The organism is Prescottella equi, assembly GCF_002094305.1.
Lineage (GTDB): Bacteria > Actinomycetota > Actinomycetes > Mycobacteriales > Mycobacteriaceae > Prescottella > Prescottella equi.
The window spans coordinates 113260-155264 of record NZ_LWTX01000011.1; the positions used below are offsets into that span (position 1 = coordinate 113260).

At 68.1% G+C, this 42005-nt stretch carries 33 protein-coding genes and 1 pseudogene; 21 read left to right on the plus strand and 13 right to left on the minus strand.

What is annotated here, in order from left to right; genetic code table 11:
• Positions 1–37: 37 nt before the first annotated feature.
• From A6I89_RS21730 to A6I89_RS21755, 6 genes are all read right to left on the minus strand, one after another.
• Positions 38–1528 (minus strand): DUF6578 domain-containing protein, encoded by a 1491-nt coding sequence (locus tag A6I89_RS21730; RefSeq protein WP_022593740.1) that lies wholly within the window; start codon positions 1526–1528, stop codon positions 38–40.
• A 71-nt stretch (positions 1529–1599) separates the two neighbouring features.
• The gene (locus A6I89_RS21735) at positions 1600–1968 is read right to left on the minus strand and encodes a RidA family protein (RefSeq protein ID WP_022593739.1); all 369 of its coding nucleotides are present in this window, start codon (positions 1966–1968) and stop codon (positions 1600–1602) included.
• A 23-nt stretch (positions 1969–1991) separates the two neighbouring features.
• Complete coding sequence (locus A6I89_RS21740; RefSeq protein WP_022593738.1) at positions 1992–3512, minus strand: acyl-CoA carboxylase subunit beta; 1521 nt, start codon at positions 3510–3512, stop codon at positions 1992–1994.
• A 171-nt stretch (positions 3513–3683) separates the two neighbouring features.
• Entirely contained in the window at positions 3684–5486 is a 1803-nt protein-coding gene (locus A6I89_RS21745) for a BCCT family transporter (protein ID WP_172504554.1), read from the minus strand.
• A 286-nt stretch (positions 5487–5772) separates the two neighbouring features.
• Entirely contained in the window at positions 5773–6804 is a 1032-nt protein-coding gene (locus A6I89_RS21750; protein WP_022593735.1) for an aspartate-semialdehyde dehydrogenase, read from the minus strand.
• A 5-nt stretch (positions 6805–6809) separates the two neighbouring features.
• The gene (locus tag A6I89_RS21755) at positions 6810–8075 is read right to left on the minus strand and encodes an aspartate kinase (RefSeq protein ID WP_005515988.1); all 1266 of its coding nucleotides are present in this window, start codon (positions 8073–8075) and stop codon (positions 6810–6812) included.
• 135 nt (positions 8076–8210) lie between these two features.
• Between A6I89_RS21755 and A6I89_RS21760 the strand changes: the two genes are divergently transcribed.
• A complete protein-coding gene (locus tag A6I89_RS21760) occupies positions 8211–9407 on the plus strand; it encodes a low temperature requirement protein A (protein ID WP_022593733.1) in 1197 nt (398 codons plus the stop codon).
• A gap of 3 nt (positions 9408–9410) precedes the next feature.
• On the opposite strand, the gene A6I89_RS24890 is transcribed toward A6I89_RS21760, so the two are convergent.
• From A6I89_RS24890 to A6I89_RS21770, 3 genes are read right to left on the minus strand one after another with little or no spacing between them, the layout of a single operon-like run.
• Positions 9411–10427: a GAP family protein gene (locus A6I89_RS24890; RefSeq protein ID WP_049909976.1), complete on the minus strand. Its 1017-nt coding sequence runs from the start codon at positions 10425–10427 to the stop codon at positions 9411–9413.
• A gap of 45 nt (positions 10428–10472) precedes the next feature.
• A complete protein-coding gene (locus tag A6I89_RS24895) occupies positions 10473–10658 on the minus strand; it encodes a SulP family inorganic anion transporter (protein ID WP_049909974.1) in 186 nt (61 codons plus the stop codon).
• Positions 10655–12343, minus strand: coding sequence for a SulP family inorganic anion transporter (locus tag A6I89_RS21770; protein WP_022593732.1), 1689 nt, complete (start codon positions 12341–12343; stop codon positions 10655–10657). The genes A6I89_RS24895 and A6I89_RS21770 overlap by 4 nt, the downstream gene beginning before the upstream one ends.
• A gap of 118 nt (positions 12344–12461) precedes the next feature.
• Between A6I89_RS21770 and A6I89_RS21775 the strand changes: the two are divergent.
• From A6I89_RS21775 to A6I89_RS21785, 3 genes and pseudogenes are all read left to right on the plus strand, one after another.
• Positions 12462–14808: pseudogene (locus A6I89_RS21775) on the plus strand (arylsulfatase).
• A gap of 107 nt (positions 14809–14915) precedes the next feature.
• A complete protein-coding gene (locus A6I89_RS21780; protein ID WP_022593730.1) occupies positions 14916–17537 on the plus strand; it encodes a winged helix-turn-helix domain-containing protein in 2622 nt (873 codons plus the stop codon).
• Positions 17538–17633: 96 nt separating this feature from the next.
• Complete coding sequence (locus A6I89_RS21785; protein WP_005516015.1) at positions 17634–17867, plus strand: hypothetical protein; 234 nt, start codon at positions 17634–17636, stop codon at positions 17865–17867.
• 21 nt (positions 17868–17888) lie between these two features.
• Here A6I89_RS21785 and A6I89_RS21790 read toward each other — a convergent pair whose 3' ends face one another.
• Positions 17889–18245 carry a DUF8021 domain-containing protein gene (locus A6I89_RS21790; RefSeq protein ID WP_022593728.1) on the minus strand — a complete coding sequence of 119 codons (357 nt, stop codon included), beginning with the start codon at positions 18243–18245 and terminating at the stop codon, positions 17889–17891.
• Positions 18246–18474: 229 nt separating this feature from the next.
• Here A6I89_RS21790 and leuA point away from each other — a divergent pair, with 229 nt between their 5' ends.
• From leuA to A6I89_RS21810, 4 genes are all read left to right on the plus strand, one after another.
• Positions 18475–20283: a 2-isopropylmalate synthase gene (gene leuA, locus A6I89_RS21795; protein WP_013414683.1), complete on the plus strand. Its 1809-nt coding sequence runs from the start codon at positions 18475–18477 to the stop codon at positions 20281–20283.
• A gap of 159 nt (positions 20284–20442) precedes the next feature.
• Complete coding sequence (locus A6I89_RS21800) at positions 20443–20949, plus strand: hypothetical protein (protein ID WP_005516020.1); 507 nt, start codon at positions 20443–20445, stop codon at positions 20947–20949.
• Positions 20950–20977: 28 nt separating this feature from the next.
• Positions 20978–21508 (plus strand): TspO/MBR family protein, encoded by a 531-nt coding sequence (locus tag A6I89_RS21805; RefSeq protein ID WP_022593724.1) that lies wholly within the window; start codon positions 20978–20980, stop codon positions 21506–21508.
• 126 nt (positions 21509–21634) lie between these two features.
• Positions 21635–23764, plus strand: a complete 2130-nt coding sequence (locus A6I89_RS21810; RefSeq protein ID WP_005516022.1) for an oxidoreductase — start codon at positions 21635–21637, stop codon at positions 23762–23764.
• Between the two features lie 66 nt (positions 23765–23830).
• Here the strand turns inward: A6I89_RS21810 and A6I89_RS21815 are convergent, their stop codons facing one another.
• Both A6I89_RS21815 and A6I89_RS21820 read right to left on the minus strand, forming a co-directional pair.
• Complete coding sequence (locus A6I89_RS21815) at positions 23831–24589, minus strand: SDR family NAD(P)-dependent oxidoreductase (protein ID WP_022593722.1); 759 nt, start codon at positions 24587–24589, stop codon at positions 23831–23833.
• A gap of 104 nt (positions 24590–24693) precedes the next feature.
• Positions 24694–25653 (minus strand): tellurite resistance/C4-dicarboxylate transporter family protein, encoded by a 960-nt coding sequence (locus tag A6I89_RS21820; protein ID WP_232244866.1) that lies wholly within the window; start codon positions 25651–25653, stop codon positions 24694–24696.
• A 128-nt stretch (positions 25654–25781) separates the two neighbouring features.
• Between A6I89_RS21820 and A6I89_RS21825 the strand changes: the two genes are divergently transcribed.
• The 7 genes from A6I89_RS21825 (at position 25782) to A6I89_RS21855 (ending at position 35215) form a co-directional block, all read left to right on the plus strand.
• The gene (locus A6I89_RS21825; RefSeq protein WP_022593718.1) at positions 25782–29498 is read left to right on the plus strand and encodes a nitrate reductase subunit alpha; all 3717 of its coding nucleotides are present in this window, start codon (positions 25782–25784) and stop codon (positions 29496–29498) included.
• Positions 29498–31180, plus strand: a complete 1683-nt coding sequence (narH, locus tag A6I89_RS21830; protein ID WP_022593717.1) for a nitrate reductase subunit beta — start codon at positions 29498–29500, stop codon at positions 31178–31180. Before A6I89_RS21825 ends, narH begins: the two co-directional genes overlap by 1 nt.
• A complete protein-coding gene (gene narJ, locus A6I89_RS21835) occupies positions 31177–31782 on the plus strand; it encodes a nitrate reductase molybdenum cofactor assembly chaperone (protein ID WP_013414675.1) in 606 nt (201 codons plus the stop codon). Before narH ends, narJ begins: the two co-directional genes overlap by 4 nt.
• The gene (gene narI, locus A6I89_RS21840; RefSeq protein WP_022593716.1) at positions 31779–32546 is read left to right on the plus strand and encodes a respiratory nitrate reductase subunit gamma; all 768 of its coding nucleotides are present in this window, start codon (positions 31779–31781) and stop codon (positions 32544–32546) included. The genes narJ and narI overlap by 4 nt, the downstream gene beginning before the upstream one ends.
• Before the next feature lie 202 nt (positions 32547–32748).
• Positions 32749–33129, plus strand: coding sequence for an SHOCT domain-containing protein (locus A6I89_RS21845; RefSeq protein WP_005516029.1), 381 nt, complete (start codon positions 32749–32751; stop codon positions 33127–33129).
• 123 nt (positions 33130–33252) lie between these two features.
• A complete protein-coding gene (locus A6I89_RS21850; RefSeq protein WP_005516030.1) occupies positions 33253–34509 on the plus strand; it encodes a Mur ligase family protein in 1257 nt (418 codons plus the stop codon).
• Positions 34502–35215: a type 1 glutamine amidotransferase gene (locus tag A6I89_RS21855; RefSeq protein ID WP_005516031.1), complete on the plus strand. Its 714-nt coding sequence runs from the start codon at positions 34502–34504 to the stop codon at positions 35213–35215. The genes A6I89_RS21850 and A6I89_RS21855 overlap by 8 nt, the downstream gene beginning before the upstream one ends.
• Before the next feature lie 18 nt (positions 35216–35233).
• Here the strand turns inward: A6I89_RS21855 and A6I89_RS21860 are convergent, their stop codons facing one another.
• Entirely contained in the window at positions 35234–36259 is a 1026-nt protein-coding gene (locus tag A6I89_RS21860) for a LacI family DNA-binding transcriptional regulator (RefSeq protein ID WP_005516032.1), read from the minus strand.
• Positions 36260–36392: 133 nt separating this feature from the next.
• Between A6I89_RS21860 and A6I89_RS21865 the strand changes: the two genes are divergently transcribed.
• The 6 genes from A6I89_RS21865 to A6I89_RS21890 all read left to right on the plus strand — a co-directional run bounded on the left by A6I89_RS21865 (position 36393) and on the right by A6I89_RS21890 (position 41918).
• On the plus strand, positions 36393–37403 hold the full coding sequence (locus A6I89_RS21865; RefSeq protein WP_005516033.1) for an asparaginase: 1011 nt from the start codon (positions 36393–36395) through the stop codon (positions 37401–37403).
• Between the two features lie 11 nt (positions 37404–37414).
• Complete coding sequence (locus A6I89_RS21870; protein ID WP_022593715.1) at positions 37415–38296, plus strand: polysaccharide deacetylase family protein; 882 nt, start codon at positions 37415–37417, stop codon at positions 38294–38296.
• A gap of 92 nt (positions 38297–38388) precedes the next feature.
• Positions 38389–39744: an MFS transporter gene (locus A6I89_RS21875; protein ID WP_005516035.1), complete on the plus strand. Its 1356-nt coding sequence runs from the start codon at positions 38389–38391 to the stop codon at positions 39742–39744.
• A 37-nt stretch (positions 39745–39781) separates the two neighbouring features.
• Complete coding sequence (locus tag A6I89_RS21880) at positions 39782–40564, plus strand: SDR family NAD(P)-dependent oxidoreductase (protein ID WP_022593714.1); 783 nt, start codon at positions 39782–39784, stop codon at positions 40562–40564.
• 8 nt (positions 40565–40572) lie between these two features.
• The gene (locus A6I89_RS21885) at positions 40573–41310 is read left to right on the plus strand and encodes an SDR family NAD(P)-dependent oxidoreductase (protein ID WP_022593713.1); all 738 of its coding nucleotides are present in this window, start codon (positions 40573–40575) and stop codon (positions 41308–41310) included.
• Between the two features lie 26 nt (positions 41311–41336).
• On the plus strand, positions 41337–41918 hold the full coding sequence (locus A6I89_RS21890; protein WP_022593711.1) for a hypothetical protein: 582 nt from the start codon (positions 41337–41339) through the stop codon (positions 41916–41918).
• Positions 41919–42005: the final 87 nt, after the last annotated feature.

Consider the following 42005-nt stretch of genomic DNA (forward strand, 5'->3'; position numbering starts at 1 on the left):
ACGGTGGACTGGCCCACCGTGAGTGCGAACATTTCGGTCATCCCCGCTCCTCGTCGACCAGCGCCGCCACGTCGATCTGTTCGGGCCACCGCATCGTCTCACCGGGGATGACGCGAACGCCATCGGCGATCAGCAGGACGGTGCCGTGGTCGTCGATGGTCACACGTGGATGCGTCGTGAAGACCGGTGTGCTGCTGACGGGTACGAGAGTGCGTCCGTCCAGGAGTGTGAACAGCCAGAACTGACGTGTGCTCTCGCACGTGGCGGGCTCGGCCAGCGGCCACCACCCCGATCGCCCGGTTCCATCCGGCGGATGATCGGTGAACCACACGAACGGCCCCACCCTGCCGCCGCCCCACAGCGCCTTCGGCAGCGTGTGGGACGCCCCGAGCGTCAGGTCCTCTCGGACGAGAGTCGCCCGGTCTCCGCCGAACAGTCGCAGCGGCGCCCCTGCAAGAAACATCCGATACTGCCGACCGGTCACGGTGAGAGCCGAGCCGATGGTCACCCCGCCATCCGGGGAGATGCTCACGAGTCGCAACGCCGAGCCCTCGACCCGCACGGCGGCAACGAAACGATCGTCCTCCGCGACAACGGATATGACATGCCCTTCGGGTCCTGCGACGTCGATCCGATCGCGGTCGGGTTCGTGCACGACCCATCTGCCGTCCGGACGGCAGACCAATAGCGTCTCCCCCAGCACCGCCGCCACCTGCACGTCGGTGTCGTCGACCTGGGTCGGGGATTCGCCCTGCTCGCAACGAAACACCCCGTCAGCGCCGGTGACCCAGCATCCACTGGGGGTAGCCCAGATACGGCGTGACTTCCCGATCGCGGCCGGCAGGACGTGCTCGCCCACAACGTGATCGGCGCCGAAACTCACCACCAGCGGCAGCGAACTGTCGGCGGCCCAGAGCACCCCGCCGGCCGCGGACACGTCGCCGGGGACGATGCTCGGTCGAGCCGGCAACTCCGGGACGTCGTCGAGGTCGAGGTCGACCAGGGCTCCGACGTCACCGTCGGCCTCGTCGCTCTCGCTCTCGAACAGCGCGTCCCGGTCGAAGAACCGCGGCGCCGCGTCGACGTCCCGCAGCCGCCGATGTCCCGGCACGATCTCCCAGCCGCCCGGAGTCCTGCGGCGGAAACGTGCGCTGACGATCCGGACACGGGTGACACGGCCGCGAACCCGGCCGTCGTCGTTCCCCAGGACTCCGTAGAACCTTCCGGTGAGTTCGACCCGCCCGGTCAGCGGCCGAAAACCCCGCCACGACGCGGTCCAGCCGTCGCCGCGCAATAGCCCGGACCATTCCCAGCTGCGCGGGGTGTCCTCGCCCGTGTACTGCCGGATCGGGGGCCGGGTACTCGGTTCCAACGGCACCCGCACCGTCACCACGTCACCGGCGGACTCGGGCAGTTCGACGAATCGAAGCGGGAACGACATCACCTCCCCGACCCGCGGGGGCGCGATCTCACCGTCCTCGATCGCAATCTCTTCGATCTGAACGACAAGCGTTCGACGGCTCGTCATGAGCCTTTCTGCACTGTAGCCATGTGGCCGATGGTAGCGGCTGTCGGCGCCGCGCAAAGGGAGCTTCCGGGTCAGGCCCCGCCAATCCGGGCCGTCGCCTTGACCTCCACGAGAACGCCGGGCATACCGAGGGCCGCCACGCCCACCGCAGTCCACGCGGGCCGGGCGCCGTTCTGGAAGCGTGCCTTCGCGGCCATGAACTCCGTCATGTGCTGCGGGAAGTCGACGTGGAAGCTGATGAGTTCCACCAGATCCGCCGGCGCCGCACCGTGTTCGGCGAGCAATTTGCCGATCGTCTCGAACGCGAGGTCGTACTGCCGCGTCGGATCGGCGGGGGCGCTCCCGTCCGCCTCGAGCCCGACCTGGCCGGAGCAGAACAGCAGGTCGCCGCTGCGCACCGCGTTCGAGTAGCCGTACTCTTCTTCCCAATTCTTCGACACGTCGTGTTCCTTTCGATTCCAGGTCAGCGCAGGTAGCCGTGGTGCGTGACGGGTTCGGCGGCGCCGTCCCGAACGCTCGCGTCCAGCCCGCGGATCAGGGTGTTCCGCAACTCCCGCGGGTCGATGACGTCGTCGTAGAACAGCGTCTGCGCCAACGCCCACGGCCCTGACGCCTCGTTCTCGACGAGAGCCCGGCGGGTGTCGTCGTCCTCCTTCGCGGTGCGTCCACCGACGTCGGCGGGGATGCCGCCGAGCGTGACCGCGGGGAAGGCGAGCGTCATCGTCTGGTTGTCGTAGGGATTGGCGCCCATCACCGAACTGCCGAACCCGAACGCCTTGCGTACCGTCACGTGGAACTTCGGTGTCCGCAACCGGTGCTGCGCGGCGAACATGCGAGCACTCGCCTTGAGGATCCCGGCCTTCTCGGATGCGCTGCCCGCCATCACACCCGGGTTGTCGGCGAGGAACAGCACCGGCAGGTGGAAGGCGCCCGCGAGTTGGAGGAAGGCCGCCGCTTTGTCCGCGGCCGCCACCGTCACCGCGCCCGCCGTCACCGTCGGCTGGTTCGCGACGACCGCGACGGCATGTCCACCGATGCGCACCAGCGCGGTGATGATCGACGTCCCGTACGTCGGCTGAATCTCGGTGACGGTGCCCGCGTCCGCGACGGCCGCGAGCATCGCCCGCATGTCGTAGGGTCGCTTCTGGTTGACCGGGACCAGGTCGAGCAGTTCCGGTAGAGCCCGCTCCCCCACGTCGTGGTTGCCTCCGTCCGGCCCCACCCACGGTGGCCGCTGCCACGCGCTGCTCGGGAAATACGACAGGTACCGGCGGGCCAGCGCCAGCGCGGCGTCGTCGGACTCCGCGAGGTTGTGCGCCACACCCGACGTGTCGATCGCGACCTGCGGACCGCCGAGCGTCTGTTTGTCGATCTGCTCGCCGGTGGAAGCGGCGACCAGTGGCGGGCCCGCGGTGAACAGCGCGCCGTGCCCACCGACCATGATCACGAAGTCCGAGAGCGGCGCAGCGAGCGCGCCGTGTCCGGCCGACGGACCCGTCACGATCGCAACGGTGGGCACCAGCCCCGACAGATCGGCCATCGCCTGAAGGTCGTTGGGCGCGGGACGGTTCCGCTCGAGCGCATTGGTGGCGCGATGTCCGGCACCCTCGAGCATCATCACGAGCGGCGTCCGGTTGCGCAGCGCGAGCTGCGCGGCTCGAGTGCGCTTGGATGCGGCCGCGGTGCCGATCGACCCGCCGGCGACGGTGAAGTCCTCGGCGCCGACCATCACCGGCCGCCCGTCGATCGTCCCGGACCCGGCGACGAAGGCGTCCGCGGGAATGGCGGGATCACCTGTGAGCGGCCCCAACTCGACGAAGGATTCCGGATCCAGCAGACCGGCGACACGGCTGCGGGCGTCGAGGCGCCCCGTCGCCCGGTACCGCGCGAGTTTGTCGGCGCCGCCCATCGCCCGGGCCGCCGCCCTCCGCTCGGCCAGTTGCTCGAGCAGCGGCGCCCAGTCGGCGCCGTTTCCCGCATTCACCCTCGACCCTCCTCGACACCGAGTGAGCCGGGTCACGTCGACGACCGGCGAGGTGAATGTACGAAGGAACGCGGGGGCCTGCAACAGACGCCCCCACTCACCGGAAACGGCGGACGACCAACCCCCGAGGGGCTACGCCGGGCGCCGCCGCGCGAGCGCACGCGGCGGCACTCACTGCGGCAGCGGGTCCCGCACGGCGTCGGCCTCCGCGTGGTGCAGGCGACCGGTGTCGGGGTCCACTTCGACGGCGTGCGACGGCAGTTCGTGGACCGCGACGACGAAATGCTGTTCGGGCGCCGGTCCCGCGCCGGCCCGGGACGACCGCGGCAACCCGGCGAGCGTCGCGGACACCCCGGCGGGCCGACGACGGGACGCACCGTCCGCGTTCGGCGCCGCGAGCACGTACTCACCGTCCGCACCGGCGCGAGTCGACACCCGCAGATACCTTGGAGTGGTGGCCAATTCGTAGCGGAACGCCTTGAGCATCGACACACACGCGAGCACCATGACGATCGAGAACGGCACCGCGGTGGCGATCGAGGCGGTCTGCAGGGCGGTCAACGATCCGGCGCCCCCGACCAGCAGCAGCACCGCGGCCGCGACGCCTTCCAGCACCGACCAGTACACGCGGGTCACCTTCGGGGTCTCGAGATCCCCACCGGTGGCGAGGATGTCGATGACCAACGAGCCCGAGTCGGCGGACGTGACGAAGAAGAACACGACCACGGCGATCGCCAGCACACTGGTGATCGTCCCCAACGGCAGGCCGTCGAGGAGATGGAACAGCGTGGTGTTGGTGTCGACCGAGCCGTCGGCCGCGAGCATGTCGCCGTCGTTGCGCTGACGGAGGATCCCCGAGTCGCCGAACACCGTGAACCACAGGGACCCGATCAGTGTCGGCGCCAGCAGGACACCGAAGACGAACTCGCGGACGGTGCGGCCCCGCGAGATGCGGGCGATGAACATGCCGACGAACGGCGCCCAGCTCATCCACCAGCCCCAGTAGAAGATCGTCCAGGTTCCGGCCCACCCGTCGTCCGCGAACGGTGACGTGCGAAGCATCATCTTCGGGAAGGCCTGGGTGTAGCCGCCGAGGTTCTGCACCCACGACTGCAGCAGGAACAGCGTCGGACCGAGCAGCAGGACGAACAACGCCAGGCCGGCCGCGAGGACCATGTTGATGTTCGAGAGCCACCGCAGCCCCTTGGTCACGCCGGTGACGACCGAGAAGGTGGCAAGTCCGGTGACGATCACGATGAGCCCGACGACGAACCAGTTGTCGGGATCGACCCAGCCCAGATACTCGAGGCCTGCCGAGATCTGCTGCACCCCGAAGCCCAGCGACGTCGCGACACCGAACAGGGTGCCCACGATCGCGATCGCGTCGATGGCGTGCCCGATCGGCCCCTCGACGCGCTTGCGTCCCAGCAGCGGCTCGAGCAGCCAGCGGATCGACAGCGGCCGCCCCTTGCGGTAGGTCATGTAGGCCAGGCCGAGGCCGACCACCACGTAGATCGCCCACGCGTGCAGACCCCAATGGAACAGCGTCAGTTCCATCGCCTGGTTGGCGGCCGCATCGGTGGAGCCGGGAACACGCCCCGCCTCGGGCGGATCGACATAGTGCGAGAGCGGTTCGGCGACCCCGTAGAAGACGAGACCGATTCCCATGCCGGCGCTGAACAGCATCGCGAACCACGACAGCATGCCGAACTCGGGCTTCTCGTCGTCGTCACCGAGCCGGATGTTGCCGATCCGGGAGAGCCCGCAGTAGAGGGCGAACAGCACGAATCCGGTCGCCGCCAGCACGTACCACCATCCGACGCCGTCGGTGATGGCGGTGTTCAGGCTGCCGAACGCGTCGCTCGCGGTGCCCGAGTAGACGACCGCGAAGGCGATCATCGCGAAAATCACCAGGGAGGCCGGCACGAACACCGGCTTCTTCAACCCTCGCCAGGCTTCTCGTATCGCTGCCACGTCGGTCCCTTCAGCGTGTGCGTCGAGCCGGGCCTGCACACGAGTCGGCGGCCTCGGCGAACTTTGTCACCGAGGCAAACACAGATGACGGCAAGGTGCTGGGCACCGGTCCCACGCGATCGTTCCGACCTGCGATTTCGTTCCACGTCAGTGACGATTCGAACAATCGTCGGCAAACCGAGAGCCGGATCGCGTCCCCGCCCGTCCGGGTGCCGAGACGCCGCGTGCGCGCCCGCCCCGGCCGGAAGGCCGGTGCGAGCGCGCACGCAGGAAGGGACCGGGCGAGCTAGACGAGCAGCTCGGCGATCTGAATAGTGTTGAGCGCAGCTCCCTTTCGCAGGTTGTCACCCGAGACGAACAGCGCCAGACCGCGGCCCTCGGGTGCACCCGGGTCCTGACGGATCCGGCCGACGAGGGACACGTCGCCGCCGGCGGCCGCGAGCGGGGTCGGCACGTCCACCAGCTCGACGCCGGGGGCGCCGGCGAGCAGTTCCTCGGCGCGCTCCACCGACAGCGGACGCTCGAACTCGGCGTTGATCGCCAGCGAGTGACCGGTGACGACCGGGACGCGCACGCACGTACCCGACACCAGCAGGTCCGGCAGGCCGAGGATCTTGCGGCTCTCGTTGCGGAGCTTCTGGTCCTCGTCGGTCTCGCCGCTACCGTCGTCGACGAGCGCACCGGCGAGCGGCACCACGTTGAACGCGATGGGGGCGACGTACTTGTCCGGCGCGGGGAAGTCGGCGGCCGCACCGGAGTGCACCAGCTTCTCGGCGTCGTCGGCGACGGCGCGCACCTGGCCGACGAGCTCCTCGACACCGGCGATGCCACTGCCCGAGACCGCCTGGTAGCTGCTGACGATCAGGCGCTGCAGGCCGGCCTCGTCGTGCAGCACCTTGAGGACCGGCATCGCGGCCATCGTGGTGCAGTTCGGGTTGGCGATGATGCCCTTCGGCGGGTTCTGCAGCGCTTCCGGGTTCACCTCGCTGACGACGAGGGGGACCTCGGGGTCCTTGCGCCACGCCGACGAGTTGTCGACGACGATCGCACCGGCCGCGGCGAAGCGCGGGGCCTGTGCCCGGGACAGCGTCGCACCGGCCGAGAACAGCGCGATGTCGATGCCCTTCAGATCCTCGTCGGACGTCGCGGCGACGTCCTCGACCACGATCTCCTCGCCGCGGAACGGCAGCTTCTTACCGGCCGAACGAGCGGAGGCGAAGAACCGGACCTTGTCGGCCGGGAAGTTCCGCTCCTCGAGTAGGGTGCGCATGACGATGCCGACCTGCCCGGTGGCACCGACGACAGCAATGGTGGTCATTCGAATTACCGTCCCGTTCCTGCGTGTACGACGGCCGCTTCCTCGCCGCCGAGGTCGAAAGCTGCGTGGATGGCGCGCACGGCGTCGTCCAGATCGGTGTCCTTGACCAGCACCGAGATGCGGATCTCCGACGTCGAGATGAGGTCGATGTTGACGTCCGCCTCGGCGAGGGCCTCGCAGAACTTGGCGGTGACGCCCGGGTGGCTCTTCATCCCGGCGCCGACGAGCGACACCTTGCCGATGAGGTCGTCGAACAGGATCTGCGTGAAATCGATCTCCGACTGCAGGGCCGTCAGCTTCTCCACGGCGCGCGGGCCGTCCGCCTTGGGCAGCGTGAAGGTGATGTCGGTCTTGCCGGTCTCGACCTTGGAGATGTTCTGCAGAACCATGTCGATGTTGATCTCGGCCTCGGCGATGGCGCGGAAGACCTTGGCGGCGTGACCCGGCGTATCGGGCAGGCCGACGACGGTGACCTTGGCCTCGCCGCGGTCATGCGCGACACCGGTGATCAGGGCTTCTTCCACGGGGATGTCCTCCATCGATCCGGACACGATCGTTCCGGGCTTGGTCGTGTATGACGAGCGGACGTGCACGGGCACGTTGTAGCGGCGGGCGTACTCGACGCAGCGCAGCATGAGCACCTTGGCGCCGCAGGCGGCCATCTCGAGCATCTCCTCGAAGGAGACGGTGTCGAGGCGCTGGGCGTCGGGGACGATGCGCGGGTCGGCGGTGAAGACACCGTCGACGTCGGTGTAGATCTCGCAGACGTCGGCCTTCAGCGCCGCGGCCAACGCGACGGCGGTGGTGTCCGAACCACCACGGCCGAGGGTGGTGACGTCCTTGCTGTCCTGGCTGACGCCCTGGAATCCGGCGACCAGCACGATCGAACCCTCGTCGAGCGCGGCACGGACACGGCCCGGCGTGACGTCGATGATCTTGGCGTTGCCGTGGCTGCCGGTCGTGATGACGCCGGCCTGCGAGCCGGTGAAGGACCGGGCCTGCGCGCCGAGCGAGTGGATCGCCATCGCGACGAGTGCGTTCGAGATGCGCTCACCCGAGGTGAGCAGCATGTCCATCTCGCGGGCCGGCGGCACCGGGCACACCTGCTGCGCCAGATCGAGCAGCTCGTCGGTGGTGTCGCCCATCGCCGAGACGACCACGACGACGTCGTTGCCCGCCTTCTTGGTCTCGACGATCCGTTCAGCGACGCGTCGGATGCGCTCGGCGCTCGCGACCGAGGATCCCCCGTACTTCTGGACGACGAGAGCCACGCGTGTGTACCTCCGGTTAGATGGATTGATGCAGTCCAGTTGTCGAGCTTACCGAGGGGTGTCCGCGTCAGTGCAGGGCGTCCTCACCAAGCGTTCGCACGACGACTGCCGCGGACAGGTGGCAGCATCGCCGCCGTGGACATCACCCGCCGCTTGACCACGCGCCCCACCGAGGAGCGCGCATCCGTCTCACCTCTCGAGCTCTTCTTCGACCTGGTGTTCGTCTTCGCGATCACCAGAGTCACCGATCTCATGGCCGACGATCCCACAGGCATCAACCTCCTGCACGGCATCCTCGTGATGGCGGTCCTGTGGTGGAGCTGGGTCGGCTACTCCTGGGTGGCCAATCTCGTGCGTGCCGACGAGGGCGTCGTCCGCCTGGTCATGCTCGCGGCGATGTCGGCGGTGTTCGTCGTCGCGCTCACCATTCCGGAGGCCTTCGACGACCTGCCCGGCGGACTCGACGGCCCGATGGTCTTCGCGCTCGGCTACTTCGCGGTCCGCCTGCTGCACATCCTGGTGTTCCTGGTGATCAGCAAGGACGATGCGCAGCTGCGCGGGCAGGTCAAACGGTTCGTGCCGTCGATGCTGACCGGCACGACGTTCCTGCTGATCGCGTCGCAGGTCACGGGACCGTGGCAGACGGTGTTGTGGTTCCTCGCGCTGGCCGGCGACTATTTGGGCACGCTCGTCGGCGGGCTCGACTGGCGGCTGCGTTCGGTGAGCCACTTCGCGGAACGCCACGGCCTGTTCGTCATCATCGCGCTGGGCGAGTCGATCGTCTCGATCGGTATCGGCGTGGCGACCCTGCCGATCACCTGGGCGATCATCGTCGCGTCACTGCTCGGGCTCGCGGTGTCGTCACTGCTGTGGTGGGCGTACTTCGACGTGACGTCGCTGATGGTCGAGCACGCGTTCGAGGAGGCTCGAGGCCGACGCCGCATCCAGATCGCGCAGCGTTGCTACAGCTACGCCCACCTTCCGATGGTGATCGGCGTCGTGATGCTCTCCCTCGGGCTCAAGAAGATCCTCTACTACGTCGGCGACGGCAACCACCACCGGCTCACCGACCCGCTGCAGGGCTGGCCGCTCGTGGCCCTGTTCGGCGGTGCAGCGCTGTACCTCGCGGCGCTGGTCGTCTTCAAGCTGTACGGGGTGGGCGCGTTCAGCGTTCCGCGGACCGTCACCGTCGTCGTCCTGGTGGCGCTGATCCCGGTGGTGTGGCACCTACCGGCCCTCGTCACGCTCGGCATCCTCACCGCGGTGCTGCTACTCCTCATCGCCTACGAGACGCGCGCGTTCGCGGAGAGTCGACGCACCATCCGAGCCTGAGCGTCAGATCAGGGCCACCACGTTCCGCACCACGAACAACGCGCCGAAACCGAAGAAGACAGTGAGCGTGAGCGGCCGCTCGTGCGCGATCATCCACTCCTTGACCGCGGAGAGCGCGCTCTTCGCACGGTCTCCGAACGCCAGGTAGACGCCGACCGGGACGAGGAAGTCGAGGCCCGCCGCGAGGAGTAGAAGCACCGTCCCGAAAACCGCCGTCCCGGGCGTGGTGTCGGCGACGGCGATCACGGTCGTTCCGGAGATCATGATCGCCAGATTCGGGTTCACGATCGACAGGGCGGCGCCCATGATGAACGCTCCGCGCGGCTTCGCGTTGGAGAGTTGCTGCATCCATTCCGGCCCGATGTCCGACGGCGACCGTCGCCGGACCAGTTGTCCCACACCGAAGGCGACGAAGATCAGACCGACGCCAGACCCGCCCAGTGACTGACGTCTCCGGAGCGCGACGTGTCGTGGGTCGCGCCCCCGAGCAATACCGCGCCGCCGATCGCGGTGTACGCGACCACTGTCGTTCTGAGGTTCCGTGGGCCGTCGCACCCCTCGTGCCACCGCGACGGTTTCCAGGAACGCCATCACCGAGATCGCCAGCGCCCCCGGCAGGAGATCCACGACATCGTGCAGTGAGGGTACCCCAGGAAGCGGGATCCCTTGTGGAACTTCGGCAATGAGCGCGACACCTCGATCACGGTGGCCAGTGAAAGCGATCAGCGCGATACCGGCCGCCACCACGATGAGCGGACCCGGAACGCGCGGCACCAGCCGCCCCATCGCGAGCAGCGCCGCGACGGACACGATCGACAGCACCACCGTCGCACCGTTGGCGTCGCCGACCTGCCGCAGCACCCCGTTCAGCACGTGGAAGAAGCCGGTGGCATCCGGATCACCGGGTACCCCGAGCAGTTTCGGCAGCTGACTCGCCGCGACGGTCGACCCGACTCCGGCCTTGATTCCGGACATCGTTGCCTCGCTGATGTTCTCGATGATCGCGCCCAGTCGCAGCACGCGAGCTGCGACTGAGGATCAGACCGACCATCAGCGTCAGCGTCATCAGGGCGGCACCAAGCAGGTGTAGAGGCCGATCTGCACCGGCATGTCGGCGATCGTCGCGTACGCCATGGCCTGCGGGATCACCACCGCGCCGGCGCTGAGGCCCGCGACGAGGTCCGCGCGGAGCCACGTCCTCCGATAACCGACGAGCGTGGGCGCGAGCACCGTCTCCCGAGTTGCCGTCACGGGCTCTCGCCCACTGCGCTGTCGGCCAGCGCGTCGGCGACGGTCGCGTAGACGCCGACCGAGCCACTTCGCCGGAGCGTGTCACGGAACTGGCCGATGTCCCTGGCGACCCGGAGGTCGATCCCCCTCTGCGACAGGGTGTTACGCAGCTGCACCAGCATCTCGGCGGCGGTGACGTCCACGTAGGGCGATGTCTCGGCGTCCAGCACCACCAAACGCGTCCGCTCGGTGCACAGGTCCTCGATCCGGTCCTTGACGTGATCGCAGTTCGCGAAGAACAGTCCGGCCTCCACACGCACGACGAGCACGTCGGGGCGGGTCGGCAACTCCGGGTGCCTCTCCGTGTCGACCCACAGGGTGCCCTGCTTGGCGAGGCGCGCGACGTGCGGCCGGGAGGCGCGGTACAGCAGGAGCAGCATCGACACCCCGATGCCGATCACCAGTCCGGGCAGGGTGTCGAAGAACAGCACTCCGGCCATCGCCGCGATCGCCGCCGCGAAGTCCGCCCTGGCCGCGTGGCCGTAGATCCGGCCCAGGCGCGCCGTCCACACCCCGTACAGCCGGCGCAGTGCGGCAATGTCGACGAGTTCGATCACGGCCGCGATCACGACGGCCGCGAGAGTCGCCTCGGGTAGCTTCTCGAACAGTCCGGTGAGGAACAGCAAGGTCAGGATCGTCAGCACCGACACCATGAGGCCGCTCACCTGCGACTTCGCTCCGGCACCACCGTTGACGGCAGTCTTGGAGAGGCTGCCGTTGACCACCATGCCCGACGCCAGCCCGGCGCCCACGTTGGATGCGCCCAGACCGAGGAGTTCACGGTTGGCGTCCACCTCGTAGCCGGCCTTCGCCGCGTACGTCTTGGCGGCCCCGAGGCCTTCCGCGAACCCGATCAGCAGCACGCCCACCGCCGGACCGAGCAGGTCGACGTAGTCGTCGAACCCGATACCGTCCGGCAGGCCCACGGCCGGCAGGCCGGCGTCGATGTGACCGACGATGTCGACGCCCTTGTCGTCGAGGCCGAGCAGGGACACGGCCCCGATTCCCACCAGTACGGCGAGCAGGGAGCCGGGCACGAGAGGTAGCCAACGCTTGAAACCGAGCACCACCGCCAGGCTGAGGACACCGATGAGGAGGGTGCGCCACTGGGTGTCTCCGAGCCGGGTGATGACGCCCCACGCCTGTTCGAAGAAGTTGCCGCCGGACTTCTCGACCCCGAAGAGCTTGGGCACCTGGCCGATCACGATCGTGAGCGCCAGGCCGACGATGAATCCCTTCAGCACCGGTTCGGAGATGAAGGAGGCGACGAAGCCCAGCCGGATCAAGCCGGCGAGCAGGCCGACCAGGCCGGTCGCAATCGCCAGGACGGCCGACAGCGCGATGTACCTGCCGCCGTCCGCGCCGGCCAGCGGCGCGACGATCGCCGCCGACAGCGCCGCGGTCGCCGACATCGGCCCCACGACGAGATATCGTGAACTACCCACGGCCGCATAGAGAATCAAGGAAGGAACGGCAGCGTAGAGACCGACGACGGGTGGTACACCGGCGATCGACGCGTAGGCGAGCGCCTCGGGGACGAGCACGGCCCACACCGTCAGTCCCGCCACCACGTCCGGCCTGATCCAGCCTCGCCGATAGTGCTGCAGCGAGGTGAACACGGGCCAGTTCCGGGTCGGGGGCGTCACGTCGCCATCGTGTCCGGTTCCGGCCCGCCGTTCTTCACACGCGGTGGGTGAAGCGCGGACGGTCGCAGATTCCGACGATGAGGGCATCACGCTTCGCGCAGGGAACGGAGGATCGGGAATGGCCAAGGAATTCGACGGCACCATCAACCTGGACGTACGGGATTCGGTCTCGGACTGGGACGCCTTTCTCCCGGACAAGGCGCCGCAGGGCGCCCCCAACGTTCGCGTCGTGCTGTACGACGACACCGGGATGGCAGCGTGAACCCCGTACGGGGGACGCATCTCGATGCCGACGATGGACCGCCTCGCCGAGAACGGCCTGACGTACACCCTGTGGCACACCACCGCGTTGTGTTCGCCGACGCGCTCGACGTTCCTGACCGGACGAAATCACCATCTCAACGGTTTCGCGTCGATTTCCGAATCGTCCACCGGCTTCCCCGGATACAACTCGCACATCCCACCGTCGAACGTCACGATGGCGAATCTGTTGCGCGACGCCGGATGGGCGACGTTCTGGGTCGGCAAGAACCACAACGTCCCGATCGACGAGTGGACCGCGGGCGCGTCCAAGAAGAACTGGCCGCTCGCGCAGGGCTACGACCGCTTCTACGGATTCATAGGCGGTGAGACCAACAACTGGTACCCGTCCCTCGCCGAGGACAACCGCTACATCGAGCAGCCCTACACCCCCGAGGAGGGCTACCACCTGTCGAAGGACCTGGCAGACCAGGCACTGAAGATGATTCGCGACGTCAAGCAGACCGAGCCGGAGAAGCCCTGGTACCTGTGGTTCTGCCCCGGCGCGAATCACGCCCCGCACCACGCTCCGCAGGAGTACATCGCCAGGTACGAGGGCATGTTCGACGACGGCTACGAGGCCTACCGCGAGTGGGTCCTCGCCCGCATGATCGAGCGCGGCGTCCTCCCCGCGGACACCGACCTGACGGCACTGAACCCGATGCCGGACGGCACGTTCTCCCCCACGGACGAGGTACGCCCGTGGGACGACCTGAACGACGACGAGAAGCACATGTTCAGCCGCATGGCGGAGGTTTTCGCCGGCTTCTCCGAGTACACCGACGCGCAGGTCGGCCGCATCGTCGACTACCTCGAGGAGTCCGGTCAGCTCGACAACACCCTCATCATCTACTGCGCCGACAACGGGGCGTCCGGTGAGGGCAGCCCCAACGGTTCGGTGAACGAGGGCAAGATCTTCGGCGGCTACCCCGACGACGAGGCCCAGAACCTCACGATGGTCGACAAGCTCGGGAGCCCGGACACCTACAACCACTACCCCACCGGGTGGGCGGCGGCCTTCTCGACGCCGTACAAGATGTTCAAGCGGTAACACCTACCAGGGCGGTGTCTACGACCCCCTGGTCATCCACTGGCCCGCGGGGATGAAGGCGCGGGGTGAGATACGGCACCAGTACCACCACTCGACGGACATCGTGCCGACGATCCTCGAGGCGTGCGGCGTGACCATGCCGGACACGGACAACGGCGTGGAACAGACCCCGCTGTCCGGCGTGTCGATGAGATACTCGTTCGACGCGCCCGCAGAGGGGCCGACGGCGAAGCAGACGCAGTACTACGAGATGTTCGGACAGCGGGGTCTGTGGCATCAGGGCTGGAAGGCCGTCTCGGTGCACGGCCCGGTGTCGGGCATGGGCAACTTCGACGACGACGTGTGGGAGCTGTACCACGCGGACGTCGACCGCGCCGAAGCCCACGACCTGGCAGCTCAGCATCCCGAGAAACTCGAGGAGCTGAAGGCGCTGTGGATGGAGGAGGCGAAGGCGAACAACGTGCTGCCCCTGAACGACCTGCAGATCATCGGTAACCCGAAGGACTTCGAGACGTTCATCGGGATGGAGTTCCACCAGCCGGTGCCACCGAGCGGTCAGTACGTCTACTACCCGGGAACCAGTGAGGTGCCGGAGCGGTCCGCGGCCAACGTACACGGTGTGTCGTACAAGATTCTTGCCGAGGTCGACCTCACTCCCGCCTCCCAGGGCGTCATCTTCGCACTCGGCTCACGATTCGGTGGGCACTGCCTGTTCGTCAAGGACGGGACCGTCACGTACGCATACAACTTCCTCGGCATCCCGCCGGAGGATCGCATCTCGGCGCCCGTCCCCACGTCGGGCAGGCACGTCATCGGGGTGGAGTTCACGAAGGAGGGCATAGGCCCCAACCGCGAGGGCATCGGCCCGCTGCGGTTGTACATCGACGACAAGCAGGTGGGCGAGCAGAAGATCCGCACGGTGCTGGGACACTTCTCGCTGTGCGGTGAGGGTCTGCGCATCGGATACGACGGTGCGGACCCAGTTTCGAGCGCTTACCCGGAGCCTCGTTTCGAGTTCCGGGGAGGCGAAATAGCAAAGGTGGTATTCGATATCGCCGACGACGCGTACATCGATGTCGAGAAGCACATGCAAGCGGCCATGGCGCGCGACTGACGCGATACAGCCGACACGAACCGCCTGCGCGGGTTAGACTTTCCCCGCTGCAGGCGGTTCGTCCATTTGTCCCGGATGATTACTCGTTTATGTGGGAGGCATGTCGGGTGTCTATCGCGCAGGGCGGGAGTTTCGCTGCGAGCACCGAGATTCCGGTGTTACGCAGTGACCGTGTCGTGTTCCGTCCCCGCCTGTTCGACGCGCTCCATTCGGCCTTCGCCGATCCGAACGACTCCGTGTCCGTCGTACTGGTCTGTGCGCCAGCGGGTTCGGGAAAGACGACGTTTCTCGCGGACTGGGCACACCGGACCCGCGAAGAAGCCGGCGCCCCAGTCGTCGCGTGGGCCTCGGTCGACGAGGAACACAACGCACCCCACGCCCTCCGCACGGAACTGGCTCGCGCGTTGGCCGGCGCGGGTCACCCCCGCCTGCGAGAAAACTGCGAGAACTCGGTGGATCATGCTCGCGCACAGGATTTCACGCTCGAATCCGCACTCGACGGCGTGGACGAGCCGGTCTGGCTCGTCGTCGACGACGCACACCTGCTCCACGAGCGGAACGCGCTGACCCAGCTGGAAATGCTGCTTCGGGCGCCACCACCGAAACGGCTGCGTGTCGTGGTGTGCTGCAGGTTCGAACCACCGCTCGCCTTCCAGAAGCTGCGGCTCGACGGCCGGGTTCTCGACGTGACGTTCGGCGACCTCGCCTTCACTCCCGACGAGGCCACGGCCATGCTCGCCGAGCACGACGTGGAACTCGACGACCACGACCTCGCAGCCCTGATGGAGCGCACCGAGGGTTGGGCAGCCGGAATCCGACTGGCCGGCATGTCGCTGGCGGGCCACCCCGCCCCGAGCACCCTCATCGAGAACTTCAGCGGGTGCCGCCGGGCGGTGGCCGACTACCTGATCGAGCAGGTCCTGGCAGGACAGAGCGACGAGATCCGACAATTCCTCGTCAAGACGTCGGTTCCCGAGACGTTCTCCGCCGCCCTGGCCGAGGAACTCACCGGATGCGCCGACGCCCATGCCGTCATAGACCTGCTCGAGCACCGGAACTTCCTGATCAGCCGGATCGAGGGCGTCCCCACCCGGTTTCGCTACCACCCACTGCTGCGCAGCTATCTTCGTGCGGAGATCAGCCTGCTCGGCCGCCGCGCCGTGGCCGAACTCGAGCACGTGACCGCGCGCTGGTACGCCCGGTTCGGCGACGCACTGCTCTCCCTCGAACACAGCGTGACCGCGGGCGATCCGTCCGACGTCGAGGACGTACTGTCCGAATCCGGCCTCGCGCTGGTCCTGGACGGCCACGGGGAGACCATCGAGCGCCTGCTCGCCGCAAGTCCTCCTCCGATCCGGAGCAGCCCCATCGCCGGCCTGGTGCGCGCGGCGGCGTACCTGCACGCCGGCCATCCGACACTCGCCGACGGACTCATGGGAGGGACCGAACTACACTTGTGCGACGACGGAAACAACGGGCGCACTGCACTTCTCGAACGGGCATTGCGCCTCCAACTCGCGGTACGCACCGGCGATTCCGACACACTGCTCACATATCGGACCGAGCCCGCGACGCCTTCGGGTGATCTTCTCCTCGATGCATTCGCTGCCCTGCACGGTGGGTTCCGAGACCTGCATCTCGGATACCTCGACCGCGCCGTCGAGAATCTGGGCCGCGCTCGGGCGCACGCCCGCGAACTCGACGCCGCGAGACTTGCAGCCCAGGCGTCCGCGGGTCTGGGCGTGGTCGCGGTCGCGAGGGGTCTACTCGGCGACGCGCACAGCCTGGCCGTCGAGAGCCGTGCGGCGTCGACCGCTGCCGACGCCTCCCCCTCCGCGGGCAACCGATCCGCGACCATGCTCGAGGCGCTGTGCCACTATCTCCGCAACGACACCTCTCGGGCCGTCGAACTGGCGACGGCGACTGTCGACGCCGACTCTCCGTTGCCCACGGACAGCGCCGTTGCCGCAGCCCTGTTCGGTATCGACACTGCGCCGGACCGCCGCGCCGCGGTGGCGACGCTGCACGCCGCCACGACGGCGGGACGTCCCGCCCCGCATCCTCCGGGGCTGGTCGCGGTGTGCCTGCCGTCGATCCAGTTCGCGTACCTGCACATCGGAGAGACGACCTGGGCTCGCGAACTGGTCACCAACGCGTCGTCGGCACTGGGGCCGGTCGGCGACGTGTGCATTCTCGAGGCCGTCCTGCACCTGTGCAGTAATCAACTGGAGCGGGCGCGGACCATCCTGCAACCGGTACTCGACGGCGAAACACCCTGCGTCGCAGCGACGAACACTGTCACGGCGTGGCTCGTCGAGGCCGAAATCGCTCGCCGTCGCGCGCACGAGGCCCGGGCGCACGACGCGCTGGGCGAGGCGCTGCGCCTCGCCGAGCCCGAGCGTGTGCTGCGGCCGTTCCACGACATGGCTCCAGCGAGTCTGGAGCTACTCACCGCCAGTCGCGGACGCTTCGGATCCCGGGACCGGTTCGCGGACGAAGTCTGGGCGTCGCTGCCGCGGACCGTGGTGGCTACCGCAGAGAAGCTCACCAGGCGCGAGCTGCAACTACTCGCGGAGCTGCCCACGTGGCGTACCGCCGAGGAGATCGCGGCGGACCTGTGCGTGTCGGTGAACACCGTCAAGACCCATCTGCGCGGCATCTACCGCAAGCTGGGGGTCACCACCCGGCGGGACGCCGTCACGGCCGCGCACACCCACGGGTTGCTGTGAAATCCTGATTCACCATCGACGGGTGAGGCACGTTCCACCCACGGGCGGCATCCTCGACAGATCACGTGGGCACGCGATCGACTGAGGGGAGACGTCATGGCCACATCCGACCCGGCCTGGCCCGCCACCGTGCGATACGCGTTCCTCGTCGGCGGCGAACTGTCCGATCGGGTCCTCGCAGCCTTCCCCGAGCTTCAGGTCTCGGAGACGGCGCACGCCCACACAACTCTGTACGGTCCGGTCCGCAGCCCCACCGAACTGCGCGGCATGCTCGCGCGCTTCGACGCGCTCGGCCTCACCCTGGTCGAGATGCGGCGGCTCCCGGACTGACTCGCCTCCGGTGCGGCGCCGCTACCTTCCGACCAGCCCGATCTTCGCCTCGATCCGGTGGATGCGAGGGTCGTCGGCAGGGATGAGGAACGTCTCGTGAACACGCGCAGTGACCAGCGTCCGGCCGAACAGGCCGGCGTCGATGAGGTAGTCGGCAATCACCCGGTCGCCCTCGACCCGGTAACTCTCGTCGCGGATCGCCCGGATCACCCGGAACTGGGGTCCCCGCGAAAGGCTGCGGCGCAAGTGATTTCCCGAGAACCCGGTCTTCAGGCCCACCTCGTAGCGCACTGCGCCGGGGGCGTAGGGCACGGAGTTGCCGTCGTGGCTGAGCAGGGCGGCCACGTAGGTACGGGCCGCGTCGAGCTGTGCTGTCATGCGCACAGTCGACCACGCCACGCCCACCCCGAGTGTGAATTTGCTCCCCACTTCTCACCGGCCGAGAGGGGGCAGGGGTACAGTGCTTTCTATGCAGCGCGCGCTCCTTCTTGGGTGCCGCGGCGGGGTCTGATCCAGACTGGCCACCCGTCGCGGGTCCTCTCCGTGCGCCGGTCGCCTCAGCTGTCGGGCTCTCTACAGTCCACAACCAACCTGGAGATCGATTCCCATGTCCCCCGCTGACGCCTTCACTTCCGGTTCGCGCACCATCACGCCGCCGTCCAAGCCGGCGCCTGCCGACCAGCCGTCCTGGAACACCCAGAAGAACTCCTCCATGCCGACCTTCCGCTACCGCCCGTTCGGTGAAGAGGTCGAGACGGTGTCGCTGCCGGACCGCACGTGGCCCGACAAGGTCATCGACCGCGCTCCCCAGTGGTGCGCCGTGGATCTGCGCGACGGCAACCAGGCCCTGATCGACCCGATGAGCCCCGCGCGCAAGCGCCGCATGTTCGAGCTGCTGGTGCGGATGGGTTACAAGGAGATCGAGGTCGGCTTCCCGTCGGCGAGCCAGACGGACTTCGACTTCGTCCGCGAGATCATCGAGGACAACGCGATCCCGGACGACGTCACGATCCAGGTGCTGACGCAGTCCCGCCCCGAGCTGATCAAGCGCACGTTCGAGGCCTGCGACGGCGCGAAGAACGTGATCGTGCACTTCTACAACTCGACGTCCATCCTGCAGCGTCGTGTCGTCTTCCGCGCCGACAAGGACGCCATCAAGAAAATCGCCACCGACGCCGCCGCGCTGGTGCTCGAGGAGGCGAAGAACCACCCCGACACCAACTGGCGCTGGGAGTACTCGCCCGAGTCGTACACCGGCACCGAGCTGTCGTACGCCAAGGAGGTGTGCGACGCGGTCGTCGAGACCCTGGGCGCCACCCCCGACAACCGGGTCATCATCAACCTGCCCGCCACCGTCGAGATGGCCACGCCCAACGTGTACGCCGACTCGATCGAGTGGATGCACCGCAACCTGGCCCAGCGCGAGAGCATCATCCTGTCGCTGCACCCGCACAACGACCGCGGCACCGGCGTCGCGGCCGCCGAGCTGGGCTACCAGGCCGGTGCCGACCGCATCGAGGGCTGCCTGTTCGGCAACGGTGAGCGCACCGGCAACGTGTGCCTGGTGACGCTGGGTCTGAACATGTTCACTCGCGGCGTCGACCCGCAGATCGACTTCTCGAACATCGACGAGATCCGTCGCACCGTCGAGTACTGCAACCAGCTGCCGGTACACGAGCGCCACCCGTACGGCGGCGACCTGGTCTACACGGCGTTCTCGGGCAGCCACCAGGACGCGATCAACAAGGGCCTGGACGCGATGAAGGTCGCGGCGGACCAGCAGGACGCCGACGTCGACGACATCGTGTGGGAGGTTCCCTACCTGCCGATCGACCCCAAGGACGTGGGCCGCACGTACGAGGCCGTCATCCGGGTCAACTCGCAGTCCGGCAAGGGCGGCGTCGCCTACATCATGAAGGCCGACCACGGGCTGGTGCTGCCGCGCCGCCTGCAGATCGAGTTCTCGCAGGCCGTCCAGAAGATCACCGACGGTGAGGGCGGCGAGGTCTCCCCCAAGGAGATCTGGGACGTCTTCGCCGAGGAGTACCTGTCCCCGGTCAGCCCGCTCGAGCGCATGCGTCAGAAGGTCACGGCGGCGGAGGAGGACGGCGGCACCGACGCGATCACCGCGGTCGTCAAGGTCAACGGCGTCGAGCAGGAGATCTCGGGTGCCGGCAACGGTCCGCTGGCGGCGTTCGTCGACGCGCTGGGCACCGTCGGCTTCGACGTCCGGGTCCTGGACTACTCCGAGCACGCGATGTCCGCCGGTGACGACGCGCAGGCCGCCGCGTACGTCGAGTGCGCTGTCACGCTGCCGGACGGCACCAGCAAGGTCGTGTGGGGTGTGGGCATCGCCACCTCCATCACCACCGCGTCGCTGCGCGCCGTGGTCTCGGCGGTGAATCGGGCGCACTGACTTCGGGCGCCCCTGGTTCGGGCGCACCGAGATTTCGACGCCCCAGGGCCCGCATCCGTACGGATGCGGGCCCTTCTGCTCGGTGCATGTCGCACCCGACTCACGTTGCGCCGGGCACCCGGTCGGTTAGGCTGGATCGAAGCGGCCGACGAAGCCGCGATGAACGACGCGGATCAGAGATCCGTCTGCACGGCGCCGGGCCCCGTTCCCTCGGGTTCCAGCAGGTTTTTCGTCCTGTGGGTTCGAGCGCGACGACACCGGGAACAGCGGAAGTTTTCGTTCCCGGAGCAGAAAGAGAGCGCGATGAGCGCATCGAAGAGCACCGACCCTGTCCACGACCGCCGATTCGACGACGCGGTCCACGCCCTGTCCATCCTCACGCACCGCCCGACGAAAATCGTTTGCTTCCAGTCTGAATCGGCAGTGCGCGTGGACTTCGCCTTCCGGCGACACGTACTTGCCACGCACAGCTTCGACGCCGCCGGCGAGGACTCCTGGCAGGTCCAGTTTCGTGACCATCGACACGACCCCGAATGCGTCCTCGCCCGCGCCCAGCGGTTCTGGCTGATCGACGCATTCGACGCGGTCATCACCGAACTCGACCGCACCGATCAGTGGGTCGAGAGCGCCGCCCGACTGGCCGGGCTGAGGGCCGGCGCAGCCTGACTGCCACCACCGACGGACGGGAGCGACGATGACACGCAGCCACACCTCACACCCGATCCGCAGACGCCTGCGCAGATCGCTGGGCCGCACCGGCGCGTTCACGGCGGGGACTGCGCTGGTGGGCTCGGCCGCCACCCGTCGCCCTGCGGAGGACGACTGGTTCACGGACCTGCGCAAGCCGTCGTTCCAGCCTCCACCGGTCGCGTTCCCACTGGTGTGGACCGCGCTGTACGCCGACATCGCCGTCACGTCGGCAACGGCCCTGGCCCGGCTGCGGGAGGAGGACCCCCGGTCCGCGGCGGCCTACCAGCGTGCGCTCGCGGCGAATCTCGCCATCAATGCGAGCTGGAGTTGGGTGTTCTTCCGGGCACACCGACTGTGGGCCGCGCCCGTGGTCGCGGGGGTGCTGACCGCGAGCAGCACCGACCTCGTCCGGCGCACCGCACGCACCAGCCCGGCCGCCGGCGCTGCGCTCGCCCCGTACGCGGTGTGGTGCGCCTTCGCGACCGTGTTGTCGGGCAGCATCTGGTGGATCAACCGCGGCCGCTCCACGCGCTGACCTGGACGTTTTCCGCGTGCGCCGCCTTCCGCGCGGCGCACGGTCGCGCGTGTCCGACCCCGGCCGGAAGTCCCGCTCAGCGGGAAGGCGTCCCAAGCGACGAGCGTTGCGAAATAGCTTCGGCTCGTGACGATCCGACAGCAGACGACGTTCCCCCGACTCCTTTCGCCCGGAAAGATCGGGCCGATCACGCTGGACAACCGGGTCGTGCTCCCGGCGATGGACATGAACCTCTGCGAGGACGGCGAGATCCACCAGGGCGACATCGACCACTTCGCCAGCCGCGCCGAGGGCGGGACCGGCATGATCATCACCGGTTGCTGCGCGGTCGCGTACCCGGCCGGCTGCACCAGCCGCAAGGAACCCGGCCTGTCCGAGGACCGCTTCATCCCCGGCCTGAAGGCACTCGCCGACGCCGTCCACGCCGCCGGCAGCAAGCTGTGCGTGCAGATGACGCACCACGGCAAGGTCGCCCGGATCGACACCCTCGACGGCCGCCCGCAGCTGGTGCCGTCCATCCCGAAGCCCCCCGGCGACATGAGCGCGATGATCGACTGCACTCCCGAGGAGCTCGGGAAGATGGCCGCCATTCAGGAGGGTAAGAAGGCCACCTACCACGAGGCCACCCACGAGGACCTCGAGTGGCTCGTGCGGATGTTCGCCGAGGCGGCGGGCCGGGTCAAGGCCGCCGGTGGCGACGCCGTCGAGATCCATGCCGCCCACAACTACGTGCTCGGCGGCTTCCTGAGCCGCTACTCGAACCAGCGCACCGACGAGTACGGCGGATCGCTCGAGAATCGGGCGCGGCTGTCGTGCGAGGTGATCCGCGCGGTCAAGGCCGAGGTCGGTGACAGCCTCGCCGTCATCGTGCGTCTGGCCGGCCAGGAGTACGGCGAGTCCGAAGGCCTGACCCCCGACGAGGCCGCCCGCGCCGCCGCGATGTTCGAGGAGGCCGGTGCCGACGCCATCCACGTCACCGGCACCGCGCTCAACGCGTTCGCGAACTTCACCGACGGCCCGCTGCCCAACAAGGTCGGCTACTACACCGAGAACGCCGCCGTCGTGAAGCGGGCCGTGTCGATCCCGGTCATCACCGTCGGCCGCATGCTGCCCGAGGTCGGTGAGCAGATGATCACCGAGGGCCACACCGACTTCGTCGCGATGGGCCGCCAGCTTCTCGCCGATCCCGCGCTGGTCGACAAGCTGAAGGCCGGCCACAGCGAGCAGGTCCGCCCCTGCATCAACTGCTACGTGTGCGTGCAGGAGAACTTCTGGGACGACACCCCGCTGTGCGCGGTCAACCCGGCACTGGGCAACGAGAAGCTGCTGCCGTTCCCGACCGCCACCAAGCGCAAGCACGTCGTCGTGGTCGGCGCCGGCCCCGGCGGCATGGAGGCGGCGCGCGTCGCCACCGAACGCGGTCACCGCGTCACGCTGCTGGACAAGACCGACCGGCTCGGCGGCACGCTGTGGTTCTCCACGCTCACGACCCCGGACAACGAGCGGTTGCTGAACTGGCTGAGCAACGAGATCCGGCGCGCCGGGGTCGACGTCCGGCTGAAGACCGACGCCACCGCTGCGACGATCAAGGCCCTCGCGCCCGACACCGTCGTCGTCGCCACGGGCGCGGTGCGGGCGCGACCGAGCGTGCCGGGCGGCAACCTGCCGCACGTGCACACCGGTGACAGCCTGCGTGGCCTGATGACCGGCACCGGTGACGTCTCCGATCAGGCGCTGTTCCTGCGGATCGCCGGCAAGCTGGGCGGCCTCGTCGGCATCACCAAGAGTCCCGAGAAGATCCGCACGCTCAGCCGCAAGTTCCTCAAGTTCCTGCCGATGAGCAAGAACGTGGTCGTGATCGGCGGGTCGCTGGTCGGTCTCGAGCTCGCGGAATTCCTCGCCGAACGCGGCAGCCGGGTCACGCTGATCGAGGAGGGCCAGCAGCTCGGTGTCCCGATGGCGATGCCGCGTCGCTGGACCGCCGTCAAGCACGCCAAGGAGCTGGGCATCGACATCCACCGCAACGCGACCGTCGAGCGCATCACCAAGAAGACCGTCGAGTTCGCCTCCGGCGGCAAGTCGCTGTCCGCACCGGCGAGCATGGTCGTGGTCGCCTCGGGTGTCTCGGCGGCGGCGCCGCTCGCCGACGAGCTGGCCCGCGCCGGTGTCGACGTCCGCGTCGTCGGTGACGCCGGTGAGGTCGACTACATCGAGGGCGCGATGCACTCGGCGTGGAAGGTTGCCACCGAGATCTGATCTCGCAGTCGACGGCCGGCCCCGCAGTTCACTTCGGGGCCGGCCGTCGTCTTTGTCGAATACTGCTCAGCGCGTGGTGAACCCACCGTCGATCGCGAGGGCGGCGCCGGTGATGAACGAAGCTTCGTCGCTCAGCAGGAACGCCACGAACGGGGCGATCTCGTCGGGCTGTGCGATGCGCTTCACCGGGTGCAACGACTCGATGTAGGCCAGCGCCTCGGGTGTGGTGGCCATCGACCCCCGCGCCAAGGGCGTGTCGACGCCGCCGGTGGTGATCGCGTTCACCCGCACGCCGCGGTCGGCCACCTCGAGCGCCACCGACCGCGTCAGACCCACGACCGCGTGCTTGGCCGCGACGTACGGGGCCGCCTCGGGCAGCGCGACGACACCCATGTTCGACGCGTTGTTCACGATCGCGCCGCCTGTCTCCAGGACGGCCGGGATCTGGTACTTGAGGCAGTGGAAGACGCTGGTGACGTTCTGCGTCAGCTCCGCATTCCACGTGTCCGCGTCGACGGTCGAGATCGGGCCGGACGCGTTGACGCCGTCCGCATTGTTGAACGCACCGTCCAGACGCCCGAACTCTGCGACTGCAGCGGTGACCAGTCGGGCGGCGTCGTCCTCGATCGTGACGTCGGCCGGTACGAAGATCGCTGTGCCACCGGCGGTGCGGAGGCTTTCGGCCGCCGCCTCGCCCACATCCTTGCGGCGGCTGCCGATGACCACCGCGGCGCCCTCGGCGGTGAGACGGCGAGCCACCGCGAACCCGATGCCGGACGATCCGCCGGTGACGATGAAGGCCTTGTTTTCCAGACGTGCAGACATGCGTTAGTCCTTTTCGAGAGGTGCAGGAAGGAGCCGGCCGGGCCGTGCTCCACACTTCTCGGTGCCCGGGCGTGACGCTGGCGGGTTTCGGACGCGGCGCTCGCTCAGGTCGACGCCGGACGCGCCTCGGCCGTCAGGTGCCGCCCGGACCCGACGAGCAGGATCAGACACACCACGACGGCCGGCCACACCAGGATTTCACCGATCGGACGCAACCAGTCGGCGTCGGACGACACCGCGACCGTGAGCGACGCCGCCGACGTCATGCCCATCGGGAAGGCGGTGGACCAGCGGCGCACGTCGTATTGCAGTCGCGGCCATCTGATCTCGGAGACCACCAGCACCACGTAGTCGATCAGTACGATGCACACGATCACCACCCCGGCCACGCGGATCGCGTCGTGGAGACCCTCGGGCCACCCTGCCGCGACTGCCGCGGGCGCCAGCTTCCCCGCGGCCAGAGCACTGATCGCGAGGCCACCCGCGAACACCCACTGGTCGCCGGCGCCGACCCGGAACTGGTCGAACGATAACCGGATGAGGACCATCAGGTAGAAGAACAGCCCCAGCAGGAACGCGACGAACGCGGGTCCGACGATCCAGGGCGCCGGCGCCGATACCGCCAGCGAGGCGCCCAGCACCGCCAGCCCCTGGGTCGAGACACAGAGCAGGAAGTGCACACCGACGGTGGGCGAGGTCCAGTGCCGCACCACGGCCGGGATCAGCACCAGCCACGCGACGAACGCGATGCCGAGCGCCACGGCGCCCACATGGTTCCAGCCGAGCAGCACGCATCGGGCGCCGAGCACGCACGTCGCCGCTACTCCGGTGAGCGCCGGCGGGGTGTCGGCTTCGTTCACCCAGCGCGCGCGGTCGTCGAACAACCGACCGACGAAGACCACCACGAGCAGTGCCCAGATCAGCGCTCCGACAATCAACCAGAACCGGGAAAGCCACTCGAATCCAACGAGATGCAGGGCCACCGACACGATGCCCGTCGACATCGCCGCAGCGCCTGCCCCGGCCGGGATGGCGGTCAGCGCGCGGCCGGTTCTCGTCCTCACACCCGGGCCGTCGGACACCTCCCCATGATGCGCGTGTCGGGCGGCGGCCGGTCCCGATTCGACGGTTCCGCTCGGGTTTCGCTGCGCGCCTCGGCCGTATGCGCCATCCTCGACAGAGGGAGGCAGCCATGTCGCGTGCAACCGACGAACCCGATCGCTCCGCCCCGCCACCACCCGCACCGATCGAAAGTCCGTTCGGCGCGGCCCTGCTCGAGACGGGGCGTTTCTTCACCCGCTCCACCGTGTCCGCAGACCTGCGCGCGGTGTACCGGACGGGCGGGCGGGACGGGGATGCCTTCTACCGGGACCGGTGGAGTCACGACAAGGTGGTCCGGTCGACGCACGGCGTGAACTGCACCGGATCCTGCTCGTGGAAGGTGTACGTCAAGGACGGCGTCATCACCTGGGAGACGCAGGCGACAGACTATCCCTCGGTGGGTCCGGACCGTCCCGAATACGAACCTCGTGGCTGCCCCCGTGGTGCCGCCTTCTCCTGGTACACCTACTCCCCCACCAGGGTTCGCTACCCGTACGTGCGCGGACTGCTGCTGGAGATGTTCCAGGAGGCCCGTGAGCGGTTGGGCGACCCCGTGCTGGCGTGGGCCGACGTCGTCGGCGATCCCGGCCGGCGGGCCCGCTACCAGCGCGCACGTGGCAAGGGCGGGCTGGTCCGGGCGTCGTGGGAGGACGCGGTGGAGATGATCGCCGCCGCACACGTACACACGATCGCGAAGTACGGTCCCGACCGGGTGGCGGGATTCTCGCCGATCCCGGCGTTCTCGATGGTGTCGTTCTCGGCGGGGTCCCGCTTCATCGAGTTGCTCGGCGGGGTGATGACGTCGTTCTACGACTGGTACGCAGACCTTCCGGTGGCGTCACCGCAGGTGTTCGGCGACCAGACCGACGTGCCCGAGTCCGGTGACTGGTGGGATGCCGCCTATCTGATCATGTGGGGCTCCAACGTCCCGGTCACCCGCACCCCGGACGCCCACTGGATGGCGGAGGCACGTTATCGAGGCCAGAAGGTGGTGGTGGTCTCCCCCGACTATGCGGACGCCACCAAGTTCGCCGACGCGTGGCTGCCCGCCCAGCCCGGCACCGACGGCGCCCTCGCGATGGCGATGGGCCACGTGATCCTGCAGGAGAACTACGCCGACCGACGAGTCCCGATGTTCGACGACTTCGCTTCGCGCTACACGGATCTGCCCTTCCTCGTCACACTCACCGAACGTGACGGCGCGTATGTACCGGGACGGTTCCTGCGCGCGTCGGATCTCGGTGACGACGGTGAGGGCGCCGAGTGGAAGACCGTGCTCCTGGACTCCGGGGACGGGTCGGCCGTCGTCCCCCGGGGCAGCATGGGATTTCGGCACACCGAGTCCGGTGTGGGGCAGTGGAACCTGGACCTCGGCGACACCGTCCCGGCGCTGAGTGTGCGGGATGCACCGGGCGATGCCGAGAGTGTCGAGGTCCTGCTGCCGCGCTTCGATGTCGGCGAGGGCGCGACGATGCGCCGAGGCGTACCGGTCCGCGAAGTGGGCGGGCAACTGGTGACGACCGCGTTGGACCTGATGCTCGCACAGTACGGGGTGCGGCGCGACGGCCTACCTGGAACGTGGCCCGCCGGGTTCGACGATCCGGACCAGCCCTACACCCCGGCGTGGCAGGAATCGTTGACGTCGGTGCCGGCCGGATCGGTGTTGCGGATCGCGCGCGAATTCGTCCGCTCCGCCGAGAGATCCGGTGGACGTTCGATGATCGTCATGGGTGCCGGCATCTGCCAGTGGTTCCACGGCGACGCCACCTACCGCGCGGTGCTGGCCCTGCTGATGCTGACCGGCAGCATGGGCAGGAACGGCGGCGGCTGGGCGCACTACGTGGGACAGGAGAAGGTGCGGCCGATCACCGGGTGGGCGACGATGGCGATGGCCACCGATTGGTCCCGGCCGCCGCGACAGGCCATCGGCACCGCCTTCTGGTACATGCACGCCGACCAGTGGCGCTACGACGGCTACCGAGCCGACGCGCTCGCCTCCCCGCTCGCGGAGGGACGTCTCGCCGGGCAGCACACGGCGGACACCATCGCGCAGTCCGCACGGATGGGCTGGATGCCGTCGTATCCGCAATTCGACCGCAACCCCCTCGACCTCGCCGACGACGCGGCGGCGTCGGGCGTCGACGTGGGCGACTACGTGGTGGACCAACTCCGCAGTGGGAAACTGCACTTCGCGGTCGAAGATGTCGACGCCGAGGAGAACTGGCCGCGCGTACTGACGCTGTGGCGGGCGAACCTGCTCGGCGCGTCGGCGAAAGGCAACGAGTACTTCCTCGAACATCTCCTCGGTGCGGGCTCGAGTCTGCGCGCCGACGAGACGCCGGCCGAGACCCGCCCGACGTCGGTGCGGTGGCGGGACGAGGCACCCCGCGGCAAGCTGGATCTGATGGTGTCGCTGGACTTCCGGATGACCAGCTCGACGCTGTTGTCGGACATCGTGTTGCCGGCCGCGACGTGGTACGAGAAGTACGACCTGTCGAGCACCGACATGCACCCCTTCGTGCATGCGTTCACGCCGGCCGTCGATCCGCCCTGGGAGGCCCGCAGCGACTTCGATGCGTTCACCGAGATCGCGCGCCGCTTCAGCGAACTCGCGAAGACTCATCTCGGCACCCGCCACGATCTGGTGGCGACCGCTCTCGGGCACGACACACCCGGCGAGACCGCGCAGCCGTTCGGCGAGGTACGCGACTGGCGAGCCGGCGAGGTCGATCCGCTCCCGGGCAGGACGATGCCGGGACTGCAGGTGGTCGAACGGGACTACACCGCGATCGCCGAGAAGATGTCCACCCTCGGTCCACTGGCGGAGAAGGCGGGGCTGAACACCAAGGGCGTCACGTTCCACCCGGACGAGGAGGTCGCGGAACTGGCACGAACGTGCGGCGTGATGTCGTCCGGTGCGGGCGCCGGACGCCCCGCGCTGGACACCGACGCGAAGATGGCCGAGGCCATCCTGGCGCTGTCCGGGACCACGAACGGCCGGCTGGCGCTCGCCGGCTTCGAGGAACTGTCCCGGCGGGTCGGCCGGCCGCTGACCCATCTGGCGGCAGGAAACGAGGAAAGCCGGATCCGGTTCGCCGACACACAGGCTCGGCCGGTGCCCACACTGGCCAGTCCCGAGTGGTCCGGCAGCGAAGCGGGGGGCCGGCGGTACGCGCCGTTCAGCATCAACGTCGAGGAACTCAAGCCCTGGCACACCCTCACGGGCCGAATGCATTTCGTGCTCGACCACGAATGGATGCGCGAGTTCGGCGAGGTGCTGCCGATCTACCGGCCCCCGCTCGACATCACACGGTTGTTCGGGGAGACGCGTCTCGGCGAGTCCGACGGCAAGGCCCTGTCGGTGCGCTATCTGACCCCGCACTCCAAGTGGTCCATCCACTCCGAGTACCAGGACAACCTGCTGATGCTGTCACTGTCGCGGGGCGGGCCGAACGTGTGGATGAACGTCGACGACGCCGCCGCGATCGGGGTGGCGGACAACGACTGGGTGGAGGCCGTCAACCGCAACGGGATCCTGGTGGCCCGGGCGGTCGTCACGCACCGGATGCCACCGGGAACGGTGTTCGTCCACCACGCCCAGGAACGGCTGATCAACGTGCCCAAGTCGGAGACCGACGGCCGGCGCGGCGGCATCCACAACTCGCTCACCCGCGTGCTGGTGAAGCCGACCCACCTGATCGGCGGGTACGCGCAGCTGTCGTTCGCATGGAACTATCTCGGCCCCACCGGCAACCAACGCGACGAGGTCACGGTGATCCGCCGCCGCAGCCAGGAGGTGCAGTACTGATGCAGGTCGCAGCGCAGATGGCGATGGTGATGAACCTCGACAAGTGCATCGGTTGCCACACGTGCTCGGTGACGTGCAAACAGACGTGGACCAACCGCGGGGGCACCGAGTATGTGTGGTTCAACAACGTGGAAACCCGCCCGGGGCAGGGATACCCACGCAAGTACGAGAACCAGGACCTGTGGAAGGGCGGCTGGACACTGAACCGGCGCGGACGCTTGACGCTGCGCGCCGGCGGACGGGTCAAGAAGCTGCTGTCCATCTTCGCGAACCCGTTGCTACCCGACATCCGCGACTACTACGAGCCGTGGACCTACGACTACGACACCCTCACCAAGGCCCCGCTCGGCGACGACTTCCCGGTGGCGCAACCCATCTCGCTCCTGTCCGGCAAACCCATGCCGATCGAGTGGAGCGCCAACTGGGACGACGACCTGGGCGGCACCGCCGCCACCGAGGCACACGATCCGATCCTCGAACAGATGCGGGAGCAGGCCACCGAGAAGGTCCGGCTCGAGTACGAGAAGACCTTCATGTTCTTCCTCCCCCGGATCTGCGAGCACTGCCTCAACCCGTCGTGTGTGGCATCGTGCCCGTCCGGCGCGATGTACAAGCGCGCCGAGGACGGCATCGTGCTGGTCGACCAGGACCAGTGTCGCGGTTGGCGCATGTGCGTCACCGGATGTCCCTACAAGAAGGTGTATTTCAATCACCGCACCGGCAAGGCGGAGAAGTGCACGTTCTGCTATCCGCGCGTCGAGGTGGGGCTGCCCACGGTCTGCTCGGAGACGTGCGTCGGGCGTCTGCGGTACATCGGGATCGTGCTGTACGACCTCGACCGCGTGGGCGAGGTGGCGTCCACACCCGACGAACGCGATCTCTACGACGCCCAACGCGGCCTGCTGCTCGATCCGGAGGACCCGGCAGTGATCGAGGGCGCCCGCGCCGCCGGAATCCCCGAGGACTGGATGGACGCCGCCCGCCGATCGCCGGTATACGCACTCATCGAGAAGTACCGGGTGGCGCTGCCGCTGCATCCGGAATTCCGCACGCTGCCGATGGTCTGGTACGTCCCGCCGCTGTCCCCCGTCGTCGACGTCCTGAGCGAAACAGGCCACGACGGAGAGGATCTCGACAATCTCTTCGGGGCGATCGATACCCTGCGTATCCCGGTCGACTATCTCGCGGGTTTGTTCAGTGCGGGCGACCCCGAGCCCGTCACCGCGGTGCTGCACCGGCTGGCGGCGATGCGCTCGTACATGCGGGACCTCAACCTGGCCGACGAACCGGACGAGTCGACAGCGACCGCGGTCGGGATGACCGGTGAACAGGTCTACGAGATGTACCGCCTACTCGCGATCGCGAAGTACGAGGAGCGGTACGTCATCCCCACCGCCCACGCCGAACAGGCCCATCAACTCGAGGAACTCGGCTGCAGTCTCGACTTCGAAGGCGGCCCCGGCATGCTGGACAGCGGACCGTTCGGGGAGGCGTCGGGCCGCCCCGTCCCCGTCGCGGTCGAGACGTTCCACGCCCTCAAACACCGGCAGACCGCCGACGACGTCGCGGACGCGCAGGACCGGTCGGCGCGCGTCAACCTCCTCAACTGGGACGGGAAGGGTGTCGTGGACGGCATGTTCCCGAAGCGCGACGGAGACGACCCGAACGGCGGCCGGCGATGAGGGCCGCGGACCTGCGCGTCCTCGACCAGGCGTCGTCACTGCTCCTCGACTACCCCACCCCTGCCCTGTCGGGACGGCTGCCCGCCGTCGAGCAGGCACTGTCGGAGTTGCCGCGCACCGCCGCAACGCGATCGCTCACCGGATTCGTCGGCCACCTGCGGACACAGCCGCTCCCGGATCTCACCCGGCACTACGTCGAAACCTTCGACCTGCGGCGCAAGAGTTGCCTGTACCTGACCTACTACGCCGACGGCGACACGCGCAGGCGCGGGGTGACCCTGGTCCGGCTCAAGCAGTACTACCGGCGGGCCGGTGTGGAGTTCGCCGCCGCCGACCTGCCCGACTTCCTGCCCGTCGTCCTCGAGTTCGCGGCTGCCACCGGTGACCGTTCGCTGCTCGTCAGGCACGTGCTGGGACTGCAGTTGATCAGGCTCGGTCTCCTCGAGGTGGACAGCCCGTATCTCGCGGTGCTCGATGCGCTGCTGTCGACACTGCCGGGGCCCACCGCCGAGGACCGGGACGCGGTACTCGCGCTGGCGCGCAGCGGTCCTCCACAGGAAGACGTGGGACTGGAACCGTTCCCGACCGGAGGTGCCCGATGACCGACAGCAGCCTCACCGACATCCTGCTGTGGGCGGTGCTCCCCTACGTGATGGTCGGGATCTTCGTGACCGGCGTCGCGTGGCGGTATCGGTACGACCAGTTCGGTTGGACCACGAGGTCGTCGGAACTGTACGAGTCCCGGCTGCTGCGGATCGGCAGCCCGCTGTTCCACTTCGGTCTGGTGTTCGTCGTCGCCGGCCACGTCCTCGGCCTGATCATCCCCGACGAGTGGACCACCGCGCTCGGGGTGACCGAGACGCGGTACCACTACGTGGCCTACGTCCTCGGCGGCCTCGCCGGCTTCTGCACCCTCGTGGGGATCGCGATCCTGCTGTACCGCAGACGCACCAAGGGCCCGGTGTTCATGGCCACCACTCGCAACGACAAGATGATGTATCTCGTCCTCGTCGCCACAATCTGCGCGGGGCTGTGGACCACGGTCGCCGCCAATTCGTTGCACCAGGGCTACAACTACCGCGAGACCATCGGGCCCTGGTTCCGCAGCCTGTTCATCCTGCAGCCGGAGATTCACCTGATCGCATCGGCGCCACTCACGTACCAGGTGCACGCATTGATCGGCATCGTGCTGTTCATCTTGTGGCCTTTCACCCGACTCGTCCATGCCTTCAGCGCGCCGGTGAAATACCTCTTCCGGCCCTACATCGTCTATCGCAGCCGCGACGTCGGCGGGGCTCCTCGTACCGAAACGCCCGGAAGAGGATGGGACGTCGGCGCCACACGCCCGCCCCGCACCCCGCGCTAAGTGCGCAAAACGCGGGCCTGAGCCCTCCCGGAGCGCGATAAGTGCGCAAAACGCGGTGTGCGGAGGCGGGAACGCGCGATAAGTGCGCAAAACGCGGGAGAGAGTGACGTGAATTTCATCCGCGGCGAATGAGCCAATTGTGGCGTCCGATGTGTCAAAGTCAGGTGCACTTTCGTCAGGACACGTGAATGGAGCTCTACCGATGGACTCTTTCTGGGATTTTCTCTGGGTGATTCTCGTCAGCTTCGCGTTCGTCGCGTACCTGATGCTGCTGTTCTCGATCATCACGGACCTGTTCCGAGACCACAAGACGTCCGGCTGGGTCAAGGCGATCTGGGTGGTCTTCCTGATCATCCTGCCGTTCATCACCGCGCTGATCTATCTCATCGTCAACGGCGACAACATGACGAAGCGTTCGATTCGTGCCGCCCACGACATGCAGAGCGCGCAGGACGCCTACATCCGCCAGGTCGCGGGCAAGTCGGGCCCCGAACAGATCGCCGACGCGAAGGCGCTCCTCGACGCGGGCACCATCACGCAACAGGAGTTCGAGTCGCTCAAGGCCAAAGCGCTGGCGGGCTGACCCGGTCACACGCTCCGCTCTTCACGACGCCGCGCTCCCGATCGGGGGCGCGGCGTCGCCGTTCACGGAGCGGCACCGCAGCGCAGGGCGACGGCCCGCTCGGGCCTGTGGAAAACTCGTCACGTGGGAACCAGCACTCGAATCAACCTGCGTGGACGCCTCGCCATGCGCGCCGCCGCCGCTGCGGCCTGGGCGTCGCAGAAGGCCGGACGCGGCAAGGGGTCGATGATCGGTGGCCTCATCGCGCTGAAGATCGATCCGACGCTCATGCAGCAGCTCGGTCGCGGACGGCGCAGCGTGGTCATCACCGGCACCAACGGCAAGTCCACCACGACCCGGATGACGGCCGCCGCGCTGGCGACGCTCGACGAGGTCGCCACCCAGGCGGACGGCGCCAACATGGACGCGGGCATCGTCGCTGCGCTCACCGCCCGCCCGGACGCGCCGCTGGCGGCGCTCGAGGTCGACGAGCTGCACGTACCGCACGTGTCCGACGCCGTGAACCCCGAGGTCGTGGTCCTGCTGAACCTCAGCCGCGACCAGCTCGACCGGGTCGGTGAGATCAACATGATCGAGCGCGCGCTGCGCGCCGGACTCCAGAGGCACCCCGACGCCGTCGTGGTCGCGAACTGCGACGACGTTCTCGTCACCTCCGTCGCGTACGACTGCAAGAACGTCGTGTGGGTCGCCGCCGGCGGGGGGTGGGCCAACGACTCGGTGAGCTGCCCACGCACCGGCGAACCGATCGTGTGGGACGGGCCGCACTGGCGCAGTACCGGGTCCGACTTCGCGCGCCCCACGCCGGACTGGTGGCTCGACGACGACAATCTGTACGGCCCGGACGGGCTCGTGATCCCGATGAAGCTGACACTGCCCGGCAAGGCGAACCGCGGCAACGCGGCACAGGCCGTGGCGGCGGCGGTCGCGATGGGGGCGAGAGCCGAGGACGCGGTCGCCGCCGCATCGATCGTCGACGAGGTCGCCGGCCGGTACAGCACCGTCCAGGTGGGCGCGCACTCCGTGCACATGCTGCTCGCGAAGAACCCGGCCGGCTGGCAGGAAGCGTTGTCGATGATCGACCACAGCGTCGACGGCCTCGTCATCGCCGTCAACGGCCAGGTCCCCGACGGCGAGGACCTGTCCTGGCTGTGGGACGTGCGTTTCGAGCACTTCGAGGGCGTCAAGGTGGTCGCCGCGGGCGAACGCGGCACCGACCTCGCGGTCCGGCTCACCTACGCGGGCGTGGAGCACACGCTCGAGCACGACCCGATGCGTGCGATCGCGTCGTGCCCGCCCGGACGGGTCGAGGTGCTGGCGAACTACACGGCGTTCCGTGACCTCAACACCGCGATCGCGAAGGAGAACAGCCGCGATGTCTGAGTCGACGGTCCGCATCGGCCTGGTCCTGCCCGACGTCATGGGCACCTACGGCGACGGCGGAAACGCCCTCATCCTGCGTCAGCGCCTGCGCATGCGCGGCTACGACGCCGAGGTCGTCGAGATCACGCTCGGCGATCCCGTCCCCGAGTCGCTCGACGTCTACACCCTCGGTGGCGCCGAGGACTCGGCGCAGCGCCTCGCGACGCGGCACCTCACCACCTACCCGGGCCTGCAGAAGGCCGCCGAACGCGGCGCCCCTGTGCTTGCGATCTGCGCGGCCATCCAGGTTCTCGGGCACTGGTACGAGACGTCGTCGGGCGAGCGGGTCGAGGGCGTGTCGATGCTCGACGCCACCACGTCCCCGCAGGCGACGCGCTCGATCGGCGAGGTCGTCACGACACCGCTGATAGACGGCCTCACCGCACCACTGTCCGGGTTCGAGAACCACAGAGGGGGAACGACACTCGGCCCCGACGCCAAGCCGGTGGGGCGGGTGACCCGCGGTGTCGGCAACGGCGTCGGCGACGGACTCGAGGGTGTCACGCAGGGCTCGGTGATCGGCACGTACATGCACGGACCGGTGCTCGCCCGGAACCCGGAACTGGCCGACCTGCTACTGAAGCGCGCCCTGGGTGTGGACGAACTCGCGCCGCTCGAGCTGCCCGAAGTGGATCTGCTGCGCCGCGAGCGGTTGCGGGTGCGCTGAGTCGGAACCGTCTCCGCCTCACAGGGTGAAGTCACTGGAGGCGCGCGGAACGAGTTCGGGCGCAAGTCTTTCCGAGTCCACCTCGGTTCCTCCGAGGATGGACACCAGCATGCGCACACTCTCCCGCCCCATCGCGTGCATCGGCGAGCGCACCGTGGTGAGCGCGACCGTCATCTCCGCGGCGAGGGGCACGTCGTTGTACCCGATCACCGCGACGTCGCGGCCCACCTCCCTGCCGGCGTCGCGCAGCGCCCCGTAGGCACCGATCGCCGCGAAGTCGTTGGTGGCGAAGATCGCGGTGAGGTCGGGCGATCGTTCGAGGAGCGCGGTCGCCCCCTGACGACCACCGGCCGCGTCGAACCCGGTGTAGACGATGTCGTCGGCAGGGACGGCGTGACCCGCACGGGCGAACGCATCCACGAACCCACTGGTGCGGTCCACCGTGGTACTCGCGAACGGCAGACCCGCGATCACCCCCACCCGACGGTGCCCGCGGGCGAGCAGGTGCTCCGCGGCCAGGGCTCCCCCCGCGCAGTCGTCACACGTCACGGACGGGTGGCCCCCCGCACGCCGGGACACCAGGACGAACGGTGTCCCGCGTTCGGCGACACCGTCGAGGAAACGGTGATCGAGATGGGCGTCACCGAAGATGAGCCCGTCGACATTTCTGGCAAGCAGCATCTCCGTTCGCGTCGACTGGTTCTCCGGATTGTCCAGGGAGTTCGTGACGAACGTCGACAGACCGGACTCCTCGGCAGCCTCCTCGATCCCCTCGTAGATCGTGGCAAGCACGTAGTCGGACAACCGGGGAACGAGGACGCCGATGAGGTTCGTGCGGTTCGTCCGCAGGCTCGCGGCGTGCAGGTTCGGACGGTAGCCGAGGCTGTCGGCGAGTGTCCGGATGCGTTCGGCGGTTGCCGCCGACGCGGTGCGCGTGCCGGGCGCCGACGTTCCGTTGAGGACACGCGAGACGGTCGACACGTGCACGCCGAGCTCGTCGGCAATGAGCCGCAACGTAGCCCGCGGCTTCTTCGGGTTCCCCACGACAGTCGATCCTTCCACGCCATGTAAACGCTGTGAAACGTAGCCCGCTCCCTCTTGACACGTGGCCGCGGTCACCATTCTAATGAGCGCAAACGTTTGGCCCAAACGTTTGCGCAATCTCTGAAGGGACGTCATGAGCAAGGTTGTCGTGCTCGCCACCGGCGGGACCATCGCCTCCCGCAACGATTCGTCGGGAAATGCCGTCGCGGCTGACGACGTCTCCTCGCTGCTCGCGTCCGTCGCACCCAGCGGCATCCGTGTCGAAGGCCGCGACGTCCTCACCACCGGCAGCTACCTGCTCACGCCGGACGACCAGTTGACGATCCTCCGCGCGATCGCCGATGCCTCGAGCGATCCGGACGTGAGCGGCGTCGTCGTCACCCACGGAACCGACACCATGGAGGAGACTGCGTACCTGTGCGATCTCCACCAGGCGGGCGATCGGCCTGTCGTGTTCACCGGCGCGCAATTGGCCGCCGATTCCGAGGTGTGGGACGGCGCCCGGAATCTGAGCGATGCCGTGGCGGTCGCTGCGGCTCCCACCGCGCGCGGGATCGGCACCGTCATCGTCTTCCACGGTCGGATCCTGCCCGCGGCCGGAACTCGCAAGTGCCACACCACCGCGCTCGATGCCTTCGACAACGGAGCGGGCGGAGTCCTCGGTCACGTGCGCGACGGAGTGGTCGCGATCGACCACCGTCCGGAACGGCCGCAGCCACTGCCGCTGCCCGACGCCCTCCCCCGGGTCGACATCGTCGCGGTGCACCCCGGGGCGGACCGCACTCTCCTCGATGCCGCCGTCGAGGCCGGCGCCCGTGGAATGGTCATCGTCGGCACCGGCGTCGGCAATGCGAATCCGAGCTTCGTTGCCGCCGCGCAGGATTGCATCGCGGCCGGGATCCCCGTGATCGTCGGCACCCGGGTGCCGAACGGCGACATCGTCGCCCGGTACGGCAACGGCGGCGGGGCCGACCTCGCCGATAGGGGCGTGCTTCCGGCCGGGCTGCTTCGCCCGGCCCAGGCTCGCATCCTGCTGGCGTCTGCCCTGGCCGTCGCTCCCGTATCCGAGATCGCGAATATCGTTCGCTCCCACACACATCCAACCGTGGCCACCCCGGCCACGTCGCATTCGTCCCACCGATGAAAGAGGTACGCATGTCCAAGAAGATCTACGTCAACTTCGGTGTCGACGTCGATGCCGTCGCCGGCTGGCTCGGGTCGTACGGAGGCGAGGACTCGCCCGGCGACATCTCCCGCGGCCTCTTCGCGGGAGAGGTCGGCGTTCCGCGGCTGGTCAAGCTGTTCGAGAAGTACGGCATCACGACGTCCTGGTTCGTGCCCGGCCACTCGATCGAGACGTTCCCGCGCGAGATCGAGCAGGTAGTCGCGGCCGGCCACGAGATCGGCATCCACGGCTACAGCCACGAGAACCCGATCGCGATGACGCGTGAGCAGGAGACCGCGGTCCTCGACCGCTGCATCGAGCTGATCGAGTCCTTCACGGGTCGCAAGCCCACCGGTTACACGGCACCGTGGTGGGAGTTCTCCAAGGTCACCAACGAACTGCTCGTCGAGCGCGGCATCAAGTACGACCACTCGCTCATGCACAACGACTTCACGCCCTACTACGTCCGTGTCGGCGACTCCTGGACCAAGATCGACTACAGCCAGCCGGCCGAGACCTGGATGAAGCCGCTCGAGCGTGGCGCGGAGACCGACCTGGTCGAGATTCCCGCGAACTGGTTGCTCGACGATCTGCCGCCGCAGATGTTCATCAAGTCCAGCCCCAACAGCCACGGTTTCGTCAGCCCGCGGCATCTCGAGGAGATGTGGCGCGACCAGTTCGACTGGGTCTACCGCGAGATGGACTACGCGATCTTCCCGATCACCATCCATCCCGACGTGTCCGGCCGTCCGCAGTCCCTGCTCATGCTCGAGCGCCTCATCGAGCACATCAACAAGCACGACGGGGTCGAGTGGGTCACGTTCGACCAGATGGCCGACGACTTCAAGGAACGGTTCCCGCGCTGGAACTGACCTCTCCAGCGCACGAAAACGGTGGGAGCGCAAGGCCCGCGCTCCCACCGTCGCCCCAGCCTCCGACATCATCAGTCCCGGGAAGGACACCTATGAGCCAGACGGCCGAGGAACATCCACTATCGCAAACTTCCGCGCAACCGACCAAGCAACTCCCGCGCTTCAGCATTCGGGAGACCCGCAAGTCCACGATCATCGCCTTCCTGGCCTGGACGGTCGCTGTCTACGACTTCATCCTCTTCGGCACGCTCCTGCCCCGCGTGAAGGAAGACTTCGGATGGAGTAGCTCACATGCACTGCTCATCTCCACCTTCGTGAGCATCGGCACCGCTGTCGTCGTGCTCGGCGTCGGCCCGGTGGTCGACCGACTCGGTCGGCGCAAGGGCATGATGATCACCGTCGGTGGTACCGCGCTCTCGTCCGCAGCGACTGCTGCGTCCGGCGGCGCTCTCAGCCTCGTCGCCGCCAAGTCCGTCGGCGGCATGGGGTTGTCCGAACAGGCCGTCAACGCAACGTATCTCAACGAGATCTACGCGGTCTCCGAAAGCGACGCTGTTCGCAAACACCGCGGCTTCCTCTACTCGTTCGTGCAGACCGGGTGGCCTCTCGGCGCCTTGCTCGCCGCCGGGTTCGTCGCACTCATGGGTTCGATCGTCGGACCGGACAACTGGCGCCTGGTGTTCCTGGTCGCGACGCTGCCCGCACTGGTCATCGCCTTCGTCTGTGCGCGGCTGAAGGAATCTCCCCAGTTCGACCTGCAGGACCGCATCCGCCGCCTGCGCAAGGCGGGCAAGGTCGAGGAAGCACGAACCCTTGCCGCCGAGTACGGCATCGAGCATTCCGACGCCACCCCCCTCAAACGAATTTTCCAGGGCGCGAACCGACGGAACACGATCGTCCTGTCGCTGGCCTGGATGGTGAACTGGTTCGGCATCCAGACGTTCAGCGTCCTCGGCACCACCGTCCTCGAGGACGGCAAGGGGTTCTCGGGCAACTTCACCCTGCTACTGGTCGTGTTCGCCAACATCGTCGGCATCTTCGGCTACCTGTTCCACGGCTGGATAGGCGACCGGTTCGGCCGGCGCAACGCAATCGTCGGCGGGTGGATGATGGGCGGAATTCTGTTCTCGCTCATGCTCCTCGGGCCGTCGTCGGCGGCCTTCGTGCTCCCGACCTACATGTTCGGACTCTTCTTCCTCCTCGGCCCGTACTCGGCGATGAACTTCTTCATGGCCGAGTGCTACACGACGGATTGTCGCGCGACCGGTGCCACCTTCATCGGTGCGATGAGCCAGCCGGGCGCGGTGATCGGCGGCTTCCTCCTGACCGCGATGGTCTCCGCCAGTATCAGCTTCGGGACCGCCGCCTTCTGGGTCGGCGCCGTGGGCACCTTCGCCTCCGGTCTGGTCATGCTGCTCGCCAAGAAGGTCGCGGTCACGTCCGGGTGACGCACCGACCGACTCTCGAAAGACAGGATCACGACAGATGAACAACCCTTACGAGCACATGCGCGGCAAGGTCGCGATAGTGTCCGGTGCTGCCAGCGGTATCGGCCTCGAGGCCGCAGTGGCCCTGGCCGAGGTCGGAACCCGGGTCGTGATCGGCACGTTCCCCGGAGATCCGCACGATCCGGCCGAGACCCTGCGCCGCGTGCAGGAGACAGGCGGCACAGGTGTCGTCCACGAGGTCGACGTCCGGTCGACCGGTGAAGTGGACGCGTTCGCCGAGCGAGCGCTGGTCGAGTGGGGACGCCTCGACTTCGCGGTCGCGAATGCCGGTGTCCTCCGCAAGCATTCGATCGCAGAACTCGACGATGCCGCCTGGGACGACATGCTCCAGGTCGACCTGACCGGCGTGATGCGGACGCTTCGCGCCGCAGCGACCCGTATGACCGGCCCGGGCGCGATGGTGTCGATCTCGTCGATCGCAGGCGGCGTCTACGGATGGGGCGATCACGCTCACTACTCGGCGGCGAAGGCGGGCGTTCTCGGACTCAGTCGCGCGTTGGCGGTCGAACTCGCCCCGCGGGGGATCCGCTCCAACGCAATCGTTCCGGGACTCATCGAGACGCCACAGTCGTCGGATCCGGTGAACTCTCTCGGCCCCGACGGACTCGTCGCCGCGGGCGCGAAGATCCCGTGGGGACGTGTCGGCAGGCCCGACGAGATCGCGACCGTCGTCCGCTTCCTTCTGAGCGACGAATCCCGCTACCTCACCGGACAATCGCTCGTCGTGGACGGCGGGCTCACCACCAAGATGCAGGACTAGGAGCGACCATGGGAGTTCTCGAGGGCCGACGCGCGCTGGTCACCGGCGGCGCCAGTGGAATCGGACGCGCGATAGCGGAGTCGTACGTCGATGCCGGCGCCCGCGTGGTGATCGCCGACAGGGATCTCACAGCCGCCGAGGACGCGGCTCGCGCGATGGCGGCCGACGGTGCCGTCGCAGTCGACGTCGCCGACGAGGAGTCGGTGGAAAACGCATACGCCGCCGCCGTGGGTGCCATCGGTGCGGTCGACGTTCTCGTCAACTCGGCAGGAATCCTGGAGGAGTCGCTGCTGAGCGAGATGTCTCTCGACATGTGGCGCAGGACCCTGGACGTGGATCTGACGGGGATCTTCCTGATGTGCCGCGCCGCCGTCCCCGCGATGATCGCCGCCCGGAGCGGACGGATCGTCAACATCGCCTCGCAGCTGGGCATCAAGGGCGGCGTCGGCCTCACCCACTATGCGGCCGCGAAGGCGGGTGCGATCGCACTGACGAAGTCGCTGGCGCTCGAAGTGTCCCGACACAATGTGCTCGTGAACGCGATCGCGCCGGGGCCGATCGAAACTCCACTCGTCGACGGAATCACCGACGAGTGGAAACAGGCCAAGCGACGAGAACTTCCGCTCGGTCGTTTCGGGCTGCCTTCCGAGGTCGCGCCGACGGCGGTCCTGCTGGCGTCGGATCCCGGCGGAAACCTCTACGTAGGGCAGACCCTCGGCCCGAACAGCGGCGATGTGATGCCCTGATGTGCGGCGGGTGCCCTGGAGGGCGGGTGGACGACTGGCTCGGGCTGGTCGTCCGCACCCACCCCCAACGAGAGGCGGTGGCCCGGATGGTCGACACCCGGTCGGCACGGGTGCGGGCCACTGGGCACGGCTGGACGGTGTCGACCCCCACGGGCCGTACCGTCGTGGCTGATTCGCTGACCGCGATGTGGTCGGCCGTCGCGTCGTTCGCTGTCGCCGAGCCTGATTGGTCGGCGCTCTCGCTGCCGACCGGGTTCCCCGAACCCGCACCCCTGGCCGACCGCCGACGACCGGTCACTGTCGTCGCTCGCGATCTTGCGGATGCACGCCGACGTGTCGCCGATCATCTCGCTGCACCGCAACGTCATTCGGAGCGGGTGGTCGAGGTGGACTTCCCTGCCGCGGAGCCGGCCGTGGTGCACACGTTCGTGTCCACCACCGTTGCGGCGCTGACCCTGAGCGGTATGACAGCTTACGGACACGGCCGCGGTCGCACACTGGAAGCCGTTGTCGAACAACGAGATCGGACCGTTCGATTGACCACCTGGGACGGCATCGGCCTCGGCCTGACCGTCGATTTTCGAGGAGAAGAACCATCGAACCCGTGACGCCCCTGTCCCCGAGCGTTGCCGAGTCCTTGCGACGCACGAAGATTGTCTGCACTCTTGGCCCTGCTACTGCATCCGGCGACCGCG

Bases quoted from the DNA above. Each gene is read 5' to 3' on its own strand.
- A6I89_RS21730 (WP_022593740.1), bottom strand. From the start codon at position 1,528: ATGACGAGCCGTCGAACGCTTGTCGTTCAGATCGAAGAGATTGCGATC.
- A6I89_RS21750 (WP_022593735.1), bottom strand. From the start codon at position 6,804: ATGACCACCATTGCTGTCGTCGGTGCCACCGGGCAGGTCGGCATCGTC.
- A6I89_RS21785 (WP_005516015.1), top strand. From the start codon at position 17,634: ATGGCCACATCCGACCCGGCCTGGCCCGCCACCGTGCGATACGCGTTC.
- A6I89_RS21790 (WP_022593728.1), bottom strand. From the start codon at position 18,245: ATGACAGCACAGCTCGACGCGGCCCGTACCTACGTGGCCGCCCTGCTC.
- leuA (WP_013414683.1), top strand. From the start codon at position 18,475: ATGTCCCCCGCTGACGCCTTCACTTCCGGTTCGCGCACCATCACGCCG.
- A6I89_RS21800 (WP_005516020.1), top strand. From the start codon at position 20,443: ATGAACGACGCGGATCAGAGATCCGTCTGCACGGCGCCGGGCCCCGTT.
- A6I89_RS21805 (WP_022593724.1), top strand. From the start codon at position 20,978: ATGACACGCAGCCACACCTCACACCCGATCCGCAGACGCCTGCGCAGA.
- A6I89_RS21815 (WP_022593722.1), bottom strand. From the start codon at position 24,589: ATGTCTGCACGTCTGGAAAACAAGGCCTTCATCGTCACCGGCGGATCG.
- A6I89_RS21825 (WP_022593718.1), top strand. From the start codon at position 25,782: ATGTCGCGTGCAACCGACGAACCCGATCGCTCCGCCCCGCCACCACCC.
- narH (WP_022593717.1), top strand. From the start codon at position 29,498: ATGCAGGTCGCAGCGCAGATGGCGATGGTGATGAACCTCGACAAGTGC.
- narJ (WP_013414675.1), top strand. From the start codon at position 31,177: ATGAGGGCCGCGGACCTGCGCGTCCTCGACCAGGCGTCGTCACTGCTC.
- narI (WP_022593716.1), top strand. From the start codon at position 31,779: ATGACCGACAGCAGCCTCACCGACATCCTGCTGTGGGCGGTGCTCCCC.
- A6I89_RS21845 (WP_005516029.1), top strand. From the start codon at position 32,749: ATGGACTCTTTCTGGGATTTTCTCTGGGTGATTCTCGTCAGCTTCGCG.
- A6I89_RS21855 (WP_005516031.1), top strand. From the start codon at position 34,502: ATGTCTGAGTCGACGGTCCGCATCGGCCTGGTCCTGCCCGACGTCATG.
- A6I89_RS21865 (WP_005516033.1), top strand. From the start codon at position 36,393: ATGAGCAAGGTTGTCGTGCTCGCCACCGGCGGGACCATCGCCTCCCGC.
- A6I89_RS21870 (WP_022593715.1), top strand. From the start codon at position 37,415: ATGTCCAAGAAGATCTACGTCAACTTCGGTGTCGACGTCGATGCCGTC.
- A6I89_RS21875 (WP_005516035.1), top strand. From the start codon at position 38,389: ATGAGCCAGACGGCCGAGGAACATCCACTATCGCAAACTTCCGCGCAA.
- A6I89_RS21880 (WP_022593714.1), top strand. From the start codon at position 39,782: ATGAACAACCCTTACGAGCACATGCGCGGCAAGGTCGCGATAGTGTCC.
- A6I89_RS21885 (WP_022593713.1), top strand. From the start codon at position 40,573: ATGGGAGTTCTCGAGGGCCGACGCGCGCTGGTCACCGGCGGCGCCAGT.